The 42146-nt window shown below is 70.2% G+C and carries 41 protein-coding genes; 21 read left to right on the top strand and 20 right to left on the bottom strand.

Going from position 1 to position 42146, the window contains the following annotated elements; all coding sequences use genetic code 11:
- The 3 genes from FPZ47_RS11680 to FPZ47_RS11670 all read left to right on the top strand — a co-directional run.
- Positions 1–775, top strand: a 775-nt coding sequence (locus FPZ47_RS11680) for an APA family fibronectin-binding glycoprotein (RefSeq protein WP_145039431.1), incomplete at its 5' end; no start/stop codon positions are given.
- A gap of 134 nt (positions 776–909) precedes the next feature.
- Positions 910–1209: a GlsB/YeaQ/YmgE family stress response membrane protein gene (locus FPZ47_RS11675; RefSeq protein WP_144951398.1), complete on the top strand. Its 300-nt coding sequence runs from the start codon at positions 910–912 to the stop codon at positions 1207–1209.
- Between the two features lie 48 nt (positions 1210–1257).
- A complete protein-coding gene (locus FPZ47_RS11670; RefSeq protein ID WP_428321244.1) occupies positions 1258–2214 on the top strand; it encodes a zinc-binding alcohol dehydrogenase family protein in 957 nt (318 codons plus the stop codon).
- A gap of 6 nt (positions 2215–2220) precedes the next feature.
- Here the strand turns inward: FPZ47_RS11670 and FPZ47_RS11665 are convergent, their stop codons facing one another.
- Positions 2221–2982 carry a CPBP family intramembrane glutamic endopeptidase gene (locus FPZ47_RS11665; RefSeq protein ID WP_144951407.1) on the bottom strand — a complete coding sequence of 254 codons (762 nt, stop codon included), beginning with the start codon at positions 2980–2982 and terminating at the stop codon, positions 2221–2223.
- A 55-nt stretch (positions 2983–3037) separates the two neighbouring features.
- On the bottom strand, positions 3038–4075 hold the full coding sequence (locus tag FPZ47_RS11660) for an AraC family transcriptional regulator (protein ID WP_168209426.1): 1038 nt from the start codon (positions 4073–4075) through the stop codon (positions 3038–3040).
- A gap of 73 nt (positions 4076–4148) precedes the next feature.
- On the opposite strand from FPZ47_RS11660, the gene FPZ47_RS11655 reads away from it, so the two are divergent.
- Positions 4149–5462 carry a cytochrome P450 gene (locus FPZ47_RS11655; protein WP_144951411.1) on the top strand — a complete coding sequence of 438 codons (1314 nt, stop codon included), beginning with the start codon at positions 4149–4151 and terminating at the stop codon, positions 5460–5462.
- Here FPZ47_RS11655 and FPZ47_RS11650 read toward each other — a convergent pair whose 3' ends face one another.
- The 5 genes from FPZ47_RS11650 to FPZ47_RS11630 form a co-directional block, all read right to left on the bottom strand.
- A complete protein-coding gene (locus FPZ47_RS11650) occupies positions 5463–7853 on the bottom strand; it encodes a phosphoketolase family protein (protein ID WP_144951413.1) in 2391 nt (796 codons plus the stop codon).
- 34 nt (positions 7854–7887) lie between these two features.
- Positions 7888–8736, bottom strand: coding sequence for an SDR family oxidoreductase (locus FPZ47_RS11645; protein ID WP_144951415.1), 849 nt, complete (start codon positions 8734–8736; stop codon positions 7888–7890).
- 42 nt (positions 8737–8778) lie between these two features.
- The gene (locus FPZ47_RS11640; protein WP_144951417.1) at positions 8779–10041 is read right to left on the bottom strand and encodes an FAD-dependent oxidoreductase; all 1263 of its coding nucleotides are present in this window, start codon (positions 10039–10041) and stop codon (positions 8779–8781) included.
- A 4-nt stretch (positions 10042–10045) separates the two neighbouring features.
- Positions 10046–10543, bottom strand: a complete 498-nt coding sequence (locus FPZ47_RS11635) for a DUF427 domain-containing protein (protein ID WP_144951419.1) — start codon at positions 10541–10543, stop codon at positions 10046–10048.
- An 84-nt stretch (positions 10544–10627) separates the two neighbouring features.
- Positions 10628–11545, bottom strand: coding sequence for an undecaprenyl-diphosphate phosphatase (locus FPZ47_RS11630; protein WP_144951421.1), 918 nt, complete (start codon positions 11543–11545; stop codon positions 10628–10630).
- Between the two features lie 157 nt (positions 11546–11702).
- Here FPZ47_RS11630 and FPZ47_RS11625 point away from each other — a divergent pair, with 157 nt between their 5' ends.
- From FPZ47_RS11625 to FPZ47_RS11610, 4 genes are all read left to right on the top strand, one after another.
- Positions 11703–14102, top strand: coding sequence for a CoA transferase (locus FPZ47_RS11625; protein WP_144951423.1), 2400 nt, complete (start codon positions 11703–11705; stop codon positions 14100–14102).
- A gap of 52 nt (positions 14103–14154) precedes the next feature.
- Complete coding sequence (locus FPZ47_RS11620; protein ID WP_144951425.1) at positions 14155–15639, top strand: acetyl-CoA acetyltransferase; 1485 nt, start codon at positions 14155–14157, stop codon at positions 15637–15639.
- Between the two features lie 106 nt (positions 15640–15745).
- The gene (locus FPZ47_RS11615; protein ID WP_144951427.1) at positions 15746–17875 is read left to right on the top strand and encodes an NAD-dependent epimerase/dehydratase family protein; all 2130 of its coding nucleotides are present in this window, start codon (positions 15746–15748) and stop codon (positions 17873–17875) included.
- 544 nt (positions 17876–18419) lie between these two features.
- Positions 18420–19841, top strand: a complete 1422-nt coding sequence (locus FPZ47_RS11610) for a wax ester/triacylglycerol synthase family O-acyltransferase (RefSeq protein WP_144951429.1) — start codon at positions 18420–18422, stop codon at positions 19839–19841.
- 202 nt (positions 19842–20043) lie between these two features.
- On the opposite strand, the gene FPZ47_RS11605 is transcribed toward FPZ47_RS11610, so the two are convergent.
- The 4 genes from FPZ47_RS11605 to lon are packed head-to-tail and all read right to left on the bottom strand — an operon-like array spanning position 20044 to position 23763.
- Positions 20044–20724: an HhH-GDP family DNA glycosylase gene (locus tag FPZ47_RS11605; protein ID WP_144951431.1), complete on the bottom strand. Its 681-nt coding sequence runs from the start codon at positions 20722–20724 to the stop codon at positions 20044–20046.
- Complete coding sequence (locus FPZ47_RS11600; RefSeq protein WP_144951433.1) at positions 20721–21053, bottom strand: TfoX/Sxy family protein; 333 nt, start codon at positions 21051–21053, stop codon at positions 20721–20723. Before FPZ47_RS11600 ends, FPZ47_RS11605 begins: the two co-directional genes overlap by 4 nt.
- Positions 21054–21062: 9 nt before the next feature.
- On the bottom strand, positions 21063–21383 hold the full coding sequence (locus FPZ47_RS11595; protein WP_246133397.1) for a nitroreductase/quinone reductase family protein: 321 nt from the start codon (positions 21381–21383) through the stop codon (positions 21063–21065).
- Positions 21384–21435: 52 nt separating this feature from the next.
- Positions 21436–23763: an endopeptidase La gene (gene lon, locus FPZ47_RS11590; RefSeq protein ID WP_144951475.1), complete on the bottom strand. Its 2328-nt coding sequence runs from the start codon at positions 23761–23763 to the stop codon at positions 21436–21438.
- Positions 23764–23853: 90 nt separating this feature from the next.
- On the opposite strand from lon, the gene FPZ47_RS11585 reads away from it, so the two are divergent.
- On the top strand, positions 23854–24984 hold the full coding sequence (locus FPZ47_RS11585; protein WP_144951437.1) for a phytanoyl-CoA dioxygenase family protein: 1131 nt from the start codon (positions 23854–23856) through the stop codon (positions 24982–24984).
- Between the two features lie 7 nt (positions 24985–24991).
- On the opposite strand, the gene FPZ47_RS11580 is transcribed toward FPZ47_RS11585, so the two are convergent.
- Positions 24992–26236: an alpha-hydroxy acid oxidase gene (locus FPZ47_RS11580; RefSeq protein ID WP_144951439.1), complete on the bottom strand. Its 1245-nt coding sequence runs from the start codon at positions 26234–26236 to the stop codon at positions 24992–24994.
- Positions 26237–26309: 73 nt separating this feature from the next.
- Here FPZ47_RS11580 and FPZ47_RS11575 point away from each other — a divergent pair, with 73 nt between their 5' ends.
- Positions 26310–26888: a TIGR03086 family metal-binding protein gene (locus FPZ47_RS11575; protein ID WP_144951440.1), complete on the top strand. Its 579-nt coding sequence runs from the start codon at positions 26310–26312 to the stop codon at positions 26886–26888.
- Between the two features lie 18 nt (positions 26889–26906).
- The gene (locus FPZ47_RS11570) at positions 26907–27344 is read left to right on the top strand and encodes a DUF1810 domain-containing protein (protein WP_144951442.1); all 438 of its coding nucleotides are present in this window, start codon (positions 26907–26909) and stop codon (positions 27342–27344) included.
- Here FPZ47_RS11570 and FPZ47_RS11565 read toward each other — a convergent pair.
- The 3 genes from FPZ47_RS11565 to FPZ47_RS11555 are packed head-to-tail and all read right to left on the bottom strand — an operon-like array spanning position 27341 to position 29846.
- Complete coding sequence (locus FPZ47_RS11565; RefSeq protein WP_144951444.1) at positions 27341–28666, bottom strand: alpha-amylase family protein; 1326 nt, start codon at positions 28664–28666, stop codon at positions 27341–27343. The two genes, FPZ47_RS11570 and FPZ47_RS11565, sit on opposite strands and share 4 nt — an antisense overlap.
- 10 nt (positions 28667–28676) lie before the next feature.
- The gene (locus FPZ47_RS11560; RefSeq protein WP_144951446.1) at positions 28677–29213 is read right to left on the bottom strand and encodes an alkyl hydroperoxide reductase; all 537 of its coding nucleotides are present in this window, start codon (positions 29211–29213) and stop codon (positions 28677–28679) included.
- 45 nt (positions 29214–29258) lie between these two features.
- The gene (locus tag FPZ47_RS11555; RefSeq protein ID WP_144951448.1) at positions 29259–29846 is read right to left on the bottom strand and encodes a peroxiredoxin; all 588 of its coding nucleotides are present in this window, start codon (positions 29844–29846) and stop codon (positions 29259–29261) included.
- 108 nt (positions 29847–29954) lie between these two features.
- Here FPZ47_RS11555 and FPZ47_RS11550 point away from each other — a divergent pair, with 108 nt between their 5' ends.
- Genes FPZ47_RS11550 through FPZ47_RS11535 form a run of 4 tightly spaced genes read left to right on the top strand, consistent with a single transcriptional unit; the run spans position 29955 to position 32860 of the window.
- Positions 29955–30905, top strand: coding sequence for a hydrogen peroxide-inducible genes activator (locus FPZ47_RS11550; RefSeq protein ID WP_144951450.1), 951 nt, complete (start codon positions 29955–29957; stop codon positions 30903–30905).
- 23 nt (positions 30906–30928) lie between these two features.
- On the top strand, positions 30929–31630 hold the full coding sequence (locus FPZ47_RS11545) for an EthD domain-containing protein (protein WP_144951452.1): 702 nt from the start codon (positions 30929–30931) through the stop codon (positions 31628–31630).
- 9 nt (positions 31631–31639) lie between these two features.
- A complete protein-coding gene (locus FPZ47_RS11540; RefSeq protein ID WP_144951454.1) occupies positions 31640–32083 on the top strand; it encodes a TIGR03618 family F420-dependent PPOX class oxidoreductase in 444 nt (147 codons plus the stop codon).
- Between the two features lie 24 nt (positions 32084–32107).
- Positions 32108–32860, top strand: coding sequence for an enoyl-CoA hydratase/isomerase family protein (locus FPZ47_RS11535; RefSeq protein WP_144951456.1), 753 nt, complete (start codon positions 32108–32110; stop codon positions 32858–32860).
- Here the strand turns inward: FPZ47_RS11535 and FPZ47_RS11530 are convergent.
- Entirely contained in the window at positions 32857–33066 is a 210-nt protein-coding gene (locus tag FPZ47_RS11530) for a (2Fe-2S)-binding protein (RefSeq protein WP_144951458.1), read from the bottom strand. The two genes, FPZ47_RS11535 and FPZ47_RS11530, sit on opposite strands and share 4 nt — an antisense overlap.
- Positions 33067–33430: 364 nt before the next feature.
- Between FPZ47_RS11530 and bfr the strand changes: the two genes are divergently transcribed.
- The 5 genes from bfr (at position 33431) to FPZ47_RS11505 (ending at position 38003) form a co-directional block, all read left to right on the top strand.
- Entirely contained in the window at positions 33431–33928 is a 498-nt protein-coding gene (gene bfr, locus FPZ47_RS11525; RefSeq protein ID WP_144951460.1) for a bacterioferritin, read from the top strand.
- A gap of 85 nt (positions 33929–34013) precedes the next feature.
- The gene (locus FPZ47_RS11520; protein WP_144951462.1) at positions 34014–34508 is read left to right on the top strand and encodes a carboxymuconolactone decarboxylase family protein; all 495 of its coding nucleotides are present in this window, start codon (positions 34014–34016) and stop codon (positions 34506–34508) included.
- A gap of 120 nt (positions 34509–34628) precedes the next feature.
- Positions 34629–35510, top strand: a complete 882-nt coding sequence (locus tag FPZ47_RS11515; protein WP_144951464.1) for a TIGR03854 family LLM class F420-dependent oxidoreductase — start codon at positions 34629–34631, stop codon at positions 35508–35510.
- Positions 35511–35541: 31 nt separating this feature from the next.
- Complete coding sequence (locus FPZ47_RS11510) at positions 35542–36894, top strand: type I glutamate--ammonia ligase (protein ID WP_144951466.1); 1353 nt, start codon at positions 35542–35544, stop codon at positions 36892–36894.
- Positions 36891–38003, top strand: a complete 1113-nt coding sequence (locus FPZ47_RS11505; protein WP_425461779.1) for an amidohydrolase family protein — start codon at positions 36891–36893, stop codon at positions 38001–38003. The genes FPZ47_RS11510 and FPZ47_RS11505 overlap by 4 nt, the downstream gene beginning before the upstream one ends.
- Before the next feature lie 6 nt (positions 38004–38009).
- Here FPZ47_RS11505 and FPZ47_RS11500 read toward each other — a convergent pair whose 3' ends face one another.
- The gene (locus FPZ47_RS11500) at positions 38010–38738 is read right to left on the bottom strand and encodes a class I SAM-dependent methyltransferase (protein WP_425461780.1); all 729 of its coding nucleotides are present in this window, start codon (positions 38736–38738) and stop codon (positions 38010–38012) included.
- Between the two features lie 144 nt (positions 38739–38882).
- On the opposite strand from FPZ47_RS11500, the gene FPZ47_RS11495 reads away from it, so the two are divergent.
- Positions 38883–39488 carry a DUF732 domain-containing protein gene (locus FPZ47_RS11495; RefSeq protein WP_144951469.1) on the top strand — a complete coding sequence of 202 codons (606 nt, stop codon included), beginning with the start codon at positions 38883–38885 and terminating at the stop codon, positions 39486–39488.
- A gap of 25 nt (positions 39489–39513) precedes the next feature.
- Here FPZ47_RS11495 and FPZ47_RS11490 read toward each other — a convergent pair whose 3' ends face one another.
- From FPZ47_RS11490 to FPZ47_RS11480, 3 genes are all read right to left on the bottom strand, one after another.
- On the bottom strand, positions 39514–39948 hold the full coding sequence (locus FPZ47_RS11490) for an SRPBCC family protein (protein ID WP_144951471.1): 435 nt from the start codon (positions 39946–39948) through the stop codon (positions 39514–39516).
- A gap of 307 nt (positions 39949–40255) precedes the next feature.
- The gene (locus FPZ47_RS11485; RefSeq protein WP_425461781.1) at positions 40256–41350 is read right to left on the bottom strand and encodes a GmrSD restriction endonuclease domain-containing protein; all 1095 of its coding nucleotides are present in this window, start codon (positions 41348–41350) and stop codon (positions 40256–40258) included.
- Between the two features lie 324 nt (positions 41351–41674).
- A complete protein-coding gene (locus FPZ47_RS11480) occupies positions 41675–41890 on the bottom strand; it encodes an excalibur calcium-binding domain-containing protein (protein WP_144951473.1) in 216 nt (71 codons plus the stop codon).
- Between the last annotated feature and the right edge of the window lie 256 nt (positions 41891–42146).

Raw genomic sequence — 42146 nt, 5'->3', positions numbered from 1 at the left:
GCCACCGGCCGACCCGAACGCGCCGCCCCCGCCGCCGGCCGCCGAGCAACCGCGGATCAGCAATGCCGTCGGAGGTTTCAGCTTCCTGCTTCCGCCGGGCTGGGTCGAATCGGACGCGTCGCACCTCGACTACGGCTCGGCCATGCTGAGCAAGACCACCGGGGAGCCGCCGGCGCCGGGCCAGGCGCCGCCCGTTGCCAACGACACCCGGATCGTCCTGGGCCGGCTGGACCAGAAGCTCTACGCGAGCGCCGAACCCGACAACGCCAAGGCCGCGGTCCGGCTCGGCTCGGACATGGGTGAGTTCTACATGCCCTATCCCGGCACCCGCATCAACCAGGAGTCCACCCCGCTCAACGGCAACGGGGTCCAGGGAAGCGCGTCGTACTACGAGGTCAAGTTCAACGACACGGCCAAGCCCAACGGCCAGATCTGGACCGGCGTGGTGGGCACGCCCGCCGCCAACGGCGGTACGCCGCAGCGCTGGTTCGTGGTGTGGCTCGGCACGTCCAACGACCCGGTGGACAAGGGCGCCGCCAAGACGCTGGCAGAGTCGATCCAGCCCTGGGCGCCTGCGCCGGCGGCGCCGGGAGCGCCCGCGCCCGCGCCGGGCCAAGCGCCCGCACCGGCAGCGCCCGGGCCGGCACCGGGTGCGCCGGCACCGGGAGCGCCGGCACCGGAGGTCCCGACGCTCGTCCCCGCCCCGGGTCAGGCGCCGGCGGGTCAGGTCACCCCGTCGCCCGTGCCGGCACCGCAGCCGACGCAGCGGGCCTGAGCGGCACGTCCGGATCACCCGCGTTAGGCCAATCGTCTCCGATTCGGCACTCGATTCGTTACGCGAACCGGGTATACCGAAATCACGGCCCACGAACGTGAGCTGAGATTTGCCAGCAAATGCAAGGAGCGCGCATGAACGTCATCGCAGCTACCGAATACCTGGCCCGGTCTACAACGTTGACCAGCGTCGGCCTGATCGGCTACATCATCATCGGCGGCCTCGCGGGCTGGGCCGCCGGCAAGATCATCAAGGGCGGCGGGTTCGGCGTCTTGATGAACATCGTGATCGGCATCGTCGGGGCGCTGATCGGGGGCTTCCTCCTGAGCTTCTTCGTCGACACCGCGGGTGGTGGCTGGATCTTCACCTTCTTCACTGCGCTGCTCGGCTCGGTGATCCTGCTCTGGCTCGTCGGCATGGTGCGACGGACCTAGCCGGAACCAACCCGTTGCGGCCGTGGCGCTCAGCGGCATGATGGGCTGATGCCACCAACCGTCACGGCCACAACTATGCGAACTATGCGCGCCTGGCGCGTGCGCCGGCCCGGACCGATGGCCTCCGGGCCCCTCGAGCAGGTCGAAACTCCGGTGCCGAGCCCGGCGCCGACGGAGTTGCTGGTGTCCGTCAAGGCCTGTGGCGTCTGCCGCACCGATCTGCATGTCACCGAAGGCGACCTGCCCGTCCACCGCGACCGGGTGGGCATCGCGTGGCTGCGCCACACCTGCGGCGTGTGCAAGTACTGCCGTCGCGGCAACGAGAACCTGTGCCCCGAGTCGCGCTACACCGGTTGGGACGCCGACGGCGGGTACGCCGAGTTCGCCACGGTCCCCGCGGCATTCGCCCACCACCTGCCCGGTGGGTACAGCGACAGCGAGCTCGCGCCGCTGTTGTGCGCCGGGATCATCGGATACCGCTCCCTGCTGCGGGCCGAGCTGCCGCCGGGCGGGCGGCTGGGGCTGTACGGCTTCGGCGGCAGCGCCCACATCACCGCGCAGGTCGCACTGGCGCAGGGCGCCGAGGTGCACGTCATGACCCGCGGCGCCCAGGCGCGGGAGCTGGCGCTGGAGCTGGGCGCCGCGTCGGCTCAAGGCGCCGCCGATGCGCCGCCGGTGCCGTTGGACGCCGCGATCCTGTTCGCCCCGGTCGGCGATCTGGTGCTGCCCGCCCTCGAGGCGCTGGACCGTGGCGGCACCTTGTCGATCGCGGGAATTCACCTGTCCGACATCCCGGCGCTGAACTACCAGCGCCACCTGTTCCAGGAGCGCCAGGTCCGCTCGGTCACGTCGAACACCCGGGCCGACGCGCGCGCGTTCCTCGACTTCGCGGCCCACCATCACCTCGAGGTGACCACGCCCGAATATCCGCTCGACCAGGCCGACCGGGCGTTGGGCGACCTCAGCGCGGGCCGCATCGCCGGCGCGGCGGTGCTGCTGGTGTGACCCGCCTCAGGCCGACAGGTGCCAGACCAGCGCCGCGGCCAGCGCGCCGAGTCCGTTCAACGACCAGTGCAGGGCGATCGGCGCGATCAGACTGCCGCTGCGCCGGCGCAGCCAGCTGAACACGAATCCGGCCGCTGCGGTGGCCGCCACCGCCATGGTCACCCCGGCCAGCATCCCGACCACCCCGCCGCCGAACAGTCTGGTGAAGCCGACATTGTTGCTGGTCAGGCCCAACGACGTGGCGACGTGCCACAGACCGAACAGCAGCGAGCCCGCGAGCGCGACCCCGCGAAACCCCCAGGCCCGGCTCAGCGCGCCGTGCAACACACCCCGAAAGGCCAGCTCCTCGGGGATCACGGTCTGCAGCGGAATGATGACCATCGAGGCGACCAACGCACCGGAGATCGTGGCGTAGTGGTTGTTCATGAACATCGGCCGGGTCGCCGGCAGCAGCACGCCGACGGCGATGACCGACGCGACGACCGCGACGGCGGCCAGCGCGTAACCCAGCCCGGCCTTCCAGTGTTCGCGGCCCAGACCCAACTCGGCCCAGTCCAGACCCCGGGCGCGCACCAAGGCCACCAGCCCGATGGCGGCCGCCGGCACGGTCGCGATGCTCGCCCACGCCGTGGTGAAGTGAGCGGTCAGGTTGGTCGCCACGAGCACCACGACGACCACCGCGACGTCGAGATGGATCCGCAACTGGTGCAGCGCCGCAAGCTGGGTCAACAGCGGGTGCGCCTCCGCGCCGGCGGTGAAGTCATGCATCGGACAATTTTACCGGCAGGCGCTGCGGCGGCGCGACCGGTGAGCGCCGGCGGCCCTACGGCGCGGCCCGGCTGGTTCTTGCCCGCCCGGGTGGACACCCGTTCCAGCGGGTGTGTGCCCGGGTGAACGCGGCGGTCTCCGAGTACCCGAGCCGGCGTGCGGTTTCCTCGACACTGAGACCGGAGTTCAGCAGCTCGGCGGCCAGGGTCGCGCGGACCTCGTCGAGCAGCGCGCGGTAGCTGGTGCCCTCGGCCGCCAGCCGGCGATGCAGCGTGCGTTCGGTGACGCAGAGTTCCTTCGCGACGGTGGCCATCGCGGGGATCTCTGCCGAGTCCTGGATCAGGCGGGTGCGGATCGCCGCCGAGATCCCGCGCCGGGTGCGCCGCCGATCCAAAAGCTCCTCACACTGACGAATGCAGATCGCCGCGGTCTGGGGATCGGCCGCGGGCATCGGCTGGTTGATCAGGTCCGCCGGGATGGCCAGGACATTGCGTGAGGTTTCCTCGACGACGACGGTCAGGTTTTCGATCTCCACCAGGTCGGTCGGCAACGGCAGATCGGCAAACTCGACTCGGACCGTGATCGGCGCATGGCCGACGCCGAGGAGCAGGGGCAGGATCCGCAGCATGATCGCAAAATCGCGCTCGAGGAGGAACCGGCGTACATCGCGCGGAACCTGCGCGTCGTCGAACGCCACGAGCGCTTCGGTCTGGCTCACCTCCGGGCCGGCCAGGTTCAGATACGTGGCGGTCAGCGCGACGTACCGGCACGCGACGTCGATCGCGTCGCCGAAGGTCGGGCTGGCCATCAAGGCGAAACCGAGGATGCCGATATCGGCGAACTGGTAGCGCGCGCCGGTCTCCATGCCGAGCCCGGGTTGATCGCCAAGTCGCCCGATGAGGTTCCGGATCATGGTCAGCTCTTGGCCGACGTAGACCTCGGTGGTGGGATCCGCCAGGTCCCCGGTGGTCAACCCGGTACCGGACAAACACGTCGGCTCGTCGAGCCCGTGCTGGCGGGCGGTCTCCAGGACGTGCCGGGCAGTCGCCGAGGACTGTGCTACGTCCCAGACCGACGGGGCAACGGCGCGCATGTGTCTGAAAATATCAAATGTGTGTCTGAATCCATCATTCCGGTCGCCGCGGTGCGTCCTTAGCTTCATCAGCATGCCCACCGATCTCCTCAGTCCGCCACCCCGAGCCATCTTGTCGGCGGCGCGCAGCTCCGTGATCAGCCTTTTGCGGCCGGTCGCGACCGGTGCCTACCGCGATCTGCGTCGTCCACGGTCGAGTTCCGCCCCGGCGTCCGTGCCGCGCACGACGCTCGACCCCACGCTGGCGCCGCACATCGCCGACCCCTATCCCGATTACGAGCGAATCCGGGAGCATCCCGTCGTGGTCAACGAGCGGCTGGGGGTCTGGATGATCGGACGCTACGACGACGTGCACACCGCGGTCCGCGACAATGTCGCGTTCTCGTCGAAAGACGGCGTCATGCTCCGATCGTTCGTGTCCAGCGTCGTGCTGCTCGCCGACCCACCCGAACACACCCGGCTGCGACGCATCACCGCGCCCATGTTCAGCAAACGCGCGGTCCAGAGCTTCACGACGGACATCCGCGCACTGGCCGCCGAGTCGATCGCGAAGCTGACCAACGGTGACGTCGTGGACGTCGTGGACGGTTTGACCATCCCGATGCCGATCAACGTGATCGCCCGAATTCTCGGCGTTCCGCAGGATCAGTGGCCGGCATTTCGCGCGGTTTCGGACAAATTCGCGCAGATGTTCGCTCCCCGTTCGGTGCCCGAGGTCGCGCGTTTGATGGCGTCGATCGTGCCCGCCTACGTGCACATGCACAGCTTCATCGACGCCGAAATGCGACGCCGCGACGGCGAACCCGCCGACGACCTGCTGAGCCGGCTGCGCGCAGCCACGAACGCGGGTGAGCTCACCGACGACGAAGCGTTCATGTACGCGCTGATCCTGCTGGTGGCGGGCAACGAGACGACCACCAACCTGCTGGGGATGCTGCTGGTCAGGCTGGCGGGGGACCCCGCGCTGTTCGCCGAGCTGAAAGCGGACCGCAGCCTGCTTCCCGCCGCGGTCGAGGAGACGGCCCGCTGGGGCTCGCCCGTCCAGTGGGTGACCCGAACCGCGACAGTCCCCTGCGCGATCGGCGACACGGTGATCCCCAGGGGTGCGAAGACGGTGCTGTTCTACGCGTCGGCCAACCGCGACCCCGCCAAGTTCCCCGAGCCCGATCGCTTCGACATCCACCGGGACACCACCGGGCACCTGGCTTTCGGCCACGGCCTGCACTTCTGTCTGGGGGCACATCTGGCGCGGCTGGAGACGATCACCGCCGCCGACTGCCTGCTCGACGAAGTCGACGGCCTGGAGTTGGCCGGGCCCGTCCGTTGGGGTACGACGCCGTCGTTGCAGGGTCCGGTGTCGGTGCCCCTGCGCGTCACGCGGGGCTGATCACTCGGTACGCGCCCAGGTCCAGCCGGCGATCTGGGGGTCGTCCTCGCCGTGCTCGCGCGTGTAGCGGCGCGCCGCCAGCCGCGTGTCGGCCATCAGCTGGCGCAGCACCGCGGCGCGGCTGCCCAGCCCGTCCACCCGGTCGATGACGTCCATGACCAGGTGGAAGCGGTCCAGGTCGTTGAGCATCACCATGTCGAACGGTGTCGTCGTGGTGCCGCGCTCCTTGAAGCCGCGCACGTGCAGGTGCGGGTGCACGGTGCGCCGGTAGGTGAGCCGGTGGATCAGCCACGGGTAGCCGTGGTAGGCGAAAATGACCGGCTTGTCGCGGGTGAACAGGGCGTCGAACTCCTTGTCCGGCAACCCGTGCGGGTGTTCGGATTCCGGCTGCAGGCGCATCAGGTCGACGACGTTGACCACGCGGACCGCCAGGTCGGGCAGTTCCCGGCGCAGGATGTCGGCGGCGGCCAGGGTTTCCAGCGTCGGGACGTCACCGGCGCAGGCCAGCACCACGTCGGGTTCGGCGGTGGCGGTGCTCGCCCACTGCCAGATCCCCAGGCCCCGGGTGCAGTGCGCGATCGCCTCGTCCATGTCGAGGTAGGCCAGCGCGGGCTGCTTGCCGGCGACGATGACGTTGACGTAGTTGCGGCTGCGCAGGCAGTGGTCGGCCACCGACAGCAGGGTGTTGCCGTCCGGCGGCAGGTAGACGCGCGTCAGCTCGGCCCGCTTGTTGGCGACCAGGTCGATGAAGCCGGGGTCCTGGTGCGACGCGCCGTTGTGGTCCTGGCGCCACACGTGGGAGGTCAGCAGGTAGTTCAGCGAGGCGATCGGCCGCCGCCAGGGTAGTTCCCTGCTGGTGGACAGCCATTTCGCGTGCTGGTTGAGCATCGAGTCGACGATGTGCACGAACGCCTCGTAGCAGGTGAACAGCCCGTGCCGGCCGGTCAGCAGGTAGCCCTCCAGCCAGCCCTGGCACAGGTGCTCGGAGAGCACCTCCATCACGCGGCCGTCGGGGGCCAGGTGCTCGTCATCCGGCGTCGTCTCCGAGAGCCACACCTTGTCCGTCGCGCCGTACACGGCGTCCAGCCGATTGGAGGCGGTCTCGTCGGGCCCCATCAGGCGGAACCGGTCGCCGTTGCGGGCGATCACGTCCCGCAGGAACGTCCCCAGCACGCGGGTCGCCTCGTGGGTTTCGGTCGCCGGCCGCGACACCTGCACCGCGTAGTCGCGAAAGTCCGGCAGGTCCAGGTCGCGCAGCAGCAGCCCGCCGTTGGCGTGCGGGTTCGCGCTCATCCGGCGATCACCGCGGGGGGCCAGCGCCCGCAGTTCGGGGCGCAGCGCGCCGGTGTCGTCGAACAACTCTTCGGGCCGGTAGCTGCGCAGCCACGTCGCGAGCTGCGCCCGGTGTTCGGCGTTGTCGTGGGTCTCGGCCAGCGGAACCTGATGCGCTCGCCAGGTGCCCTCGACCTTTTTCCCGTCGACCGTCTTCGGGCCGGTCCAGCCCTTGGGGGTGCGCAGCACGATCATCGGCCACACGGGCCGCTCTGGCCGGCCGCCGCGGCGCGCCCCGGCCTGGATGCCGGTGATGTCGTCGAAAGCGTCGTCCAGGGCGGCGGCCAGTTGCCGGTGCACGTCGGCCGGGTCGTCCCCGGCGACCGTGATCGGCCGGTAGCCGTAGCCGCTGAGCAGCGACTCAAGCTCCGCGGGTGGAATCCGGGACAGCACGGTCGGATTGGCGATCTTGTAGCCGTTGAGGTGCAGGATCGGCAACACCGCCCCGTCGAGGGCCGGGTTGAGGAATTTGTTCGAATGCCAGCTGGTGGCCAGCGGCCCGGTCTCGGCCTCGCCGTCCCCGATCACGCAGGCGACCACCAGGTCGGGGTTGTCGAAAGCGGCGCCGTAGGCATGCACCAGCGCGTAGCCCAGTTCGCCGCCCTCGTGGATGGATCCCGGCGTCTGGGCGGCCACGTGGCTGGGGATGCCGCCGGGGAAGGAGAACTGCCGGAACAGCTTGCGCAGTCCCTCGGCGTCCTCCTCGATGCCCGTGTACACCTCGCTGTAGGTGCCTTCCAGGTAGGCGTTGGCCACCAGACCCGGGCCGCCGTGCCCGGGCCCGGTGACGTAGATGAGGTTGGCATCGCGGTTGCGGATGATGCGGTTGAGGTGCGCGTAGATCAGGTTCAGCCCGGGCGTGGTGCCCCAGTGGCCGAGCAGCCGGGGTTTGACGTGGCGGGCTTCCAGCGGTTCGGCCAGCAGCGGATTGTCCAGCAGGTAGATCTGCCCGACGGACAGGTAGTTGGCGGCGCGCCAGTACTTGTCGATGAGGGCCAGTTCGTCGTCGGAGAGCGCTTCGGATTCGGCTGGGGTGGTTGTTCGCGTTTCAAGACTCACCCGGCCATTGTCACCCGCCTCGGGTGAACGGTGCCTACTCGTCGCCGCGGGCCCGGGCTTCGTAGGCCCGCCGCGTGGCGACGTCGACGTCGTCGGTGAAGACGTGTTCGCCGCCGAGCACCCGGTTGATGCCCTCGGCCAGCGCGCGGGGCAAGAACTTCTGCGACGCGATGATCGCGCCGGCCAGCCGGGTGACCCGCACCCGCGGCTTCGGGCGGGCCACCAGGTCGACGATCGCGTCGGCGATGTCGGCGGGCTCGGCGTTCTTGATCCCCGTGGCCCCCGAGGTTCCGGCGATGAGTTCGGTGTTGACGAACGTCGGCATCACCACCGAGAACTTCACGCCGGTCCGCCGGTGCTCGATGCGGGCCGCATCGGTGAAACCGATCACCGCGTGCTTGCTGGCGCAGTAGGTGGCCGCCCCGGCCAGGTACGTCTCCCCGGCCAGCGACGCGACGTTGATGACGTGGCCGCAGCCCCGGGCGACCATGCGCTGCGCCGCCAGCTTGCTGCCCAGGATCACACCGTAGACGTTGATGTCGAGGATGCGCCGGGTGACCGCGTCGGGTTCGTCGACGATGCGGCCCAGCGGCATGATGCCCGCGTTGTTGACCAGCACGTCGATCGGGCCGAGTCGGCGCTCGACCTCGTCGAGGAAATCGGCGAACGAGTGCGGGTCGGTGACGTCGAGTTTGCCGTAGACGTCGAGGCCGAGGGCGGCGCCCGACTCCTTGACCCGCACCTCGTCGATGTCGCCGATCGCCACCCGGGCGCCCAGGTTGTGCAGGGCCGTGGCGGTCGCCAGCCCGATTCCGCGGGCGCCGCCGGTGATCACGATGACCTTGCCGCGGACCTTGATGCCCACGGCTGCCGTTTCTGCCATGAGACGAGCACAGCACTGTGCGCCGCGCCGCGCAAACAACGTTCAGGACGGGCCGGACGGCGACCCTTGCCGGAGTATCTGTTCGGCGGTGCGCCGTCCGCTCACCAGCGCGCCCTGGATGGAGGCGGTGTCGCGGTGGTCGCCGCACCACCACAGCCCCTCGCGGATGCGCACGGGGCGGCGCACGCGCAGCGGCGGCGGCTGAGCGGGTAACGCGTCAAGAACGACGTGGCGTTTCAGCAACCGCCAGCCGTGGCCGTCGGCGTCCAGGACGTCCGCGGCATGACGCCGCGTCGCGCTCTCCTCGGGTGCCGCGCCGTCGGGCGTCAGCAGCGCCGACGCACTGATCAGGTGGCGTCCCGGCGGGGCATAGCTGGGCGCGGCGGCGCTGATGACGGCGGTGTTGAGCACCGGTCCGGGCGGGCGGGGGCGGCCGTCGACCCAGAGCATCGGCAGCGTGCTGGGCGCCTCGTCGGCGGCCCACCAGTCGGTCACGACACCGTGCATGGCCGGCGGCGGATGACCGGTCAACGCCGCGGCCGCCGCCGGATCGGTGGCCACCACCACGTCGCGGGCGCGTACGACCGCGTCGGGACCCCTGACCGTCCACCGATTCCCGTCGCGCTCGACGTGAGTTGCCCTGCGGCCCAGAGTGATTCGGCTTCTCAGCGGCGCGGCGAGCAGATGCGGCAGCGCGCGCATGCCGTCGGCGGGCAGGCCGGGGACACCGAGCACGAACATGCGGGTCAGCAGCAGGCAGAACGCGTTGGAGGTGGCGCCGGTGTCCTCGAGCACCACACCGGCGAGGAAACGGTCGACCACACGGCGCAGTTCACCGCGGGCACCGCAACGGTCCAGCCGCTCGCGCACGGTGCCGTCGCCGTGCCCGGATTTGATGGTGTGCGGTCGCAATGCCCCGGCCGCCCAGCGCCCGAGCCCGAAGGCTTCGCGGGGCGCGATCATGCCCGAGGCGAGCATCTTCGGTACCCGTGCCGGCTCGCGCAGCGGATGGGCCAGCACCGCCGTGCCGCGCTCGCGGCGCACCGCCACCCCGGCAGCGAACGGTTGCAGGCGCAGGGCGGCGATGTCGACGCAGGCGTCGAGCTCCGGATAGGCCGGGTTGAGCACCTGAAAGCCGCGGTCGCACAGGAAGCCGTCGATCGCATCGGTGCGGATGCGGCCACCGACGTCGTCGCCGGCCTCCCACACCCGAACCTCGCGGCCCGCGGCGGCCAGCACCCCGGCACAGCGCAATCCGGCCAGGCCCGCGCCGATGACCAGCACCTCGACGTCGTCGTCGCGCACCGCGTCACCAACCCATCGATCCGGGAACGCCTTTGAACGGACCGGTGATCCAGCTGGTGATCCAGCCACCGTAGAAGTCGCCCGGTTGCGGCACGACGACCTCGCCGTTGACGGTGCAACGGTCGACCCGCGCCGCCAGCACCGCGACCATGCCGGCGATCGACGCGAACGCGAGTGTCGGGCGTGGGTAGGTCCACGCCGCCTTCGGGGCGACGGCGCCGCCGCCGACGAGGTCGTAGTAGGCGGCCTGGCCCTTCCATTCACACCACGAGCTGCCCGGCGCCGCGCGCAACGCCCCGGGGGCGAACGCCTCGCGGGGCAGATAGTAGGTCGGGGGGTGGCTGGTTTCGAGCACCCGCAGGGCCCGCGAGGCCGACGCCACGACCTCACCGCCCAGCTCGACGGTGATGGGGCCGGTGAAGGGCTCGATCCTGGGCGGGCGCGGATAGTCCCACACATTTTCTGGCTGCGGGGCGTCCCGTTCGGGTTGGCGCCGGCTCATGCCCGGGTCCCGAAGCGGGCGGTCACGTCGCGGGCCGGCAACACGAAACCCACGGTACGCCTGCGGGACGCGGGCCCGGGTGGCCTACCGCAGCGTCAGCCAGACCAGGCTGGCGCCGCCGACCACGGCGCAGTAGACGGCGAACGGCGTGAGCGTGCGGGTCTCGAAGTAGCTGGTGAGATAGCGCACCGCGAAGTAGGCGCTGACGAACGACGCGATGCTGCCGGCCACGACCTGACCGACGATGCCCTCGCCCAGCGGCCCGAACAATTCCGGGATCTTGTAGAGCCCGGCGGCCAGAATGATGGGCGTCGCGAGCAGGAACGAGAAGCGGGCGGCGTCTTCGTGCGACAGGCCGCGCCACAGCCCGGCCACGATGGTGATGCCCGAGCGGCTGATGCCGGGGAACAGCGCGAGGATCTGGGCGCACCCGATCAGCACGCCGCGGCCCAGGGGCAGCCGGGCGAGCCGGTTGTCGACGGCCTCGCCACCGTGGGTCTGTTCCCCCTCGGCGGCCGCCGGGCCCGCCGGCGCCGGTGCGACGCGGCGCCGCAGTACCTCGCCGGCATACAGCGCGCAGCCGTTCAGCAGCAGAAACGCCGCCGACGGGAGGGGTTTGCCCAGTGTCGTGCGGAACGTCGATTCCAGGAGCAGTCCGGCCAGCCCCACCGGGATGGTGGCCGCGACCAGCAGCCAGGCCAACCGCTCGCCCGAGGTCTGGATGCGGCGATGCCGCAGCGACGACACGAAGCCCGCCACGATGCGCAGCCAGTCCCGCCAGAAGAACACCAGCAGGGCGGCGGCGGTGGCGACGTGCAGACCGACGATGAAGGCCAGATAGGGCGACTCGGGGGCCGCGACGTCGAGGTCCCGGGCCCACCGACCCCCGATGAGCGCCGGGACCAGCACCGCGTGGCCGAGGCTGGAAACCGGGAACAGTTCGGTGACGCCCTGGAAGGCGCCGACCACCACGGCCTCGACATAGCTCAGGTGCGCGCTCACGCCTGGGATGCCCCCCATCGGCTCCATCGGGATTGTGTCGACAGGTACGGACTCGCGCACCGGCTAGTGACGTTAGTCGACGCCGCCCGCAACCGGTCGATCGACCGGGGATCCGGACGGGCGCTGCGAAGCCCGCGACCGGCCCCGACGGTACGGTGTGCAGATGGCCGACGGGTTGCTCGCTGCGGTTCGGGTCCTCGACTTGTCCACCGGTGACGCCGACGCGGTGACCCGCCTCTTCGCCGATCTGGGCGCCGACGTCCTCAAGGTCGAGACGCCGGGCGGGAGCCCGGCCCGCGAGGCATTGCCGACCCTGGCCGGTGCCGGCATCTCGTTCGCGGTGCACAACGCCAACAAGCGCAGCGCGGTGCTGGACCCCTACGACGACGGCGACTGCGGCCGGTTCCACGAACTGGCCGCGGGCGCCGACATCGTCGTCGACAGCGGCCCTGAAGGGCTGGCCGTCGCGTTCGGGACCTCCGCGGCGCAGCTGGCCGCCCACCACCAGCACCTGGTCGTCCTCTCGATCACCGACTTCGGCGCCACGGGGCCGCGGGCGTCGTGGCGGGCCACCGATCCGGTGCTGTATGCGATGGGCGGCTCGCTGTCGCGGTCGGGGCCTGCCACCGGCACCCCGGTGTTGCCGCCGGACGGTATCGCCACGGCGACCGCCGCCGTGCAGGCGGCCTGGGCCGCGCTCGTCGCGTACTACAACCGGTTGCGTTGCGGCACCGGCGATTACATTGACTTCTCGCGGTTCGACGCCGTCGTCATGTCGCTGGACCCCGCCTTCGGTGCGCACGGGCAGGCCGCGGCCGGGATCCGTCGCGCGGGGCGGTGGCGCGGGCGCCCCAGGAACCAGGACGCCTACCCGATCCATCCGTGCAAGGACGGCTACGTCCGGCTGTGCGTGATGGCGCCGCGGCAGTGGCGCGGCCTGCGGCGCTGGCTGGGGGAGCCGGAGGCCTTCCAGGACCCCCGCTACGACGTGATCGGTGAGCGGTTCGCGGCGTGGCCGCAGATCAGCGTGCTGGTCGAGGCGTTGTTCGCCGACCAGACCATGGCGGAGCTGGTGGCCGCCGGCCAGGCGCACGGGGTGCCGATCGCCGAGGTGCTGACGCCGTCGCAGATCGTGGCGTCCGATCATTTCGAGGCGGTCGGCGCGATCACCGACGCCGAGCTGGTCCCCGGCGTGCGCACCCGGGTGCCGAGCGGCTATTTCGTCGTCGACGGGCAACGCGCGGGGTTCCGCGCGGCCGCGCCGGCGGCGGGGCGCGACCAACCGTACTGGCGCGGGAACCCCGCGGTGGTGCCGTCGCCGTCCGGCCGGGTCGGCGAGTATCCGTTCGCCGGGCTGCGCATCCTGGATCTGGGTGTCATCGTCGCCGGCGGCGAGCTGAGCCGGTTGTTCGGCGACCTGGGCGCCGAGATCGTCAAGATCGAAAGCGCCGACTATCCCGACGGACTCAGGCAGGCCCGCGCCGGCGAGGCGATGAGCGAGTCGTTCGCCTGGACCCACCGCAACAACCTGGGCTTCGGCCTGGACCTGCGCAGCGCCGAGGGCGGCCGGATCTTCCGCCGGCTGGTCGCCGGGGCCGACGCGGTATTCGCCAACTTCAAGCCCGGAACCCTTGCTGCCCTTGGCTTTTCCTACGAAGAGCTGCGTGCGGTCAATCCGCGTGTCGTGCTTGCCGAGAGCAGCGCCTACGGCGACGCCGGGCCGTGGAGCACCCGCATGGGCTACGGGCCGCTGGTGCGGGCCGCCACCGGCGTCACCCGGCTCTGGACGGCACCGGAGCCCGGCGACCCGGCCGGGTCCGCCCGGCACGCCTACTACGACGCGACGACGGTGTTTCCCGATCACGTGGTCGGGCGGGTGACCGCCATCGCGGCGCTGGCCGCGCTGATCCACCGCGACCGGACCGGCGGCGGGGCACGCGTGCACATCTCGCAGGCCGAGGTCGTGGTCAACCAGCTCGACACCTGCTACGTCACCCGGGCCGCGCTGGCCGCGGGCCTGGCCGGAATCCGCGAGGACACCGCGCTGCACGCCGTCTACCCCTGCGCGGGTGACGACGAATGGTGCGTCATCTCCATCCGGGACGACGACGAATGGCACTGCATCGCTTCGACGTTCGACCGCCCGCAGTGGGCCGACGACCCGCGCTTCGCCACCGGCGAGGCGCGCCTGGCCAACCGGCGCGAGCTGGTGGAGCTGGTGTCCGCCTGGACCCGCACCCGCACCCCGGCGCGGGTCGCCCAACTGCTGCAGTCGACCGGGGTCGCCGCCGGGCCGATGAACCGCCCGCCGGACCTGCTCGAGGACCAGCAGCTGCGGGATCGCAAGCTGTTCGCGGAGATGGTGCATCCGCTCATCGAGCGCCCACTGCCGGCGGAGACCGGCCCGGCCCCGTTCACCCACATCCCCCCGGCCCGGCAGCGCCCGGCGCCGCAGCCGGGGCAGGACACCCGCGGGATCTGCCGGGAGCTGCTCGGGATGAGCGACGGGGAGATCGAGCGGCTCGTCACCGACGGCGTGCTGTTCGGTCCGGCGTGACGCCCGGCGGGCCGTCGGCGGCCGCGGGCGTTCGCCACGCTAGGTTCGGTCTATGACCGTCGACCCCAGGACACCGGTGTTGGTCGGCTACGGCCAGGTCAACCACCGCGACGAGATCGACCCGCAGCGGCGGTCCGTCGAACCGGTGGACCTCATGGCCGCCGCGGCCAGGCACGCGGCCGATCCCCGGGTGATCGAGGCCGTGGACTCCATCCGGGTGGTCAACGTGCTGTCGGCCCGCTACCGCGATCCCGGGCTGCTGCTCGGCCGGCGAATCGGCGCCGCGGACTTCACCACGCTCTACAGCCCGATCGGCGGCAACGTACCGCAGTCGCTGGTCAACCAGGCCTGCCTGGACATCCAGCGGGGCCGCGCCGGGGTGGTGTTGCTCGCCGGCGCCGAGACCTGGCGCACCAGAACCGGGCTGAAATCCCAGGGCGGCAGGCTGATGTGGACGGTTCAGGACGAATCCGTGCCGATGGCGGAAGTCAGCGACCAGGACGTGCCCATGGCCGGCGAGGCCGAGCTCAGGATCGGGCTCGACCGCCCCTCGTACGTCTACCCGCTGTTCGAGGAGTCGCTGCGCATCGCGAGCGGCGAGCCCATCGAGGACCACCTCGAGCGGATCGGGCAGCTGTGGGCCCGGTTCAACGCCGTCGCGGTCGGCAATCCGCACGCCTGGATCCGCACCTCGATGACCGCCCAGGAGATCCGGCGGCCCGGCCCGCGCAACCGGATGGTCAGCTGGCCGTATACGAAGCTGCTGAACTCCAACAACATGGTCGACCAGGGGGCGGCGCTGGTGCTGACCTCGGTGGAGCAGGCGACGCGCCTGCAGATCGCGGCCGAACGGTGGGTGTACCCGCAGGCGGGCGCCGACGCCCACGACACCCCGGCGATCGCCGAGCGCGACGAGCTGCACCGGTCGCCGGCCATCCGGATCGCCGGGGCCCGGGCGCTCGAGCTGGCGGGGCTCGGCGTCGACGACGTCGACTACGTCGACCTGTACTCGTGTTTCCCCTCGGCGGTCCAGGTCGCGGCGCGCGAGCTGGGGTTGAGCGTCGACGACGCGGCCCGCCCGCTCACCGTGACCGGCGGGCTGACCTTCGCCGGCGGCCCGTGGAGCAACTACGTCATGCATTCCATCGCCACCGCGGCCGAGTTGCTGGCGGCCAACCCCGGCCGGCGCGCGCTGATCACCGCGAACGGCGGCTACCTGACCAAGCACAGCTTCGGCGTGTACGGCACCGAACCGCCGGACGAGTTTCGTTGGGAGAACGTCCAGGCGGCGGTGGATCGGGAACCGACCCGCAAGGCGTTGGTCGAGTGGGACGGCGTCGGGACCGTCGAGGCGTGGACCACACCCTTCGACCGGGAGGGACGGCCGGAGAAGGCCTTCGTGGCCGTGCGCACCCCGGACGGGGCCCGCACCCTGGCGGTGATCGCCGATCCCGCCGCGACCGCGGCGAGCGTGCGTGAGGATATCGGTGGCGCCAAGGTCGCCGTCGCCGCGGACGGCAGCGCCACGCTGCGGTGATCACCTGACGCATCGCGGCAGGCCAGACCGCCCCGGATGCGGTAACGGTCGCGTAGGTGACTGCGACGCGCATATTGTCGAGGGTGACGTTGGGAGGGTGAGCCCAGTGCAGATCCTGGTTACCGACGCCACCGGCGCAGTCGGGCGGCTGGTCGCACGGCAGCTGCTCGCTGCCGGGCACAGCGTCGCCGGCATCGCCGAACGCCGTCACGCCTCCCTGGACCCGGCCGTGGAGTTCGTGCGCGCGCCGCTGAGCGACCCGGTCTTGCAGGAATTGGCCGACGAGGCCGACGCCGTGATCCATCTGGCTTCGGTCGACCCGACCGCGCCCGGCAGCGCGGACATCGACGGCCTCGCCCGGGTGACCGACGCGGCCGCCCGCTCCGGGGCCCGGCTGCTGTTCGTGTCCCAGGCCGCGGGCCGGCCCGACCTGTATGAGCCGGCCGAGGCGCTGGTGGCGACGAGCTGGGGTCCGACCCTGGTGATCCGGGCCGCGCCGCCCGTGGGCCGCCAGCTCGACTGGACGGTGTGCCGCACGGTGGCCACGCTGCTGCGCAGCAAGGTTTCCACCCAGCCGATCCGGGTGCTGCACATCGACGACCTGGTGCGTTTCCTGGTGTTGGCGCTGAACACCGACCGGACCGGCGTGGTGGACCTGGCCACCCCGGACACCATCAACGTGGTCACCGCGTGGCGGCTGCTGCGGGCGGTCACCTCACGGTCACGCCTGCACCGGTTGGAAGGTTGGCAACAATTGGCCCCGGAGCTGGATACCGCTGCGGTGCAAGAGGATTGGATGTTCGAGTGCGGCTGGCAGGCGTTCGACGCCATCGCCGACACCGCGCGCGGACTCGTCGGCCGCAGGCTCGAAGCCGCCGGTGCGACCGACCACGGCTCCCAATTGGCGCTTCCCGTCGAGGTTGTGCCGCGCGCGTCGTCCGGCGAGTTGCCCAGTGCGGCGCCCGAGGGCATGGAGGGCGAGTTCGACGACCGGATCGACCCGCGGTTCCCGGTCTTCAGTGCGCGCACGCTCGCCGGGGCGCTGCCCGGGCCGCTGACGCCGATCACCTTGGACGTCCAGATGAGCGGGCTGCGCACGGCCGGCCGGGTGCTGGGCCGGGTGCTCGCGCTCGGCGGCGTGGTGGGTGACGAGTGGGGAAGCCGGGCCACGGCGGTGTTCGGCCACCGGCCCTATGTCGGGGTCTCGGCCAATGTGCTTGCCGCCAATCAATTTCCGGGCTGGGACCGCCAGGCCGTCGTGCGACGCGAGCTGACCGGCCGGCCCGAGGTGGGCGACCTGCTGCCGTTGGGCGATCCGCAGTTGGCCGGCGGGACGCTCGGGTCGGTCGCCAAAGCTGTCGTCGCGGGGCGGTCACTGTCCCTGCTGCGCCATCTCAAGGCCGACACGCAGGCCTACAGCGCGGCCGCCGGGGCGGAGCATCTGGACGCCGCGCAGCTTGCGGCCCTGCCGGATTCCGGCCTGGCGGTTCGGGTTCCGCTGTTGCGCGACCGGATCCATCAGGGCTGGACGCTGACTGCGCTGTGGCTCATCGACACCGGCGTCACGGCGGCGGCGCTGGAACACACCCGGGCCGGCGGCGGCGTGTCCGGCATCGGCATGATCATGGAAAGCACCCGCATCGCGACCGAAACCGCCGAACTGGCCGCCGCGTTGCGCGGCGACCCGCCGTTGTGTGCGCTGGCCAGGGAGGGCAACGTCGGCAGCATCCGCGCGTTGTCGCCGGCCACCGCCGCCAAATTCGATGCCGCCCTCGCCCGGATCGGGCACCGCGGGCCCGGCGACGCCGAACTGGCCGGCCGGGTGTTCGGCGACGACCCGGAGATGCTGCTTCGGACCGCCGCGCATTTCGCCGCCGCCGCACCGCACGACCCGGCGGCGGAGACCCTGGCACAACGGCTCGCCGATGCCGCCCGCGGCTCGCGGGAACTGGCCCACGACACCACGCTGCGATTCACCCACCAACTTCGGATGACGTTGCGGGAGTTGGGCTCCCGGCGTGTCGGCGCCGACCTGATCGACGTCGCCGACGACGTGTTCTACCTGACCTGCGACGAACTGGTCAGCGTCCCGGCCGACGCCCGGTTGCGCGTCAAGCGCCGCCGGGCCGAACGGGATCGCTTGCAGGCGCAGCGCCCGCCCGACGTCATCGACGGCGCGTGGGTCCCCGTCGACCGGGGCCCCGATTGCCCGCATCCCGCGGGCGAAGACGACTGATCGCGTACCCGCTCAGCTCAGACCGATTTTTCAGCCGGGTATCCCTTTGCAGGAAGGGCACTTCCGCGCTACGACGCGGCCCTCAATCCATAGCCGGCTGAAAAATCAAGGTCTGAACGACGCCGGCGAAAAGGTAAAGGATGGGTTCAAGAAGTACGTGAAAGCACCCGTCTTACCCGTCTCGCCCACTGAACGCGATGGCCGGGTAGGCCGCCGGCTTCGCCGGCGGGCATCGGATGCCTTCCGGCCTCCGACGATGCACCGAGCAAACGGGAACTCGGCGTGAACTACCGGCGATTCTCCGCATACCCTGGCCGGCATGTTCGCGGCGCTCCACGCCCCGAGCCGGGGCGAGCGGCGCTTGACTTCGGCTCACCACACCATGATCTCCCCAAGGGACTTACGGCTGTCGCAAGAGGGCCCTAATACCCTCGCCGACCGGGACCTGCGGCGAGAGCATCACCGTACCGGTTCGGATCCTTGAGGCCCCGTTCCGGATTTCGGTCAACGGCTGCCCGAACTTCGGTGAGGAGATAGATCCATCATGGCGAAACCAATTCCGCCGTTGGACCTTTCATGGCTGTTGATGGAGTCTCCGTCCGGCACCACCCACGTCGGCGCCATGATGCTCTTCAAGAAGCCGACGGGTCGTCGGCGCATCGTGGACGAGATCGTCGAGGCCTACCGAGCCTGCCCGCCGGCCCCACCCTTCAATTACGTGCCGGAGCTTCTCGGTCGGGGTCTGCCTCATTTCCGGGAGGTCGCGAGTTGGGACCCGAATCACCACGTCGGCCATCTTTCACTCCCGGCCCGGGCCACCTATGACGACCTGTTGCGGCTCGTCGCCGAACTCCACGAGCCGCAACTCGACCGTGACCGCCCACTGTTTCGCTGCTGGGTGATCGATGGGGTGCCGGACTCAAGGTTCGCGATTTACACCAAGACTCACCATTCGATCATCGACGGCGAATCCGGCCTGAAGCGGATCTATGCCGGCCTGAGCACACGCGAAGAACCCAATGTCCCCACGCCCGGCTTCGGGCTCACCATGCCGGAACCGGCACCGCATCCGCCGACGCCATTCGCACAGCGCATCGCCGACTCAGTGCACGGTGCGCTTACCCAGGTCGGGGCGCTCAACCAGATCTCCTGGGGCGCACTGCGTAAGGCGGTCGCCGGTCTCGCGAGCTCGCACATCGAGGGCAATCTGCCGTTCGTCGCGCCGCACGCCCCGACCAACGCGCCGCTCAAGGTCGGGAGAAGCTTCGCGACGCTCACCCTGCCGCTGGGCGAGATGCGCGAAGTCGGACGCCAGTTCGGTGCCACCCTCAACGATGTGGCGTCTGCCGTCATCGACGGGGGCCTGCATGCGTACCTGCGTGGAAGCGGTTCCCCATTCGGGCACCCACTTATCGCGATGTGTCCGGTTTCGCTGCGCGGCGACGACGACACGACGATCGGCACGCGCGTATCGGCGTTGTTCGTCCGACTCGGCGAGCCTGGAGCCGACATGCCGGACCGGATCCGTCACGTGGTGCACTCGGTCGCCGCCGCCAAGAAGGAGTTGGCCGGCATGTCGGCCAATACGGCCATGACCTATGCGGTCGGACTCATCGCGCTCGCCGGCCTGGGCGCCACCACGCACCTGGATCGCGTCACGCACCCGGCGTGCAACCTCGTCATCTCCAACGTGGCGGGCGCCAAGGAACCACGATATCTCAACGGCGCCCGGCTCCTCGGTGTCTACCCGATCTCCGCGCTCGCCGCCTCGATTGGGCTCAATGCCACGCTGGCGTCATACCACGACAGCATGGATTTCGGGTTCGTCGCCAACACCGCCGCACTGGAAGACCTGCCGCGATTGGCTCGTTGCACCCAGCAGGCTTATGAGGAACTGAGGGAAGCGTCGGGGGTACAGCCGTCGCGTCAGGAAAAGGTCCCTTCCCGCAGCGCACACGAGTCGTGATTGCCAAATCAAGGTCTGAAGTCAGGGTAGCGGCGAGGCGTGCGTGAGGCCGCGATGAGCCTTGACCGACATGTGACACCGGGCGGCAGCTGGTCGCGCCAGCCCGCGAACGTCGAATTTTCGGGCCGAAGGCGGAAACTCGCGATCGGCCCACTGGTTGTAGGACCATCTCGACGTGCCGACCCGAACGCTCACCGCCGGATCAACCGGCCACGCGCCGACGCACGTCGTCGTCCAGCGACGCCCTGATGAGCGCGGCCGCCAGCCGCGCGTTGCTGTGCTGGGCCAGCGCGGCCAGCTTGTCCGGGTCGGTCGGCAAACCCAGTTGCTGTGCCGCGGCGGTGGCGCGGTCGTCGTAGTACGGCTGCACCCACGGCCAGGCGTCTTGCACTTCCCGTAGGTAGATGTCGGCGCCGGTGTCCCCGATTCCCTTGAACGCCTTGAGCATACGTTTGGCCGCGGCGACGTCGTGGTCGCTGCGGCCGGCGAGTCCGCGCAGGTCGCCGGCGTAGTCGTCGCGGACCCGTTGCGCCATCTCGGTGAGGCGGGTGGCCGAGCTCTCGTCGTAGCGTGCATAGGACGCACGGCCGAATGCGTCGATCATGGTCTGCCGGTCCGATTCGAGGACGGCCTCGGGCGTGCGCAGACCGGCGTTGAACACCTCCCGCGCGGCGCTCACGGCGATGGACGCGTGGATCGGCTTGCTGGCCAGCATGCACAACACCAGAAGCTGGAACAACGGCTTCGGTTCGTCTTTCATGGTGATGCCGGCCTCCTCCGCATAGGTGGTTCCGGCAGCCTCGAGCAGCCGACGCGATACCCGTTTCGGCTCGTCCACGCCGGATTGCGGACCCGCGGGGTGGCCGGGCAAACCGCCGGTCATTTGGGCGGCAGTGCGCGCACGCACCCGACTGCGCGGGCGACCCAGCTCCGGAGCTGGCGTGTGGTCCGCACGCCCGCGGTGTCGACACGCAGCCAGCCGCGGGTCTCCCGCCCGGCCATCACCATCGGGCCGGCATGCGCGCGTGCCGCAAGTTTGTCGGTGTCCTCCGGCGGCACCCGCACCAGCAGGCCACCCTGGCCGCTGACGGCCACGCACATGTTGCCGCCGACCAGAAACGCCAGACCGCCGAACATGCGTTTCTCCTCGACACCCCGCTCGGGGCCCAGGATTTCGCGAATCCTGCCGGCCAGGTCTTCGTCGTAGGCCATCGGGCCGAGTCAGTCCGGATCGACCCGGACGGTCAGCAGGTCGCTGCCCATCGGGCGCACGACCGCGCTGTTGAGCCGGGGCAGGTTGCCCAGCCGCCGGACCGGGTCGTCGTCGGGCAACACGTGCGCGTTGCCGCTGCGCCACCGGCCGCCGGTGCGCACCCGCACGGCCGGATTCGCCTTGATGTTGCGCACGTGGTCGGATTGCTCGCCGTGCTCGGAGACCATCCCCGGCAACTGCCGGCCCACCGGGTTGACCAGCAGCCGTTGCGCGCGGTGGACCACGTGCCGTTTGAGACTCACGGGTCCATTCAACGCCGAACGTGACATCGCTGTCACGCTCGGCGCCGAACGTGACACCAGCGTCGCCTGCGCGACCGGCTCAGGCGGCAACCGACACGATCTCGGGCGCCAGCGCCTGCGCGACGATCTCGGCGACGTCGGTCATCGGCCGCACGTCGAGCGCCTCGAGCACCTCGGCGGGGACGTCATCGAGGTCCGGCGCGTTGCGCGCCGGGATGAAAACCGTTGACAGACCGGCACTTTGGGCGGCGAGCAGCTTCTGCTTCACACCGCCGATCGGCAGCACCCGCCCGTTCAGCGTGACCTCGCCGGTCATGCCGACATCGGAGCGTACCTGGCGCCCGGTGGCCATGGAGACAAGTGCCGTCACCATCGTGACACCGGCCGACGGGCCGTCCTTGGGCACCGCGCCGGCGGGCACGTGCACATGGATGCGCCGATCCAGCGCCTTCGGGTCGACCCCCAACCGCGCGGCGTGCGAGCGCACATAGGACAGCGCGATCTGCGCCGACTCCTTCATCACGTCACCCAGCTGTCCGGTCAGCTGCAAGGACCCATCGCCTGGCCCGTCGGATCCAGCGGACCCCGCCTCGATGTAGAGCACGTCGCCTCCCAGTCCGGTGACGGCCAGGCCGGTGGCCACGCCGGGCACCGCGGTGCGTTCGGCCGACTCCGGGGTGAACCGCGGGCGGCCCAGATACGCAACGAGATCCGGCTCGTCGACGGTGATCGGGTCGGCGCTGTCCGACAGCCTGGTGGTCACCTTGCGCAGCGCCTTGGCCAGCAGCCGCTCGAACTGCCGCACGCCGGGCTCGCGGGTGTAGTCGGCGGCGATCCTGCGCAGCGCGGCGTCGGTCACGGTCACCTCATCGGCGCTCAGCGCCGCCCGCTCCCGCTGCCGGGGCAGCAGGTGGTCGCGGGCGATGGCGACCTTGTCGTCCTCGGTGTAGCCGTCGATGGACACCAGTTCCATGCGGTCCAGCAGCGCCGACGGGATGTTCTCGATCACGTTGGCCGTGGCCAGGAACACCACATCGGACAGGTCCAGATCCAGATCCAGGTAGTGGTCCCGGAAGGTGTGGTTCTGCGCCGGGTCGAGCACCTCGAGCAACGCCGCGCTCGGGTCGCCCCGATAGTCCGAGCCCACCTTGTCGATCTCGTCCAGCAGCACAACGGGATTCATCGTCCCGGCCTCGCCGATGGCGCGCACGATCCGGCCCGGCAGCGCGCCCACGTAGGTGCGCCGGTGCCCGCGGATCTCGGCCTCGTCGCGCACCCCGCCCAGGGCGACGCGCACGAAGTTGCGCCCCAGCGCCCGCGCGACGCTCTCTCCCAGCGACGTCTTGCCGACGCCGGGAGGACCGGCCAGCACCATCACCGCGCCGGAGCCGCGCCCGCCGACGACCTGCAGCCCGCGCTGGGCGCGGCGCGCACGCACGGCCAGGTATTCGACGATGCGGTCCTTGACATCGTCCAGCCCGTGATGGTCGGCGTCCAGGATCTCCCGCGCGGCCTTCAGGTCGGTGGAGTCGTCGGTCTTGACGTTCCAGGGCAGGTCCAGCACGGTGTCCAGCCACGTGCGGATCCAGCCGCTCTCCGGGCTCTGGTCGCTGGAGCGTTCCAGCTTGCCGACCTCGCGCAGCGCGGCCTCGCGCACCTTGTCGGGCAGGCCGGCGGCCTGCACCCGGGCGCGGTAGTCGTCCGAAGCGTCGGGTTCACCTTCGCCGAGTTCCTTGCGGATCGCGGCCAGCTGCTGGCGCAGCAGGAACTCCTTCTGGGTCTTCTCCATGCCCTCGCGGACGTCCTCGGCGATCTTGTCGTTGACCTCGACCTCGGCCAGGTGGGTGCCCGTCCAGTCGATCAGCACGCGCAGTCGCTCGGCGACGTCCACCGTTTCCAGCAGCTGCCGCTTCTGCGCGGCGCTCAGGTAGGACGCATATCCGGAGGTGTCGGCCAGGGCCGAGGGGTCGGTCAGGCCGTTGACATAGTCGACGATCTCCCAGGCCTCGCGCCTTTGCAGCATGGCCAGCAGCAGCTTGCGGTAGTCCGCCGCCAGGGTTTTGACCTCGTCGGTGGCCTCGGCCGGGGCGACCTCGGTCACCTCGACCCACAACGCCGGGCCGGGCCCGGACGCTCCCACCCCGATCCGGGCTCGGCGCTCACCGCGCACGACCGCGGCGGTGCCACCACCGGCGATGCGTCCGACCTGCAGAACTTTCGCGATCACCCCGTGCGACGGATCCCGGTCATCGAGGCGGGGCGCGATCAGCAGCTGCCCCGACTCGCTGGCCTGAGCGGCGTCGATCGCCGCACGGGCGGCGTCGTCCAGCGCGAGCGGCAGCACCATTCCGGGCAGCACGATCGTGTCGGTGACGAACAGCACCGGGACTGACATGGCGTCGGCCATCAGATCCTCCAAAAATTGAGTCTGCTGCGCTCAACCCGACCCGCCGCTCGTTTGTTCCCATCGGGGCCGCTGCGGTCGCATAATCGGCCCGTGAGGCTGTCGCATCCCGTCCCGCCGCCCCTCGACCCGGAAATCCTCGGGGCCGCGGCCAGAGACCTGGCGCGCACCGGCGGGATCACGTTCCTGGTCGGCGAGGACGCGGTCACGTACGCCGTCGACGGGCCGACGATCCGCGTCGACGACGGGCGGTCCAGCGGCGACACCGTCGTGCGTCTGTCCCGGCCGGCGTGGGACGACATGGTCGGCCAGGTCCGCACGATCATCAACCTGTTGCTCAGCGACGACCTGGCCTTCGAGCGGGGCGGATTCGAGCAGCTGGCCGACTGGGACCCGGTCCTGCGCTACCTGCACGCCGGCATCCCGCCCTACGATCCGGCCCGAATCGATCTCCGGGGGCGGGACCCGTTCGCCGCGTTCACGCCGGACGCGCAGGACGCCGAACTGGCCGCGCAACTGGACACGATGGGCTACCTGCACGTCAAGGGCGTCTTCACCGGCGACGAGATGGACGCCGCCAACCGCGAGGTCGACCGCCTCGCCGCGGCCGCCCGCCCCGGGGACGACCGGTCATGGTGGGTCACCGGCGAGGACGGCGGCCATGTCCTGTGCCGCCTGGTGTACGCGACGCTGCGCTCACCGGTCCTCGCGGCCCTCGAAGGCGACCCGAGGGTGCGCAGACTCGGCACCCTCCTCGACCCCGCGCTGCGCGCCGCGCCCGACCGGATGGAGGGCAGCGCGGTGCTGCTCAAAGTGCCGGGAAACACCAGTGGCCTGTCCAACATCCCCTGGCACCAGGACTGCGGGATGGGTGGGCACGCGATCATGTGCCCCGCGGTCAGCGTCGGGATTCAGCTCACCGGCTCGGACCCCTCGACCGGCAACCTGCGGGTGCTTCCCGGCAGCCACGGCCAGGCCGTTCACCACCGCTGGGAACAACGGCCGGAAGGGGTGCCGGTCGTGAGCATCGACACCGCCCCCGGTGATGTCACCGTCCACGTGCAGGACCTCATGCACGCCTCGCCGCGGCCGACCGGCGCCGGCGGCCGGCGCACCATGTACGTCACTCACTACCCGCCCGCGGTGTGGGAACACGTCGGGCCGGGGGAGGCCTACAACGACCTCGTGCGCAACCGCACCGAACAGGTCGCGCGCCTGCGGTAGCCCGGGTTCACGTCGGCGGCCCGACGGGGCCCAGCCGTCGCAGTTGCGTCACGTGCCGGGGAGAAAGCTCCTCGAGGCAGGTGACACCGAGCAGCCGCATCGTGCGGAGCACCCCTTCTGCCAGGATTTGTATCGTGCGGGCCACGCCAGCCTCGCCGCCGGCCATCAGGCCGTAGAGGTAGGCCCGCCCGACGAGGGTGCACCGCGCCCCCAGCGCGATCGCCGCCACGATGTCGGCGCCGGCCATGATGCCGGTGTCCACCAGGATCTCGGTCTGCGTGCCGAACTCGCGCGCCACCGCGGGCAGCAGGTGAAAGGGCACCGGCGCGCGATCCAGCTGGCGGCCACCGTGATTGGACAACACCATGCCGTCGACGCCGCGCTCGACCACGGCGCGGGCGTCGTCGAGCGTCTGGATCCCCTTGACGACGAGCTTGCCGGGCCACCGGGCCTTGATCCAATCCAGGTCGTCGAAGGTGAGGCTGGGGTCGAACATCGTGTTCAGGTACTCACCGACGGTGCCCGGCCAGCGATCCAGCGACGCGAACGCCAGCGGCTCGGTGGTCAACAGGTCGAACCACCACTTCGGGTGCGGCACCGCGTCGAGCACGGTCCGCAGCGTCAGGGTCGGCGGGATCGTCATCCCGTTGCGGTTGTCGCGCAGCCGTGCGCCCGCGGCCGGGACGTCGACCGTGACCAGCAGCGTGTCGAAACCGGCGTCGGCCGCGCGCTGCACCAGCGCCATCGAGCGGTCGCGGTCGCGCCACATGTAGAGCTGAAACCACTTGCGGCCCCCCGGCGCAGCGGCCACCAGGTCTTCGATCGCGCAGGTGCCCAGGGTGGACAGCGAAAACGGGATCCCGGCCTCCGCCGCCGCCCGCGCGCCGGCGATCTCGCCTTCGGTGTGCATCAACCGGGTGAACCCCGTCGGGGCGATCCCGAACGGCAGGGCCACCGGCTGGCCCAGGACATCCCAGCCGGCCGTCACGTTGCTGACGTCGCGCAGGATGGTCGGGTGAAACTCGATGTCGCGGAACGCTTGTCGCGCGCGCCGGATCGACAGCTCATCCTCTGCGGCGCCGTCGGTGTAGTCGAACGCCGCCCTGGGGGTGCGGCGTTCGGCGATGCGACGCAGGTCTTCGATGGTGTAGGCGGCGTCGAGGCGGCGCTTGGTGCGGTCGAGCTCCGGTCGCTTGAACCTGATCAGCGGCGCCAGGTCGCGGACCCTGGGCACCCGTCGCTTGACTGCCATGCCTACCAGTGTGCAGCCGGCGCCCGGACGTCACGCCCGACGCCCTCGAACGGCCGCGACTACGATGCGCGTCATGAATGCTGCGACCACTCGGATCGGCACGCTGGCCGGCGAGGCGATCGACCTGTTCAACGCGGCAGTGCAGCAGACCCCGCCGGAAAGCTGGGACCGGCCGTCCAACATGGCCGGCTGGAGCCTGCGGGAACTGGCCGGCCACGCCACCGGGAGCGCGGCGAAGATCGTCGCCCACCTCGAGGGCGGGGAAGTCAGTCGCGTCCCCTCGGAGCCGGCCGACTGGGTGTGCGACGACCCGGCGGCGCGGCTGTGTGAGCTGGCGGCCCGGATGCGCGCCGCCTTGCCGCACGCCGACTGGGACGCGCCGCGGCCCTCGCCGCAGGGCGAGGTTCCGCTGCACCGGGCGCTGGTCTATCCCGTGTCGGACCTGGCTCTGCACAGCTGGGACGTGCACCGGTCGCAGGGCCGGCGCATCGAGCTGCCCGACGACCTGCTGACGCTGTGCCGCGAGGTGGTGGAGTCGGTGCCGGAGGCGGCGCTGCGGCGGCCGGGCGGCTTCGGGCCGGCCCAGCCCGTGCCGCCGGACGCGACGCCGACCGCGCGGCTGATGGCCTTTCTCGGGCGTTCGGTCGACTGACGGGGCAGTGCGGCGGCCATGGAATCAGCACCCGACCCCTACGACCTGAAACGCTTCCTGCGGGCGCAGACCCCGGTCTACCGCGCCGTCGTCGAGGAGTTGCGCGGCGGACGCAAACGCACTCACTGGATGTGGTTCGTCTTCCCGCAACTGCGCGGCCTGGGTAGCAGCGAGATGGCGGATCGCTACGGGATCTCCTCGCTGGGGGAGGCGCGCGCCTACTTACGGCACAGCGTGCTCGGGGCGCGGCTGCGGGAGTGCACGCGATTGGTCAACCAGGTGCAGGGCCGTTCGGCCGCCGAGATCTTCGGTTCGCCCGACGACCTCAAGCTGTGTTCGTCGATGACGCTGTTCACCGCCGCCACCGACCACGACGCTGATTTCGTCGCGCTGCTCGACAAGTACTACGACGGCCGGCGTGATCGGTTGACGCTGGAACGGCTGGGATCCGGCTAGGCGAAGCTCAGGATCCGCCACCCGTGCGGCTCGACCACCACCTCGTCGACGATTTCCTGCGGCGGCGCCGACGAGCCCGCCTCGACGCGCGCACGCCCGCCACCCAGTTCGTCCACCGCCAGGAGCAGCGGCTCGTCGTCGAGGTTGAGCGCGACCACCAAAGCGTGCTCGCCGCTGCGCGTTTCGTAGACGTAGTGCAGGTTGGACAGCCGCAGCGCGGTCGTCGCCGCCGCGTGCAGCCACGGGTGGCGGCGGCGCAAGCCGATCAGGAATTGATGCAATGCCCACACCTCGGCGCCGAAGGCATCCAACGGCATTGGGGGAGTACCGAACTCGGGACGAACCGCGTCGTCACCGCCGAACCGCTCCTCCTTGACGCCGCGCAGCCCGAACTCGTCGCCGGCGTACACGCTGGGCACACCCCCGACGGTGAGCAGGACAACCAGCGCATGGGCCAGATGTTCGCGACGCTCGAGCCGGCTGGCGATGCGCGTGACGTCGTGGTTGCCGACGAACGTCAGCGGGGCGAAGCGGCCCAGGAACTCGTTGTGCCGCTGCAGCGCCCAGTCCAGCTCGAAGAAGTTGCCGTCGTTGAGGCCGCTCCAGATCGCCTTCCACAGCTCGTACTGGGTGGCCGAGTCGAACCCGGCCTCCGCGACCGCCGCGGCGTAGTCGCCGTGGATGAGCTCCCCGACGAACCAGGCATCCGGGAACCGTTCGCGCACGCGCGGCAACGTAGCAGCCCAGAAGTGTTGCGGCACGGCGTATGCCGCATCGATCCGCCAGCCGTCCGCACCCCGGCCCAGCCAGTGAGCCATCACGTCGGCGGTGTAGTCGACGACCTCGGGGTTGTCGTGGTTGAGGGTGATGAGCCCCGAGTGGCCCTCGAAAGTGTGGAAACGGCCGGGGCGCCCGCGAAACCAGCGCGCGGCGGCGTCGTTGTGCGGCGCCTCGCGATACCTCGCGAAGTCCACCCCGACGTGGTTGAACACGCCGTCGAGCAGCACCCGCAGACCGCGGCGTCGCGCCACGGTGACGAGGTGGTCGAAGTCGGCGTCGTCGCCGAGGCGGGGATCGATGCGGAAGTGGTCGGTGGTGTCGTACCCGTGGGTGCGCGAGGCGAAGATCGGGCCCAGCGCAATCCCCGACGCCCCCAGTTCGATGGCGTGGTCGAACCAGCCGACGAGCCGCCGCAACCGGTGTTGATCCGGCTGCGGCGGCCCCGCCGGCGTGGGCTCCGCCGACTCGGGGTACGCGCCGACGAAACCCAGCGGGTACACCTGCCACCAGATCGCGTGGCCCACCCAGGCGGGTCCCGTCACGAGACCACGATCAGCCGACACCGGCCAGCGTCTCGGCGGCGATGATCGCCTGCGCCACACCGGACACGATCGCGGCGACTTTCAACGCCTCCTGGACGGCCTCTCGGCTCATCCCCGCCTCGCGCAGCGTGTGCTCGTGGGAGGCAACGCAATCCGGGCATCCGTTGATCGTCGAGACCGCGAAGCACCACAGCTCGAAGTTCGCCTTCTCCACGCCGGGATTGGCGATGATGTTCATCCGCAATCCCGCGCGCAGATCGTCGTACTTGCCCTCGAGGAAGCCCCGGCCCCGGTAGAACACGTTGTTCATGCCCATGATCGAGGCCGCCCCGAGTGCCGCACTGTACGCCTCGGCGGACAGCACGTCGGCCGCTTCGACCCCGATCTCGGCCAGTACCTGGGTATTCCGGGTCGCGGCGGCGCTGGCCAGCAGGGTGCCCCACAGCTGTTCCTCGTTGAGCTCCGTGCTGCGCGCGATCGAGCCGAGGTTGAGCTTGAGATCCTTGGCGTACTCGGGCAGCGCGTTCTTGAGGTTTTCAACGCTCACTGTCGCCTCCTAACCAGGCTGGTCCGGCCGGAATTGCGGCCGCGATCAGGCAGACGCCTTGAGCAGCTCGGCGGCGTTGAGCGTCGGGTCGCCCTTGCGCCAGTTGCAGGCGCACAGCTCGTCGGACTGCAGCGCGTCCAGGACCCGCAGCACCTCCTCGACGTTGCGGCCCACGGATCCCGCGGTGGCGGAGACGAACTGGATCTCGTTGTTGGGGTCGACGAGGAAGGTCACCCGGTCGGCCACCCCGTCGGCGTTGAGCACCCCGGTCGCCAGGCACAGCTCCCGCTTGATGTCCGAGAGCATCGGGAAGGGCAGCGTCTTGAGGTCCTCGTGCTGCGCGCGCCAGTTGAAGTGCACGAACTCGCTGTCGATCGACACCCCGAGCACCTGGGCGTCGCGGTCCGCGAACTCGTCGTTCAGCTTGCCGAACGCCGCGATCTCGGTGGGGCACACGAAGGTGAAGTCCTTCGGCCAGAAGAAGACCACGCGCCATTTGCCGGGGTGGTCTTCGCTGGTGATGGTGGTGAAGTAGTCGCCGGGGTCGTTGGCGTCGACCTTCGAGAGGTCACCGGGGATCAGCGCGGTCAGCTGGTAGGTGGGGAACTGGTCGCCGATCGTCAGCAATGACATATCGCTCCTCTAACTTGGTTTCGCAATGGGATTGGGGGGCTTGTGCCTTCCATGTTGCCCTCACGGCACTGTGAAGTAAAGGTGATTTTTCACACTATACTGATAAGTATGCCCGATAAGAATTATCAGCCGACGATCGCGGGGCTGCGCGCATTCGTCGCGGTGGCCGAGAAGCGGCACTTCAGCAGCGCAGCACCCGCCCTGGGCGTGAGTCAGTCGACACTGTCGCAGGCGCTGGCGGCCCTGGAGAACGGCCTGGGTACCCAGCTGATCGAGCGGTCGACCCGGCGCGTCTTCTTGACCCCGGAGGGCGCGCAGCTCCTCCCGCACGCCCAGTCCGTGGTGCATGCGATGGACGCGTTCACCGCCGCCGCGGCGGGCACCGCCGACCCCTTGCAGGCCAGCCTGCGGCTGGGGCTGATCCCGACGGTGGCGCCCTACGTGCTGCCGACGGTGCTGGCCGGGGTCGCCGAGCAGCTTCCCGACCTGACCTTGCGGGTGATCGAGGACCAGACCGAGCGGCTGCTGGCGGCCCTGCGCGAAGGCGCGCTGGACGCGGCGCTGATCGCGTTGCCCGCCGATGCCGCCGGAATCACCGCGATCCCGATCTACGACGAAGACTTCGTGCTCGCGCTGCCCCCCGGGCATCCGCTGTCGGGCCGGCGACGGGTCCCGACGACCGCGCTGGCGCAGCTGCCGCTGCTGTTGCTCGACGAGGGCCACTGCCTGCGCGACCAGGCGCTGGACGTCTGCCGCATGGCGGGTGTGCGGCCCGAGCTGGCCAACACCCGGGCGGCGTCGCTGTCGACCGCGGTGCAGTGCGCGACCGGCGGTCTGGGCGTGACCCTGATCCCGCGGACGGCCGTCCCGGTCGAGGCGGCGAGAAGCCGGCTGGGGCTCGCCGAGTTCGCCATGCCCCGCCCGGGCCGGCGGATCGGCCTGGTGTTCCGTGCCTCCAGCCGACGCCACGAGTCCTACCGGCGGCTGGCCGGGATCATCGGCGGGCTGATCGGCGCCGAACACCGGGTGCGCCTCGTCAAAGGGGAGCCCACCGGATAGGGCGGCGACTGTAGGTTCTGCGTATGGAGAAGGTAATCGCCGTACTGATGCGCCCCGACCCCGACGACGCCTGGTGCGCGCGCCAGCGGGGCCCGGTCGCCGACGAGTTGTTGGGGCTCGGCGTGGCGGGGCTGGCCGTCAACGTCCGCGACGGCGCGGTGCGCCACTCGCTGATGACCCTGACGACGCTGGACCCGCCGGTGGCCGCGGTGGTGAGCCTGTGGACCCAGCAGTGCTACGGCGAACAGATCCGGGCGGCGCTGCGCCTGCTCGGCCGCGAATGCGACCGGCTCGCCGCCTACCTGGTGACCGAGTCGGTGCCGCTTTCCGCACCGCCTACCGAACCAGGTTCTCGCACAACGGGACTGGCCAACATCGCGTTGCTGCGCCGGCCCGCGCACCTGGACAAGGCGACCTGGCTGGACCGTTGGCAGGGCGACCACACGTCGGTGGCCATCGAGACCCAGTCGACGTTCGGCTACACCCAGAACTGGGTGGTGCGCGCCCTCACCGCGGACGCCCCGGAACTCGAGGCCGTGGTCGAAGAGCTGTTCCCCACCGAGGCGATCACCGACCTGCGGGCGTTCTTCGGCGCCGCGGACGACGACGAGCTACAGCAACGGCTGGGCCGGATGGTCGCCAGCACCGGCGCATTCGGCGCCAACGAGAACATCGACACGGTGCCGACCAGCCGCTACGTCTTCACCACACCGTTCAAGGAGTGAGGAACCCCCATGACGACACTGCGTGACGCCGTGGCGCTGGCGGCCGAGCAGAGCGGTCTGGCGGTGGTGTCCACCGTCCGCGCCGACGCCACGGTCCAGGCGTCGCTGGTCAACGTCGGCCAGTTGCCCCACCCGGCCACCGGTGCACCCTCGCTGGGCTTCACCACGTACGGCAAGGTCAAGCTCGCCAACCTGCGGGCGCGGCCGCAGCTGGCGGTCACGTTCCGCAACGGATGGCGGTGGGCGACGGTCGAGGGGCGCGCGGAGCTGGCCGGCCCGGACGACGCCGCGCCCTGGCCGGCCGACGCCGATCGGTTGCGGCTGCTGCTGCGCGAGGTGTTCACCGCCGCCGGCGGCACCCACGACGACTGGGACGAATACGACCGCGTGATGGCCGCGGAGCGCCGCGCCGTGGTGCTGATCGCGCCGACCCGCGTCTACGGCAACGCCTGAACAGCCAGACGTTAGGCTGCAGCGGTGATCCTGCGGATCGACGACCACAGCCGGGTGCGGACGCTCACCCTCAACCGGCCCGAGGCGCTCAACGCCTTCAACGAGGCGCTCTACGACGCCACGGCCGAGGCGCTGCTGGCCGCCGCCGACGATCCCGATGTCGCGGTCGTCCTGCTGACCGGCACGGGCCGCGGCTTTTCCGCCGGCACGGATCTCGCCGAGATGCAGGCCCGCATCACCGACCCGGACTTCGCCCCGGGCAAGCACGGCTTCATCGGGCTGATCGATGCGCTCAGCGCGTTCCCCAAGCCCCTGATCTGTGCCGTCAACGGGGTCGGGGTGGGAATCGGCGCCACGATCCTGGGCTATGCCGATCTGGTGTTCATGTCGTCGAGCGCCCGGCTGAAGTGCCCGTTCACCAGCCTGGGTGTGGCGCCCGAGGCGGCGTCGTCCTATCTGCTGCCGCAGCTGGTCGGCAGGCAGAACGCCGCCTGGCTGTTGATGTCCTCGGAATGGGTCGACGCCGCGGACGCGCTGCGGATGGGCCTGGCGTGGCGGGTGTGCGAGCCGGAGCAGCTGCTGCCCGAGGCGCGCCGGCACGCCGAAATCCTGTCGTCCCGGCCGATTTCGAGCCTGATGGCCGTCAAGCACACGATGGTCGAGCCGGTGCGCCCCGAGATCGCGGCGGCCCGCGCGCGGGAGAACGCCCACTTCGCCGAGCTGATGGGGGCGCAGGCCAACGCCGCGGCGCTGGCGGACTTCAACAAGGGCCGCTAGTGCGATGCGGCGGGCTGCAGTTCGGCTTCCCGGCCGGCTTCCCGATCGGCCGACGCGGCGATGATCGCCCGCAGCGTGCGCCTGCAACGCCCGCAGTCCGCACCGGCGCCGCACGCGGCGGCAACCTCTTTGGACGTCGACGCCCCGCGCGCGACGCACTCGGACACGGTGTGGGTGGTGGCCCCGACACACAGGCATACGTACATCAGCACACCCTCCGCACGCCGGCGAAGTCCCCTTGGGGAACGGGTTCGAACACGGGACCGGGCGACCGCGATCCGGCCTGGCCCACGGCGTCCCGCGTCATCGGGAGCCGGAGTGGAGACGCCGGGCGAATGGGTCGCATATTAGTGGAGTCTAACCTAAGTCGATGAGTGGAGTCTAACCTCAGCCGGGTGTTAGCTGGGTCACTCCCGGCCACCGCCGCCACGCACTGAGCGCAGCCATACCTTTCTGGAAGATTGCTCCGCGGCATGGCAAAGTGCGACTACAGGCGGCATCGGGGGGCCACAGCCCAGCCTTCCGTGCCCCGGTCAGAACATGTCGGCTTTCACACCCCAAGGAGTGACCGTGCAAGGTGATCCGGACGTTTTGCGCCTGCTCAACGAGCAGCTGACCAGCGAGCTCACCGCCATCAACCAGTACTTCCTGCATTCCAAGATGCAGGACAACTGGGGCTTGACGGAGGTGGCCAAACACACCCGCGAGGAATCGTTCGACGAGATGCGGCACGCGGAGGCGATCACCGACCGCATCCTGCTGCTCGACGGCCTGCCCAACTATCAGCGCCTCTTCTCGCTGCGCATCGGCCAGACGCTGCGCGAGCAGTTCGAGGCCGACCTGGCGATCGAACACGAGGTGCTCGACCGCCTCAAGCCGGGCATCATCATGTGCCGGGAGAAGCAGGACACCACCACCGCCAACCTCTTCGAGCAGATCGTGGCCGACGAGGAACTGCACGTGGACTATCTCGAGACGCAACTCGAGTTGATGAACAAGCTCGGCGAGGAGCTGTACCTGGCGCAATGCGTGTCCCGCCCGCCGGGCTCGCAACAAGCGGGCGGTTAAGCACAGCTCCGGGGCGCCCCGAGGCCGCGCCGGCCGGCACGAGAACGTGTTCCAGAAATAGTCACCGCGAGCGTACGATCCTGCCATGAGCCGAATCGGAACCTTCGCCGACGACGACATAGCCGGCTGGTTTACCAAATCTCCTGACCTCGGCGGCGCCCTGGGCGGCTTCAGCCAGGCGGTCTACACCAAGAACCGGCTGCCTTTGCGGACCCGCGAACTGGCGCGCGCGGTGATCGCCCACAGCAACGAGTGCGTCGTCTGCGTCAACACCCGCGACGCCGACGGCCCGGCGTCCGGCGTCGACGAAGACCTGTATGACCACGCGCTGGAATGGCGCACGTGGCCCGGCTACAGCGAGCAGGAGCGGCTGGCGGCCGAGTTCGCGCACCGGTTCGCCACCGAGCACACGGCGCTGCGCGACGACGAGGAGTTCTGGAGCCGCTGCGCCGAGCACTTCTCCGACGAGTTGCTGGCCGACCTGGCCATCTCGTGCGCACTGTGGGTCGGCATGGGACGCGTGCTGCGGACACTGGACATCGGCCAGGCCTGCCAGCTGACGCTGCCCAGCCGCGCGTAGCCGCCGGCATCGGGTCGCCGCACCCGTCGCGACACATGACCGGCTGCGACGACACGCCGTGGCGCGTCGCAGTCGTTTATGTCTCGCGGGCACAGATCCCGACATCGAGGGGGGCCGCCGGTGAAGATCCGATTCGGCGTCGGGCTGGGCGCGAACACCGCGCCCGACGAGCTCGCCGGCATCGTCGACCACCTGGAGCGCGGCGGGGTGGACTCGCTGTGGTTCTCCGAGTTGGTGTACTCCCCGGCGGTGGACCCGATGGTCGGGATGGCCTACGCGCTGGCCCGGACGTGCCGGCTGAAGGTCGGCACGTCGGTGGCCGTTCTCCCCGGGCGGCATCCGGTGCTCGTCGCCAAGCAGCTGGCCTCCCTGGCGGCCGTCGCGCCGGGTCGGGTCCTGCCCGTCTTCGGCCTGCGTCCGGCCATACCGGCCGAACGCGAGGTGTTCGTGGTTCCCGAGGGGAAACGGGCGGCGGTGTTCGACGAGTCGCTGCGGGTGCTGCGCTCCGCGCTGGTCGACGGCTCGGCCGGCTACGCCGGTGACTATTTCACCGTGAGCGCCACTGCGGTCGCGCCGCGGCCGTCGCCCCCGCTGGACATCTGGCTGGGCGGCTCGGCGCCGGCCGCGTTCCGGCGCATCGGCACGCTGGCCGACGGCTGGCTGGGCAGCTTCCTGACCCCGGCCGAGGCGCGGGCCGGGCGTGACGCGATCGAAGCGGCAGCGGCGCGGGCCGGGCGGCGAATCGAACCGGACCACTTCGGCATCTCCCTGGCGGTCGGCGACGGTGAGTTGTCCCCGGCGATGGTCGCGGTGGCGCGGCGCCGCCGTCCGGACCTCGATCCCGGCGAGCTGATCGCCGCCGACTGGGACCGGCTGCACCGCCAGCTCGACGCCTACATCGCCGCGGGATTGTCGAAATTCGTCATCCGGTCGGCGGGCGGTGCGCCCGCCGACCAGTTCATCGACCGGTTCGCGGGCGAGTTGCTGGACCGCCAAACCTGATCGGGCTCTCAAGGCTGGGAAGATGACTGCCATGACCGGCACACCCCTTGCCGCCGCCGCGATCGCCCAACTCGAAGCCGAAGGCGTCGACACCGTCATCGGCACCGTCGTCAACCCCGCGGGACTCACCCTGGCCAAGACGGTGCCCATCCGGCGGACCAACACCTTCGCCGACCCCGGCCTGGGCGCCAGCCCCTCGTGGCACGCCTTCGCGATCGACCAGACCGGCATCGCCTTCACCGACCACATCGGCGTCATCGGCGATCAGCGCCTGCGCATCGACCTGTCGGCGCTGCGCATCGTCGGCGCGGGGCTGGCCTGGGCGCCCGCCGCCTTCTACGAGCAGGACGGCACCCCCGTGCCCGCCTGCGGCCGCGGCACGCTCGGCAGGATCGAGGCCGCACTCACCGAGGCCGGCATCGAGGCCCTGATCGGCCACGAGATCGAGTTCCTGCTGGTCGATCCCGCCGGGGGGAGGCTGCCGTCGGCGTTGTGGGCGCAGTACGGCCTGGCCGGCGTCCTCGAGCACGAGGCGTTCGTTCGCGACGTCAACTCCTCGGCCACCGCCGCCGGCATCGCGATCGAGCAATTCCACGCCGAGTACGGGGCCAACCAGTTCGAGATCTCGCTGGCGCCGCATCCCCCGGTGGCCGCCGCCGACCAGCTGGTGCTGACGCGGCTCATCATCGGACGCGCGGCCCGCCGCCACGGGCTGCGCATCAGCCTGTCACCGACCCCCTTTGCGGACAGCGTCGGATCGGGTGCCCACCAACATTTTTCGCTCAGCATGCCGGAGGGGCCGCTGTTCTCCGACGGCACCGGCGCCGAGGGGATGACGCCGGCGGGGGAGAGCGCGGTGGCGGGCGTGGTGCACGGACTGCGCGAGGCGCAGGGCGTGCTGTGCGGGTCGATCGTGTCCGGCCTGCGGATGCGGCCCGGCAACTGGGCCGGCGCCTACGCGTGCTGGGGCACCGAGAACCGGGAGGCCGCAGTGCGATTCGTCAGGGGAGGCCCCGGTACGCCGTACGGGGGCAACGCCGAGGTGAAGGTCGTCGACCCGTCGGCGAACCCCTACCTGGCGTCCGCGGCGATCCTGGGCCTGGCGCTCGACGGCATCAACAACCAGGCCGCGTTGCCGCCCCAGGCCACTGTCGACCCGGCGACGCTGTCGGACTCCGACCGCGACCGCGACGGCATCGCGGCGCTGCCCACCGACCAGGCGGAGGTGATTGGCGCACTGGACGATTCGGCGCTGCTGCGGCGGGTTTTGGGCGACGCCGCGGTGGACGCGGTCGTCGCGGTGCGCCGCCTGGAGCACGAGCGTTACGGCGACCTCGGCCCCGAGCAACTCGCGGACAAGTTCCGGATGGCCTGGAGCCTGTGACCGAGCTGGCGCGGCACATCGAAGGCGTGACGCTGATCGATCAGCACGTCCACGGGTGCTGGTTGGCGGCGGGGGACCGGGCACGGTTCGAGAATGCGCTCAACGAGGCCAACACCGAGCCGCTCGCCGAGTTCGACTCGGGGTTCGACTCGCAACTGGGCTTCGCGGTGCGCGCCCACTGCGCACCCGTCCTCGGCCTGCCCGGACATGCCGCGGCAGAAGACTATTGGGAGCGTCGCAGCCGCCACAGCGAGATCGAACTGGCCCGGCTGTTCCTGTCGTCGGCGGGGGTGGGCGACTGGCTGGTGGACACCGGGGTCGGCAGCGACGTCGCCGGCGTCGCGGAGCTGGAAGCGTTGTCGGGCAACCGCGCCCACGAGATCGTCCGCCTCGAGGAAGTGGCCGAGCAGGCCGCGCAGGCCCCCGGCGACTACGCGGCAACGTTCGGGGAGATCCTGCACCGGCGCGCGGCGTCGGCAGTCGGTACCAAGTCGGTCCTGGCGTATCGGGGCGGGTTCGACGGCGACCTGACCGAGCCGTCGGCCGCGGAGGTCGCCCGCGCGGCGAGCCGCTGGCGCGACCGGGGCGGGGTCCGGTTACGCGATCGCGTGCTGCTGCGCTTCGGCCTGCATCAGGGGCTGCGGCTGGGCCTGCCCCTGCAATTGCACGTCGGCTTCGGCGACCGGGACTGCGACCTGTACAAGGCCAATCCGCTGCTGCTGCTTGACTTTCTGCGACGTTCCGGCGACACCCCGATCGTGCTGCTGCACTGCTACCCCTACGAGCGGGAGGCCGGCTATCTGGCGCAGGCGTTCAACAACGTCTATCTCGACGGCGGCCTGAGCATCAACCATCTGGGGGCGCGCGGGCCGGCGTTCATCGCCCGACTGCTGGAGATGGCGCCCTTCCGCAAGATCCTGTACTCCTCGGACGGGTTCGGTCCGGCGGAGTTGCATTTCCTGGGGACACGGTTGTGGCGCAACGGCATTCATCGGGTGCTGCGCGGCTTCGTCGACGCCGGCGACTGGAGCGAGGGCGACGCGCTGCGGGTGGTCGATCTGATCGCGCGCGGCAACGCCGCCCGCGTCTACCGCCTGGCCGCGCGGTAGCCCGCGCTAGTCGAGGCGCGTCGCCGCGACCACCCAGATGGGCATGTGCACCCGGTGGTCGTGCAGCAGCGGCCCGATGACGGCGAGTTGGTCCTGCAGCGGTTTCATCCGCTGCTCCCAGGCCGGGTCGGACCCCACGTTCTCCATGCGCGTGAGGGTTTCGGGCCCGAACCGCGCCACATACGTGGAGGTGCCGAGGTGGTCGAGACGCCACCGCCCCGCGTCGAGCACCCGCTCGAAGTTGTCGGCCGGCAGTCCGTCCCACTGGATGCCGTTGACGTTGTGACGACCGAATTCGAACATGAACAGCCGCGCCCCGGGCCTGGTGGCCCGGCGCAGGGCCTGCACGTAGCGGGTCTGGGTCTCCTCGTCGTCGAGGAAGACGTGATAGAAGGCGCTGTCGACGACCGTGTCGAAGCGGCCCTCGAAGCCGTCCAGCACCGTGGCGTCGGCGACCTGGAAGTCGACCGCGACCCCGGCGGCCGCGGCCCTGCGCCCGGCCTGCTCGATCGCCGACGCCGACCCGTCGACCCCGGTGGTCGAGTAGCCCTTCGACGCGAAGTGAATGGCGTGATAGCCCGGACCGGTGCCCGGGTCGAGCACCTGACCGCGCAGTCCGCCGAAGGCCACCAACTGCTGGACCACGGGCTGCGGCCCGCCGATGTCCCACGGGACGCGGCTGGGTTCGGACTGGCCGTAGAGCGCCTCGAAATCCATGTGGGGCCGGTCGCTCATCAGCTTCCCCTTTTGTAGACAGACTCGTTCTCTAATTCGGTCGAGCCTAACGCGTTGCGCCGGGGCCCGCCAGCGGCGACACGCACCGTGTCGCACCCCGCGCGCACAATCGGAGCATGAACCGACGACGACACCGCCGAGGTCGTGGAACCCACCCGGGCGATCGCCCCCGCACCGGCGTCAGTGGTGTACGCGTGGGGTGACGAGCCCGAGGAGGCGTGGCGACACGGCAGGTGGTCCCTGCTGCGCAGGCTCGCCGACGGCCGGCTCGTCACCGCCGTGATTGCGGCGGTGGCTGTCGCGGCGGTGTCCGTCGCGGCGACGCTGGCGCTGACCGCACCGCACGGGGAGCACTTCAGCATCAGGCCGCCCGTCGAGGTGCTGCCGCCGCCCGCAGCGGCACCCGCACCGAAAGCGGCGCCACCCCAGGCGCCGCCGCCCAAGGCATCCCCGCCACCGGTGCGACCGGCGCCGCGGGTCCGGGCGGCACCGCCGGTCCAGCCGTTCCCACCCGCCGCGGAAGGAAGATTCGCCGATGCACTGCGCGGCGACGACGGGATGTGGTTGCGGAATCCCGCGCGGGCCGACGCTCAGGCCGGGCAACTCTGCAGCGACCTGGCCGGTGGCGGCAGCGTCGACGACTACATCAGGGGGACGCTGCGCAAAAGTCCGCAGCTGACGCCGCAGGAGGCGACGCGGGCCGTCTGGGACGCCGTGGACGCCTACTGCCCGCAGTACGGCGACCGATAGGGGCGCTGGGATCCAGTGGGAATGTTCAGGTGCGGCGTTCGGCGGCGGCGATGCCGCCTTTGAGGAGCTCGTCGATGACCTTCTTGAACACCGGATACATCAGCCGGTCGACACCGGGGATCTTCAGCGTCGACCGGAGATGCCAGCTGACCTCGGTCCCCGTTTCTGTCTCACGCAGCTGGACCGTGCCGACGTGATCCCGGGTGGGCGCGCCCGAGAGCATCCTGTACGCGTAGCGGGTGGGTCGCTCGTAGTCGATGATCTCCTCGACGAATGGGGGTCCGATCGCCACCAGACGTCTGATCGCGCCGACACCGTTGGGTGCAGGGGTGCCCTCGCGATCGAGCGTGCTGCGCCGGATTGCCCACATGTAGTCCGCGATCCCGCGGTGGTCGGTCAGGGCGTCGAACACTGTCTCGATCGGCGCCGTCGAGGTCCGGGTGAGGGTGAACTCGATCATCCGCACTTCAACCTGCTGCTGTGCGCCGCCGCCATCCGGCTGTCCGCCATTGTCATACAGAGAACATAGCCCCACGGCGTGCGGGACATCGACGCCGCACAAGACCGCGTGGTCGATGAAGTCACAACCGGACGGCACGCCACAACGCATTGGGACCACCACTTTCTTCCCATTCATCGCCGCACTCAAGGAACGGTGAGGGCGGCCTTGCCGTCCTGATACCCGCCGGCACCGGCTCTCTTATTTGGGGACTAGTGTCCCCGCCTGACAGGTTGCGTCAGCCAGTTGGGTGATTACATCCCGGGGATTATTCGCAGGCCACACCGTCGCTATCGCGGTCAAGCCCGGGTCGATATCCGGGCTGTCCCGCATAGATCGGCGCCGCGCCGGCGTCCCTTGCCGCTCTGCAATTTGGGTAGTAGACGGGCAACCCGCTATCGGGCACCGATGCAGGAGGTGGCGGGAAATATGCGGGGGCGGTGTCCGTCGGCGGCGGCTCGGGGTCCGCGGAGGGAGCCCCGCAGCTTGTCAATATCCGAGCGATCGCATCGTGTTCGGCCTGCGTCACCCAAAGCCCATAAGCGGTCTTCACCTCGACGATGCGAGAGACGTACGCGCAGCGGTAGGACTTGTTGGGTGGCAACCACGTTGCAGCGTCGCCAGCACCCTTCTGCTCGTTCATCGACCGGGTGGTGGCCTGCAAATTGATCGGGTCGTTGGCGAAGTTGCGCAGCGTGGCAGCATCCCACTGCTGCGCACCCTTCTGCCATGCGTCCAACAACGCGACCACATGGTCGATCGGCACCAGCGATGACGTGCCCTGGCCGCGGTGAAACTCGACCGTGGTGCCGCTGTACGGGTCGCGCAGCACACCAGAGATCACAGTGCAGTCGCCATTGCGGACAATGTCGGCGAGGTCGCGCGAGAGGATGTCGTCGCGGGTATCGCAGCCGTTGTGTCCGTCGGCCACCGTCACGTCGTCAGTCCAGGCATCGCCGAAAAGCCCACGGTGATAACCGGTTTTGGGTGCGCGGCCCTTGATCGGCAAGGTTGCGAGTCGCGCCGCGGCCGCCGCCGCGTCCACCGGTTGTTCCAGCGCCCCTGGGACGAAGGACAACGGCAAGCCGGGAGACGACGAAGGCCCGGCCAATGCAGCTGATGAAGGCGGTGTGGTCGCCCCGATTCTCCCCGGGTGGGGCGATCCCTGAGGGGCACCGCTTTTGCCTGCAAAGCCCAGCCCGTCGATGATGACCGCAACCAAGACCGCACATACCACCCCGACACCGGAGAGTCCACACCGAACGCCACGGACGGTGCAGCGACTCCGTCTCGGAATCTCCCTGCGACCAAGCAAGTTCGGGGGCTGCCTGGGCAGGTGCGGGCACGACCGTGGTCGCATCATCGCATGGTCCTGCGGCCGTCGCGGGCTGATCGTGGTCGTCATGGGTGATCATCGTCGTTCACCTGTCCGCACACTTAGTGCGGCGAGAATCTGACAAGAGTATCTCTGCAGCGTCAACTGTAAACAGGATGCAGGCTCTGCTGCGGCGTTGCACACTGCTTCAGGCCTGGGACACACACGACCCCTACAGCCACCGGGATGCTGCGCGCTCACGGGGGAAGCCTCTGCTCACGCTCGACATTCAATCTCTCGTACAGATTGCCGCATCATTCGGCGGCTTCGGACGTCCAATGCTTCACAGAACAAACACCCTGCACGGAACACTCACTGGTACGGTTCGCAAGCAAGTCCGTCGTTGTCGCGGTCAAGCTTCTGAGTGTAGGCCGGATCGCCTTGCGGGATGTTGTAACGACCATCCGCGTGCGCCTGCGAGCAATTCCTATACGGTGGGTCTGCCTGGGCTGCGGGTGCGCCAGGAACTCCGATCCCGGCGATTGCGGCAACTGCAACCACTGCGGAGACGAGATGGCGGAATGTCATTGGCTCGATGCCCCTTCCGTTGGTGGTCGGTAAGGAGCTTAGGAAAGTCCTGGTTTCAGCGGAGCGGAATTTCCGACCTCATATGCGCCTCATAGAAAGTTGTACCCGTGGCGCCGATTGAACACGCGCCGCCAACGGGCGAAAGACTGGCGCGCTTGTGCCGGCGCGCAGGTGCCGCGTCAGACCCTGATTTTTCAGCCGGCTTGTGATGATCTTGTTTTCGGTGATCTGGTTGATGGTGGCTGCGCGCTGATGG

This window comes from Mycobacterium helveticum, assembly GCF_007714205.1.
GTDB lineage: Bacteria > Actinomycetota > Actinomycetes > Mycobacteriales > Mycobacteriaceae > Mycobacterium > Mycobacterium helveticum.
The sequence above is the reverse complement of the archived record's forward strand: the minus strand, read 5'-3'. Positions and strand labels throughout refer to the sequence as shown.

Excerpts from the sequence above, each read along its gene's own strand:
- FPZ47_RS11675 (WP_144951398.1), top strand. The coding sequence starts at position 910 with ATGAACGTCATCGCAGCTACCGAATACCTGGCCCGGTCTACAACGTTG.
- FPZ47_RS11670 (WP_428321244.1), top strand. The coding sequence starts at position 1,258 with ATGCCACCAACCGTCACGGCCACAACTATGCGAACTATGCGCGCCTGG.
- FPZ47_RS11665 (WP_144951407.1), bottom strand. The coding sequence starts at position 2,982 with ATGCATGACTTCACCGCCGGCGCGGAGGCGCACCCGCTGTTGACCCAG.
- FPZ47_RS11660 (WP_168209426.1), bottom strand. The coding sequence starts at position 4,075 with ATGCGCGCCGTTGCCCCGTCGGTCTGGGACGTAGCACAGTCCTCGGCG.
- FPZ47_RS11655 (WP_144951411.1), top strand. The coding sequence starts at position 4,149 with ATGCCCACCGATCTCCTCAGTCCGCCACCCCGAGCCATCTTGTCGGCG.
- FPZ47_RS11645 (WP_144951415.1), bottom strand. The coding sequence starts at position 8,736 with ATGGCAGAAACGGCAGCCGTGGGCATCAAGGTCCGCGGCAAGGTCATC.
- FPZ47_RS11635 (WP_144951419.1), bottom strand. The coding sequence starts at position 10,543 with ATGAGCCGGCGCCAACCCGAACGGGACGCCCCGCAGCCAGAAAATGTG.
- FPZ47_RS11620 (WP_144951425.1), top strand. The coding sequence starts at position 14,155 with ATGACCGTCGACCCCAGGACACCGGTGTTGGTCGGCTACGGCCAGGTC.
- FPZ47_RS11610 (WP_144951429.1), top strand. The coding sequence starts at position 18,420 with ATGGCGAAACCAATTCCGCCGTTGGACCTTTCATGGCTGTTGATGGAG.
- FPZ47_RS11605 (WP_144951431.1), bottom strand. The coding sequence starts at position 20,724 with ATGACCGGCGGTTTGCCCGGCCACCCCGCGGGTCCGCAATCCGGCGTG.
- FPZ47_RS11600 (WP_144951433.1), bottom strand. The coding sequence starts at position 21,053 with ATGGCCTACGACGAAGACCTGGCCGGCAGGATTCGCGAAATCCTGGGC.
- FPZ47_RS11595 (WP_246133397.1), bottom strand. The coding sequence starts at position 21,383 with ATGTCACGTTCGGCGTTGAATGGACCCGTGAGTCTCAAACGGCACGTG.
- lon (WP_144951475.1), bottom strand. The coding sequence starts at position 23,763 with ATGGCCGACGCCATGTCAGTCCCGGTGCTGTTCGTCACCGACACGATC.
- FPZ47_RS11580 (WP_144951439.1), bottom strand. The coding sequence starts at position 26,236 with ATGGCAGTCAAGCGACGGGTGCCCAGGGTCCGCGACCTGGCGCCGCTG.
- FPZ47_RS11575 (WP_144951440.1), top strand. The coding sequence starts at position 26,310 with ATGAATGCTGCGACCACTCGGATCGGCACGCTGGCCGGCGAGGCGATC.
- FPZ47_RS11570 (WP_144951442.1), top strand. The coding sequence starts at position 26,907 with ATGGAATCAGCACCCGACCCCTACGACCTGAAACGCTTCCTGCGGGCG.
- FPZ47_RS11555 (WP_144951448.1), bottom strand. The coding sequence starts at position 29,846 with ATGTCATTGCTGACGATCGGCGACCAGTTCCCCACCTACCAGCTGACC.
- FPZ47_RS11550 (WP_144951450.1), top strand. The coding sequence starts at position 29,955 with ATGCCCGATAAGAATTATCAGCCGACGATCGCGGGGCTGCGCGCATTC.
- FPZ47_RS11545 (WP_144951452.1), top strand. The coding sequence starts at position 30,929 with ATGGAGAAGGTAATCGCCGTACTGATGCGCCCCGACCCCGACGACGCC.
- FPZ47_RS11540 (WP_144951454.1), top strand. The coding sequence starts at position 31,640 with ATGACGACACTGCGTGACGCCGTGGCGCTGGCGGCCGAGCAGAGCGGT.
- FPZ47_RS11530 (WP_144951458.1), bottom strand. The coding sequence starts at position 33,066 with ATGTACGTATGCCTGTGTGTCGGGGCCACCACCCACACCGTGTCCGAG.
- FPZ47_RS11520 (WP_144951462.1), top strand. The coding sequence starts at position 34,014 with ATGAGCCGAATCGGAACCTTCGCCGACGACGACATAGCCGGCTGGTTT.
- FPZ47_RS11510 (WP_144951466.1), top strand. The coding sequence starts at position 35,542 with ATGACCGGCACACCCCTTGCCGCCGCCGCGATCGCCCAACTCGAAGCC.
- FPZ47_RS11500 (WP_425461780.1), bottom strand. The coding sequence starts at position 38,738 with ATGAGCGACCGGCCCCACATGGATTTCGAGGCGCTCTACGGCCAGTCC.
- FPZ47_RS11490 (WP_144951471.1), bottom strand. The coding sequence starts at position 39,948 with ATGATCGAGTTCACCCTCACCCGGACCTCGACGGCGCCGATCGAGACA.
- FPZ47_RS11485 (WP_425461781.1), bottom strand. The coding sequence starts at position 41,350 with ATGATGCGACCACGGTCGTGCCCGCACCTGCCCAGGCAGCCCCCGAAC.
- FPZ47_RS11480 (WP_144951473.1), bottom strand. The coding sequence starts at position 41,890 with ATGACATTCCGCCATCTCGTCTCCGCAGTGGTTGCAGTTGCCGCAATC.